The organism is Pseudoxanthomonas sp. JC1303, assembly GCF_058448525.1.
In genome coordinates this window covers 618,657-676,327 of sequence record NZ_CP185958.1, presented here as the reverse complement: position 1 = coordinate 676,327, position 57,671 = coordinate 618,657, and the positions used below count along the sequence as shown (strand labels likewise).

General features: G+C 67.5%; 44 protein-coding genes and 1 tRNA gene (2 of these 45 cut by a window edge). 14 read left to right on the top strand and 31 right to left on the bottom strand.

Going from position 1 to position 57,671, the window contains the following annotated elements; translation table 11 throughout:
- Together ACORQU_RS03090 and ACORQU_RS03085 are read right to left on the bottom strand one after the other, a co-directional pair.
- Nucleotides 1–358, bottom strand: the start of a protein-coding gene (locus ACORQU_RS03090) for a PH domain-containing protein (RefSeq protein WP_491643359.1). The gene continues 1,154 nt to the left of window position 1, outside the view; only the first 358 of its 1,512 coding nucleotides appear in the window; its start codon is at nucleotides 356–358; its stop codon lies beyond the left edge, outside the window.
- Nucleotides 355–876 (bottom strand): PH domain-containing protein, encoded by a 522-nt coding sequence (locus ACORQU_RS03085; protein ID WP_491643358.1) that lies wholly within the window; start codon nucleotides 874–876, stop codon nucleotides 355–357. Before ACORQU_RS03085 ends, ACORQU_RS03090 begins: the two co-directional genes overlap by 4 nt.
- A gap of 213 nt (nucleotides 877–1,089) precedes the next feature.
- Here ACORQU_RS03085 and ACORQU_RS03080 point away from each other — a divergent pair, with 213 nt between their 5' ends.
- Nucleotides 1,090–2,094, top strand: a complete 1,005-nt coding sequence (locus ACORQU_RS03080) for a lysylphosphatidylglycerol synthase transmembrane domain-containing protein (protein WP_491643356.1) — start codon at nucleotides 1,090–1,092, stop codon at nucleotides 2,092–2,094.
- Here the strand turns inward: ACORQU_RS03080 and ACORQU_RS03075 are convergent.
- Nucleotides 2,041–2,865 carry a CDP-alcohol phosphatidyltransferase family protein gene (locus tag ACORQU_RS03075; RefSeq protein ID WP_491643354.1) on the bottom strand — a complete coding sequence of 275 codons (825 nt, stop codon included), beginning with the start codon at nucleotides 2,863–2,865 and terminating at the stop codon, nucleotides 2,041–2,043. The genes ACORQU_RS03080 and ACORQU_RS03075 overlap by 54 nt on opposite strands.
- Before the next feature lie 18 nt (nucleotides 2,866–2,883).
- The gene (ribA, locus tag ACORQU_RS03070) at nucleotides 2,884–4,005 is read right to left on the bottom strand and encodes a GTP cyclohydrolase II RibA (RefSeq protein ID WP_491644937.1); all 1,122 of its coding nucleotides are present in this window, start codon (nucleotides 4,003–4,005) and stop codon (nucleotides 2,884–2,886) included.
- 273 nt (nucleotides 4,006–4,278) lie between these two features.
- On the opposite strand from ribA, the gene ACORQU_RS03065 reads away from it, so the two are divergent.
- Complete coding sequence (locus ACORQU_RS03065; RefSeq protein ID WP_491643352.1) at nucleotides 4,279–5,094, top strand: RibD family protein; 816 nt, start codon at nucleotides 4,279–4,281, stop codon at nucleotides 5,092–5,094.
- A 12-nt stretch (nucleotides 5,095–5,106) separates the two neighbouring features.
- On the opposite strand, the gene ACORQU_RS03060 is transcribed toward ACORQU_RS03065, so the two are convergent.
- From ACORQU_RS03060 to ACORQU_RS03040, 5 genes are all read right to left on the bottom strand, one after another.
- Complete coding sequence (locus ACORQU_RS03060) at nucleotides 5,107–5,892, bottom strand: methyltransferase (protein WP_491643351.1); 786 nt, start codon at nucleotides 5,890–5,892, stop codon at nucleotides 5,107–5,109.
- Complete coding sequence (locus ACORQU_RS03055) at nucleotides 5,889–6,956, bottom strand: glycosyltransferase family 4 protein (RefSeq protein ID WP_491643349.1); 1,068 nt, start codon at nucleotides 6,954–6,956, stop codon at nucleotides 5,889–5,891. The genes ACORQU_RS03060 and ACORQU_RS03055 overlap by 4 nt, the downstream gene beginning before the upstream one ends.
- Entirely contained in the window at nucleotides 6,953–7,351 is a 399-nt protein-coding gene (locus ACORQU_RS03050; protein ID WP_491643347.1) for a 6-pyruvoyl trahydropterin synthase family protein, read from the bottom strand. The genes ACORQU_RS03055 and ACORQU_RS03050 overlap by 4 nt, the downstream gene beginning before the upstream one ends.
- Nucleotides 7,352–7,371: 20 nt before the next feature.
- A complete protein-coding gene (locus tag ACORQU_RS03045; RefSeq protein ID WP_491643345.1) occupies nucleotides 7,372–8,346 on the bottom strand; it encodes a zinc-dependent alcohol dehydrogenase in 975 nt (324 codons plus the stop codon).
- A gap of 146 nt (nucleotides 8,347–8,492) precedes the next feature.
- On the bottom strand, nucleotides 8,493–9,413 hold the full coding sequence (locus ACORQU_RS03040) for a lauroyl acyltransferase (RefSeq protein WP_491643343.1): 921 nt from the start codon (nucleotides 9,411–9,413) through the stop codon (nucleotides 8,493–8,495).
- Nucleotides 9,414–9,508: 95 nt separating this feature from the next.
- On the opposite strand from ACORQU_RS03040, the gene dtd reads away from it, so the two are divergent.
- From dtd to mdoH, 3 genes are all read left to right on the top strand, one after another.
- Complete coding sequence (dtd, locus tag ACORQU_RS03035; protein ID WP_491643341.1) at nucleotides 9,509–9,946, top strand: D-aminoacyl-tRNA deacylase; 438 nt, start codon at nucleotides 9,509–9,511, stop codon at nucleotides 9,944–9,946.
- A 110-nt stretch (nucleotides 9,947–10,056) separates the two neighbouring features.
- Nucleotides 10,057–11,937 carry an RNA polymerase sigma factor RpoD gene (gene rpoD / locus ACORQU_RS03030; protein ID WP_271646900.1) on the top strand — a complete coding sequence of 627 codons (1,881 nt, stop codon included), beginning with the start codon at nucleotides 10,057–10,059 and terminating at the stop codon, nucleotides 11,935–11,937.
- Nucleotides 11,938–12,385: 448 nt separating this feature from the next.
- Nucleotides 12,386–14,329, top strand: a complete 1,944-nt coding sequence (gene mdoH, locus ACORQU_RS03025; protein WP_491644935.1) for a glucans biosynthesis glucosyltransferase MdoH — start codon at nucleotides 12,386–12,388, stop codon at nucleotides 14,327–14,329.
- Between the two features lie 20 nt (nucleotides 14,330–14,349).
- Here the strand turns inward: mdoH and ACORQU_RS03020 are convergent.
- From ACORQU_RS03020 to ACORQU_RS03010, 3 genes are all read right to left on the bottom strand, one after another.
- A tRNA-Ile gene (locus ACORQU_RS03020) sits at nucleotides 14,350–14,422 on the bottom strand.
- Between the two features lie 64 nt (nucleotides 14,423–14,486).
- A complete protein-coding gene (locus ACORQU_RS03015) occupies nucleotides 14,487–16,889 on the bottom strand; it encodes a GH92 family glycosyl hydrolase (RefSeq protein WP_491643339.1) in 2,403 nt (800 codons plus the stop codon).
- 53 nt (nucleotides 16,890–16,942) lie between these two features.
- Nucleotides 16,943–19,417, bottom strand: a complete 2,475-nt coding sequence (locus ACORQU_RS03010; RefSeq protein ID WP_491643337.1) for a GH92 family glycosyl hydrolase — start codon at nucleotides 19,415–19,417, stop codon at nucleotides 16,943–16,945.
- Nucleotides 19,418–19,968: 551 nt separating this feature from the next.
- Between ACORQU_RS03010 and ACORQU_RS03005 the strand changes: the two genes are divergently transcribed.
- From ACORQU_RS03005 to alr, 4 genes are all read left to right on the top strand, one after another.
- Nucleotides 19,969–23,133, top strand: coding sequence for a TonB-dependent receptor (locus tag ACORQU_RS03005; RefSeq protein WP_491643335.1), 3,165 nt, complete (start codon nucleotides 19,969–19,971; stop codon nucleotides 23,131–23,133).
- 107 nt (nucleotides 23,134–23,240) lie between these two features.
- Complete coding sequence (locus tag ACORQU_RS03000; protein ID WP_491643333.1) at nucleotides 23,241–24,770, top strand: tryptophan halogenase family protein; 1,530 nt, start codon at nucleotides 23,241–23,243, stop codon at nucleotides 24,768–24,770.
- A gap of 301 nt (nucleotides 24,771–25,071) precedes the next feature.
- Complete coding sequence (locus ACORQU_RS02995) at nucleotides 25,072–26,376, top strand: D-amino acid dehydrogenase (RefSeq protein ID WP_491643331.1); 1,305 nt, start codon at nucleotides 25,072–25,074, stop codon at nucleotides 26,374–26,376.
- Nucleotides 26,355–27,440 carry an alanine racemase gene (gene alr / locus ACORQU_RS02990; RefSeq protein ID WP_491643329.1) on the top strand — a complete coding sequence of 362 codons (1,086 nt, stop codon included), beginning with the start codon at nucleotides 26,355–26,357 and terminating at the stop codon, nucleotides 27,438–27,440. Before ACORQU_RS02995 ends, alr begins: the two co-directional genes overlap by 22 nt.
- Before the next feature lie 9 nt (nucleotides 27,441–27,449).
- Here the strand turns inward: alr and ACORQU_RS02985 are convergent, their stop codons facing one another.
- The gene (locus ACORQU_RS02985; protein ID WP_491643327.1) at nucleotides 27,450–27,656 is read right to left on the bottom strand and encodes a hypothetical protein; all 207 of its coding nucleotides are present in this window, start codon (nucleotides 27,654–27,656) and stop codon (nucleotides 27,450–27,452) included.
- Between the two features lie 1,013 nt (nucleotides 27,657–28,669).
- On the opposite strand from ACORQU_RS02985, the gene ACORQU_RS02980 reads away from it, so the two are divergent.
- The 4 genes from ACORQU_RS02980 to ACORQU_RS02965 all read left to right on the top strand — a co-directional run bounded on the left by ACORQU_RS02980 (nucleotide 28,670) and on the right by ACORQU_RS02965 (nucleotide 36,859).
- Nucleotides 28,670–29,686 carry a LacI family DNA-binding transcriptional regulator gene (locus ACORQU_RS02980; RefSeq protein ID WP_491643325.1) on the top strand — a complete coding sequence of 339 codons (1,017 nt, stop codon included), beginning with the start codon at nucleotides 28,670–28,672 and terminating at the stop codon, nucleotides 29,684–29,686.
- A 92-nt stretch (nucleotides 29,687–29,778) separates the two neighbouring features.
- Nucleotides 29,779–32,841 (top strand): TonB-dependent receptor, encoded by a 3,063-nt coding sequence (locus ACORQU_RS02975; RefSeq protein WP_491643324.1) that lies wholly within the window; start codon nucleotides 29,779–29,781, stop codon nucleotides 32,839–32,841.
- 115 nt (nucleotides 32,842–32,956) lie between these two features.
- Nucleotides 32,957–34,477, top strand: coding sequence for a tryptophan halogenase family protein (locus ACORQU_RS02970; RefSeq protein ID WP_491643322.1), 1,521 nt, complete (start codon nucleotides 32,957–32,959; stop codon nucleotides 34,475–34,477).
- 87 nt (nucleotides 34,478–34,564) lie between these two features.
- Nucleotides 34,565–36,859 (top strand): FdhF/YdeP family oxidoreductase, encoded by a 2,295-nt coding sequence (locus ACORQU_RS02965; protein ID WP_491643321.1) that lies wholly within the window; start codon nucleotides 34,565–34,567, stop codon nucleotides 36,857–36,859.
- A gap of 9 nt (nucleotides 36,860–36,868) precedes the next feature.
- Here ACORQU_RS02965 and ACORQU_RS02960 read toward each other — a convergent pair whose 3' ends face one another.
- From ACORQU_RS02960 to ACORQU_RS02945, 4 genes are all read right to left on the bottom strand, one after another.
- Nucleotides 36,869–38,122 carry a molybdopterin molybdotransferase MoeA gene (locus ACORQU_RS02960; RefSeq protein ID WP_491643319.1) on the bottom strand — a complete coding sequence of 418 codons (1,254 nt, stop codon included), beginning with the start codon at nucleotides 38,120–38,122 and terminating at the stop codon, nucleotides 36,869–36,871.
- Nucleotides 38,115–38,732: an NTP transferase domain-containing protein gene (locus tag ACORQU_RS02955; protein ID WP_491643318.1), complete on the bottom strand. Its 618-nt coding sequence runs from the start codon at nucleotides 38,730–38,732 to the stop codon at nucleotides 38,115–38,117. Before ACORQU_RS02955 ends, ACORQU_RS02960 begins: the two co-directional genes overlap by 8 nt.
- A gap of 71 nt (nucleotides 38,733–38,803) precedes the next feature.
- Nucleotides 38,804–40,300, bottom strand: a complete 1,497-nt coding sequence (locus ACORQU_RS02950) for a GGDEF domain-containing protein (protein WP_491643317.1) — start codon at nucleotides 40,298–40,300, stop codon at nucleotides 38,804–38,806.
- 77 nt (nucleotides 40,301–40,377) lie between these two features.
- Nucleotides 40,378–40,749 (bottom strand): response regulator, encoded by a 372-nt coding sequence (locus ACORQU_RS02945; RefSeq protein ID WP_271646886.1) that lies wholly within the window; start codon nucleotides 40,747–40,749, stop codon nucleotides 40,378–40,380.
- Nucleotides 40,750–40,852: 103 nt separating this feature from the next.
- Between ACORQU_RS02945 and ACORQU_RS02940 the strand changes: the two genes are divergently transcribed.
- Nucleotides 40,853–42,202: a two-component system sensor histidine kinase NtrB gene (locus ACORQU_RS02940; protein WP_491643315.1), complete on the top strand. Its 1,350-nt coding sequence runs from the start codon at nucleotides 40,853–40,855 to the stop codon at nucleotides 42,200–42,202.
- Between the two features lie 69 nt (nucleotides 42,203–42,271).
- On the opposite strand, the gene ACORQU_RS02935 is transcribed toward ACORQU_RS02940, so the two are convergent.
- The 14 genes from ACORQU_RS02935 to ACORQU_RS02870 form a co-directional block, all read right to left on the bottom strand.
- Nucleotides 42,272–43,687 carry a TolC family outer membrane protein gene (locus tag ACORQU_RS02935; RefSeq protein WP_271646884.1) on the bottom strand — a complete coding sequence of 472 codons (1,416 nt, stop codon included), beginning with the start codon at nucleotides 43,685–43,687 and terminating at the stop codon, nucleotides 42,272–42,274.
- Between the two features lie 33 nt (nucleotides 43,688–43,720).
- On the bottom strand, nucleotides 43,721–44,380 hold the full coding sequence (locus ACORQU_RS02930) for a protein-L-isoaspartate O-methyltransferase family protein (protein WP_271646883.1): 660 nt from the start codon (nucleotides 44,378–44,380) through the stop codon (nucleotides 43,721–43,723).
- A 138-nt stretch (nucleotides 44,381–44,518) separates the two neighbouring features.
- Nucleotides 44,519–45,193 (bottom strand): TetR/AcrR family transcriptional regulator, encoded by a 675-nt coding sequence (locus ACORQU_RS02925; protein WP_271646882.1) that lies wholly within the window; start codon nucleotides 45,191–45,193, stop codon nucleotides 44,519–44,521.
- Nucleotides 45,194–45,333: 140 nt separating this feature from the next.
- Nucleotides 45,334–46,425 carry a 3-isopropylmalate dehydrogenase gene (gene leuB / locus ACORQU_RS02920; protein WP_491643312.1) on the bottom strand — a complete coding sequence of 364 codons (1,092 nt, stop codon included), beginning with the start codon at nucleotides 46,423–46,425 and terminating at the stop codon, nucleotides 45,334–45,336.
- Nucleotides 46,415–46,993, bottom strand: a complete 579-nt coding sequence (gene leuD / locus ACORQU_RS02915) for a 3-isopropylmalate dehydratase small subunit (RefSeq protein WP_491643310.1) — start codon at nucleotides 46,991–46,993, stop codon at nucleotides 46,415–46,417. The genes leuB and leuD overlap by 11 nt, the downstream gene beginning before the upstream one ends.
- On the bottom strand, nucleotides 46,993–47,178 hold the full coding sequence (locus ACORQU_RS02910) for a hypothetical protein (protein ID WP_271646879.1): 186 nt from the start codon (nucleotides 47,176–47,178) through the stop codon (nucleotides 46,993–46,995). The genes leuD and ACORQU_RS02910 overlap by 1 nt, the downstream gene beginning before the upstream one ends.
- On the bottom strand, nucleotides 47,178–48,608 hold the full coding sequence (gene leuC / locus ACORQU_RS02905; protein ID WP_491643307.1) for a 3-isopropylmalate dehydratase large subunit: 1,431 nt from the start codon (nucleotides 48,606–48,608) through the stop codon (nucleotides 47,178–47,180). Before leuC ends, ACORQU_RS02910 begins: the two co-directional genes overlap by 1 nt.
- The gene (locus tag ACORQU_RS02900; protein WP_491643306.1) at nucleotides 48,605–49,411 is read right to left on the bottom strand and encodes a methyltransferase domain-containing protein; all 807 of its coding nucleotides are present in this window, start codon (nucleotides 49,409–49,411) and stop codon (nucleotides 48,605–48,607) included. Before ACORQU_RS02900 ends, leuC begins: the two co-directional genes overlap by 4 nt.
- A gap of 9 nt (nucleotides 49,412–49,420) precedes the next feature.
- Nucleotides 49,421–50,971: a 2-isopropylmalate synthase gene (locus tag ACORQU_RS02895; RefSeq protein WP_491643304.1), complete on the bottom strand. Its 1,551-nt coding sequence runs from the start codon at nucleotides 50,969–50,971 to the stop codon at nucleotides 49,421–49,423.
- A gap of 365 nt (nucleotides 50,972–51,336) precedes the next feature.
- On the bottom strand, nucleotides 51,337–51,600 hold the full coding sequence (locus tag ACORQU_RS02890; RefSeq protein ID WP_491643303.1) for an ACT domain-containing protein: 264 nt from the start codon (nucleotides 51,598–51,600) through the stop codon (nucleotides 51,337–51,339).
- Nucleotides 51,584–53,311, bottom strand: coding sequence for an acetolactate synthase 2 catalytic subunit (gene ilvG, locus ACORQU_RS02885; RefSeq protein ID WP_491643301.1), 1,728 nt, complete (start codon nucleotides 53,309–53,311; stop codon nucleotides 51,584–51,586). Before ilvG ends, ACORQU_RS02890 begins: the two co-directional genes overlap by 17 nt.
- Complete coding sequence (gene ilvC, locus ACORQU_RS02880; RefSeq protein ID WP_491643300.1) at nucleotides 53,308–54,318, bottom strand: ketol-acid reductoisomerase; 1,011 nt, start codon at nucleotides 54,316–54,318, stop codon at nucleotides 53,308–53,310. The genes ilvG and ilvC overlap by 4 nt, the downstream gene beginning before the upstream one ends.
- Nucleotides 54,319–54,873: 555 nt before the next feature.
- Nucleotides 54,874–56,454, bottom strand: a complete 1,581-nt coding sequence (locus tag ACORQU_RS02875) for a BCCT family transporter (protein ID WP_491643298.1) — start codon at nucleotides 56,452–56,454, stop codon at nucleotides 54,874–54,876.
- A 209-nt stretch (nucleotides 56,455–56,663) separates the two neighbouring features.
- Nucleotides 56,664–57,671, bottom strand: the end of a protein-coding gene (locus ACORQU_RS02870) for a TonB-dependent receptor (protein ID WP_491643297.1). 2,013 nt of this gene lie beyond the right edge of the window; 1,008 of the gene's 3,021 nt are visible here — the last part of the coding sequence; the start codon falls outside the window, past its right edge — the gene reads right to left on this strand; its stop codon occupies nucleotides 56,664–56,666.

Genomic DNA, 57,671 nt, shown 5'->3' with positions numbered 1-57,671 from the left:
CGAACAGGCGATGCAGCAGTGACTGATGCACCACCACGTTATGGATGCGCGCGAAGGGGATCTCGCGGCGGTTGCGGTGGAACAGGCCGCTACGGATGCTCAGGCCGTCGCTGCCGATGGCGTAGCGATAGGTCAGATAGCGCAGCAGGGCGCTGCCGACCAAGATCGCCATGACCACCAGCCAGGCGATGTTGTCGTAATGATCGCGTTCGCCATCGCGACCGCCGAACACCAGCAGCACGACTAGCGGCACCAGGAACTGACGCAGCTGTTGCAACAGCACGAACAGCCACGACCAGGGGTGCAGGCGCTGGTCCGGCGCTTTGGTCTCCGGCCGGCTGGGGACGACTCCGCTCACAGCGCGTCGTCGTCCTGGTCCAGCTGATGGGCCAGGCGATCACGCAGGCGTTCGGCATCGTCGTGGTCCAGCCCGGAGAGTGAGACCGCGCTCAGTCGGGTCCCGGCGGTATGCACGACCAGGGTCGCCAGGCGCGCGGCGCGTTCCAGCGGGCCGCGGCGCACGTCCAGATGCTGCACGCGCGAAATTGGCACGTGGGTCTCGCTCTGCCACAGGTGCCCGCGGCTCACCGCGAACCCCTGCGCGTTCAGGCGCCAGCGGATCGTGCGGTGCCGGCGCCAGGCGACCCAGGCCACTCCCAACGCTACCAGCACCGCCGCCAGTCCCAGCCAGCGCCAGGGCAGCGGTACCGGTGCGGACAGGCGCGCCACGCCCAGCGCGACTGCGGCAGCCGTCAGCGTGCCAAGCAATGCGCCGGTCGCGGCCAGCTTGGCCCCGCGCGCAGGCAGTGGCTGCCAGCTGTCAGGCAGGGCTGGGGGAGAAGTCGGGGCCGGGTTCGGATCGGAAACGTCGTACAAGCAGGAGGCGCCTGGAAGGAAAGAAGTCGCCGTCAGGCGGTGTCATCAGCTGGACGGCCAGGGCGGGGAGCCTACCATCGCAGTGGCCGTCCCCATTCGCGCGGTTTTCGGTGAGCAGGAAGGCGAGCGGCTGGAGTCGATTTCGCGGCGCTCTGCTGGCAGCCACCGAGTCGCGCCGGCAGTCGCCGGACCACGGCGCATTGCAGGAGGCGAATGCGAGGTTCTAGTAACGTCTCCAGCATCAAGCCGAGGAGCCGCCGTATTCGCACGCACACCCGCCACACCGGTCCTCATCGCCCGCTGTCGTGGCTGCGGTGGCTGTTGCCGCTCGCGCTGCTGGCCGTGCTCGCTTGGCGCCTGGATCTGTCGGCGACGCTGGAGGTGCTGAAGCAGGCCCAACCGGTTTGGCTGTTGTTGGCGCTGATGGTCGTGCAGTTGCAGGTCGTGCTCTCGGCGATTCGCTGGCGTTTCACCGCGGTGCGCCTCCAGGTTGTCCTGCCATTGCCACGGGCCATCGCCGAGTACTACCTGGCGACGCTGCTCAACCAGACGCTCCCCGGCGGTGTCGGAGGTGACGCCGTGCGTGCCTGGCGCCATGCCGGCGAAGCGGCCAGCACCGCACGCGCGGTGCGTGCGGTGGTTCTGGAGCGGCTGGCCGGGCAGGTGGCGTTCTTCGTGCTGGCCAGCCTCGGTCTTGTCGCCTGGCCACTGCTGGCCCGCGATGCTGCGCGTCCGGCAGGCGTGGCGGTCACGCTGCTGTTGGCGGCCGTGCTGGTGGTGGTGTCCGCACTGGTGGTTTGGGGCCTGGCCCGCCGCGGGCCGGTGCGGGTGCGGCGCGCGCTCCAGGGGCTTGGCCCGGATGTGGCGCGCGCATGGTGGCGTCACGGCGCCTGGCTGACGCAGTCTGTGTTGAGCGTGAGCATCGTGGGCAGCTATGTGGCGGTGTTCGCCCTGTGCGCCAGGACACTGGGCGATGCGTTGCCCGCACTGGCCTGGCTCACCGTGCTGCCGCTGACCCTGGCCACGATGCTCATCCCCATTTCGGTCGGCGGCTGGGGCGTGCGCGAGGCCGCCGCCGCGGCGCTGTGGCCCCTGGTCGGGCTGAGCGCGGAACACGGCGTCGCCAGCTCGGTCCTTTATGGGCTGGTAAACGTGGTGGGGGCCTTACCGGGGCTGTGGACCCTGGTGCGACGACGCACCCAGCTCAGCGTGCACTGACACCGAAACGCCGCGCCGTGCATGGCGCCAGAGCCAACACACATCCGTGGCAAAGGACAGCGCCAGCATCGTCAGTGCAGCGCCGGCCAGCAGCTGGCTCCAGATGCCCAATAGCGGCGGCGCCAGCAGCGCGCAGAGCACGCTGCCCTGGACCACGCAGATCGTCTTGCGTCGCGTGCTGTCCGGCAGTTGCCCGCGCAGCCAGGGAAGAACGGCCGCCGCGGCGATGAAGCCATAGCGCATGCTGCCGATGGCCAGTACCCACGGCCCCGCCTTGCCCAGGCGCCAGGCCAGCAGCGACAGCAGGGCGATGAGCAGCGCGTCGATCTCCATGTCGTAACGCGCGCCGAATTTCGAGGCGAGCCCCAGCCGCCGTGCGAGCCAGCCGTCCACGCCGTCCAACGCCAGCGCCAGCGCGCCGAGCACTGCGAACACCCATAGCCACGCACTGTCTGCCGTCACCGTCTGGGTCATCGTGCCCAGCCCACCGAACAGCGAGGTAAGCGCCGCACGCAGGGTGGTGATCTGGTTGGCGAGGCCGAAGCGGGGACCGGCGTGATGTCCGCTCACCCGTGTCAGCGCGACGCAGGCGATGCCCAAGTAAACGGCGGCCGAGGCCACGCCAAAATGCCAGTCCAGCGGGATGGCACGCGACAGCGCAACGACCAGCGCCGCGCCGACGGCGCCGCAGCCAAGAAAACTCAGCGCCGCGCTGCGACGTCGTGCAGCTGCGTGTGCGTATCCGTGAGTCCGGGAGAGGACGGTGGCCATGGCGTTGCTTCCACGCCGTCAGGACAGCGAGGCAATCAGCGCATCGACATCCAGCGCGTGCCCGGCCCGTGCCGCCTTGGTGCGCAGGTAACCCTCGTTGTCGGCGGTGATGCGTCCGGTCACCGGGGTGCGCCCGATCACCTCCACGCCGGCCGCACGCAGCCGATCGACCTTGGAGGGGTTGTTGGTCAGCAGACGAACGCGTGCCACACCCAAGGCGCGCAGCATCGCGGCCGCGCTTTCGTAACGACGCTCATCCGGCCCAAAGCCCAGCAGCGCATCGGCGTCGATGGTGTCCAGGCCATCGTGCTGGTAGCCATAGGCACGCATCTTGGCGGCGATGCCGGTCCCGCGGCCTTCCTGATCCAGGTACAGCAGCACGCCGCCGCCCAGCTCCTTGAGCTTGAGCAGGCCGTTGCGCAACTGGTCGCCGCAATCGCACTTGAGCGAGCCGAACAGATCGCCGGTCAGACAGGAAGAATGCACGCGCACCGGCACCGGCTTGGACAGGTCGGGCTGGCCGACCACGATGGCGACCTGGTCACGCAGCGCGACCCCACCGCGGAAGACAACGAAATGGGCGTCGCCCACCTCGCGGAGTGGCACGCGGGTACGCGCCACCAGTTCCCAGTCACGGCCTGCATGGGCCGCGCCATCGGCCAACTGGCGCAAGGTGACCCGGGCGCAGGCATCGAAGGGGGGTGCCTGCCGGGGCAGGTCGTGGACCAGCAAGGCTGGCAGCAGCAGGCCCAGCCGGGCCAACGCGGAGGCGCCCGCGTCGCGGTCCGTGCCGCTGGTCCAGGCGCCGGCATACGCCTGCGCCGGCAGGTAGGCCAGTTCGGCCAAGGCATCGAGCGCATGCCCGGCGAGCGGGATGCGCGCGCCATGCGGCGCATCCAGGCCCAGCATCCGGGCGCGCGTCGGAGAGAGGAACAACTGGTGCTGCCCGCCACTGGCTTCGTCAAAGCTGGCAAAGGTCTCCGGTGTCACGCCCTCGATCGACAGCACGGCCGTGCCGGCGCCAGCATCGTCCACTACCACCACCGGCCGTCCGCTGCGCAGTTCCCCGGCGGCACGTTCACAGGCGACCGCGGCAGGGTCGCCGAACAAGGCCAGGGAGGAAGAGACGCGAGTGGGCATGTTGAACACGTGGCTGGGCAATGCGGACATGGAGGACTCCTGCGGGCATAGAGGGAAGGCCGGCGTCATTTGCCGTTCCTGACCCCGCGCATCGCACCTGTAAGACCGGACGCATCCGGACCAACAAGGTCACGCTAGGAGTGCTGTGATGAAAGCGGTGCGAAGTCGTCCTGATCGAATGGGGGTGAGCGGGAGATCCTGTCTATAGGGGTCTTGGGCCATTTCACAACCCCCATACCTTGCCATCCCTAGCTTGAATGTATGGACCAGCAGGTGCATTCCGACGCGCGCAACGATGGCGAAGAATTGACCAGCGCCAGCTGGGCGGCCTTGCGTGCGCAGGCCGAAGCCGGGACCGGTCCGGGCCATTGTCCCTCATCGCGCCAGGCCATTGGGGCGCCATACGCGGAACGGTGCGGGGCCCTGTACGCGCCACTCGCGCGCAGCCCGGCGTTCGTCCTGGCCCAGGTGGGCCAGTCGCTCGACGGGCGGGTCGCCACGGTGGATGGCGACGCGCGCAACATCTCCGGCGCCGCCGGATTGCGCCACCTGCATCGCTGCCGCGCGCTGGTGGATGCCATTGTCGTCGGAGTCGGCACCGTCGTGGCCGACGATCCCTCGCTTACCGTGCGCCTGGTGGAGGGCCGCAATCCGGTGCGGGTGGTCATCGATCCGCGTGGGCGTATCCCGCGTCAGACGCGTCTGCTGCACGACGCGGCCGCGCCGGTTCTGTTGGTGCACGGTCCCGATGCCAGGGTCGATGACCTAACGGTGCCGCACCTGGCATTGCCGATGGACGATGCCGGGCGCATCGAGGCGCCGGCCATTGTCCAGGCGCTGGCCGCGCGCGGCCTGCGGCGCGTGCTGGTCGAAGGTGGTGCCTGCACCATCGCCTCTTTTCTGGAGGCCGGCTGCCTGGATCGCCTGCACGTGGCGATCGCGCCGCTGATCATCGGCGCCGGGCCGACCGGCCTGGCGCTGCCGCCGGTGTCCTCGCTGTCCCAGGCCCGAAGGCCGCGCACGACCAGCTACGACCTGGGTGGGGATGTCGTGTTCGATTGCGAGCTGCGCGAAGCGCCAATGTCCTGAAAGTCGCGGCGTTCAGCCGGGCGGAAAGGCGAGCACGTCCACATGACCGACTCGTGCGGTGCACGACGGCATCGCGCCCAGGCGTTCGGCCAGCCAGTCCTGCGCCTGCTCCGACGCCATCCCTGCTTCGGTCGCGGCCTGCGCGATGCCTTCGAGCAGGGCTTGCTGGAAGGGCCCTGGCTGGGTCACGACCCACGGGCTGGCGGCGGTCTGCACACGGTAGCCACGCGTCTGCAGCAGTTCGACCAAGCGTCCGCCGGCCGCCGGCCCCAGGGCCGGGCCCAGTCCCTTGTCGCCGCGCTGATGGCGGTTGAAGGCCTCGACCACCGCTACGTCGGCCGGCAGCGGCGTGGACCAGTCCATGCGGCCATCGTAGGTAAGCACCGCGTACAGCCCGACGCCGGTCTGCGCGAGGCGATCGGCGAACGCGCTCAGCCAGGCGTCGCCAGCCAGGTCGAACAGGGCCGAGGCAGTCACCAGGTCGGCGCCTTCCAGCGGCAAGGTGTCCAGGGCGCGCAGGTCCAGCGCGTGGGTTTCCACCGTGATGTGAGGGGCCAGCCGGGCCTGCGCGGCCCGCAGCAGGGCCGGGTCGTGGTCGACCAGATGCCAGGTCTGCCGGGCCTGCAGCTGCGGGCCCAACGCCCGGTAGCTGGCGCCGGTTCCGCAGCCCAGATCCACCAGCGTTGCGTGCGGCCGAGCGTCCAGGCGCGCGGCGGCGAGGCCGAGCAGGGTTTGGTCGCGCGCGGCGTGATCGGCCGGTTCGCGCAGGTCCAGCCATTGCTCGGAAAAGCCGCTCATGCCGCCAACACCTGCGCCATCTGCGCCGCGCGTGCGGACCAGTCCGGCAGCATCGCCGCGGCCTGGCGCGCGCCGGCGGCCAGCAGCTGACGGCGCGGCGCATCGGTCAGCAGCGAGCGCAGGGCGTCGGTCAGGGCCTCCACGTCGTCGACCGGCACCAGGATCCCGGCCGAGGGCGGCACCACTTCGGGCACCGCACCGGCTTCGCAGCCGATCACCGGCAGGCCGTAGGCCATGGCCTCGGCGAAGGCCATGCCGTAGCCCTCGTAACGGCTGGGCAGGACGAAGACGTCGGCCTGCGCCAGTTCCGGTGCCGTATCCGGCACTGGGCCGACCAGGGTGATGCGGGCCTGCAGTCCGTGCCGCGCGATGCGGGCCTGCAGATCACGGCCGGTATCGCCGTCGCGCTCCCCGCCGACGATGCGCAGCGTCCAATCCAGGTCGCGCAGCGGCGCCAGCGCCTCGATCAGCAGCGCGTGGCCCTTGCGCGGAATCAGGCTGCCGACGGACAGCAGGCGCAGCGGCGTGGCCGGAGTTTCGAGTTCATCGGTGACCGGGTCGTGCGGGCGCAGGTCCGGCTTGTCCAGCCCGGGTGGCACCACGCGCAGGCGTTCACAAGGGATGTCGAAGTCGGCCTGCAGGGAGCGCGCCGTGGTGTCGCTGGTGGTGACGACCATGCGGACCTGCGCAAGCGCCGCACGCTCGCTGCCCAGCAGCGCCTGCGCGCGCGCCGGATCGAGCCCGTCTTCCAGCCCCAGCGGATGATGGACCAGCGCCACCACGACCAGGCGTGCGGCGGCTTCGGTCACCGTGTCGGCCTCCATCGCCCCCAGCGCCAGTCCGTCGATCATGACCAGCGACCCATCAGGCAGGCCTGCCAGTGCCTGACGCGTCGCGGTCTGGTCGGCCGGGGTGGGGTGTGGGAAACCGTCGGGCAGGCCGAGGACCTGCACGTGCCAGCCGTGCGCGCGCAGGCCGGCGATGATCCGGCGGTCGTAGCCATAGCCGCCGGTGGGGCTATCCAGGTTGCCGGGGATGGCGAACACCAGCGCGCGCTGGCTCATAGCTCGGACTCGTACCAGGCGCGGGCCACGTGCGACTCGTGCAGCAGCACGCGCAGCTTCTTCACCCGCGCACCGCCTGCGCCCAGGCGGCCGGTGGCGATGGCCGCGCGCAACTGGTCGAAGATGTACTTGGCCAGGAACTCGGTGGTCGTGGTCTTGCCGGCGAACTGCGGCAGCGCGTCCAGGTTCTGGTAGTTGAGCGGTTTGAGGATTTCGGCCAGCAGCGGCGTGGCCAGACCGATGTCCACGACCAGGCCGTCATCGTCCAATTCGGCGGCGTAGAACGCGGCGTCGACGACGAAGGTGGCGCCGTGCAGGCCCTGGGCGGGTCCGAAGGTTTCCCCCGGCAGGCTGTGGGCGATCATCACGTGGTCTCGGACTTCGACGGCGAACATGCGGGGCGAGCTCCTTGCGGTCAGTCGGGATAGCGGAAGCGATGGCACAGGGTGCCGGCGTGGGCCAGCACTGTGGGGTAGTCGTTGGGGGCGTCCTGGAAAGGCGTCTCCCCGGAGATCAGGACGTCCAGGCGGGGGTCGTCGAGCAGCGACAGGGCGGTGGCCATGCGCCGTGCGTAGTCCCAGCGGGCGCGCTGCGAGGGCGGCAGGTGGCCCACCTGCGAGGAGACCAGCTGCAGGCGTTGGCTGTGGAAGCTTTCCCCCAAGGGCAGGCGGGCGATCCGCTCGCCATACCAGCTGGCCTCCACCACCCGGGCCTCGAATCCCGCACAAGCCAGCGCGGTGGACAAGCCGGACTCGCTCGCACTGGCGTGGACCACGACATCGCAGTTCCGTGGTGCCTGGTCGGGCACGCTGAACGACACGCCCAATTGCTCGGCCAGCGGCTGGCGCGAGGTGTCGATGTCGACCAGGGTGACCTCGGTCGCCGGCAATCGCCCGGCCAGGTGAGCGACCAGCGCGCCGACCACCCCGGCGCCGACCACCACGACCCGGTCGCCCGCGGCGATGCGGGCGTCCCAGAGCACGTTGAGCGCGGTTTCTGCGTTGGCGGCCAGCACGGCACGCGCGGCAGGCAGCTGCGGCGGCAGCGGACTGACACGATCGGCGGCGACGACGAAGGCGTCCTGGTGCGGATGCAGGCAGAACACTTCGCGACCGCGCAGCGGCGCAGGTCCGGCCTCCACCTTGCCCACGCAGGCATAGCCGTACTTGACCGGGAACGGGAACTCGCCTTCCTGGAAGGGAGCCCGCATGCGTGCGTGTTCGGAAGGCGGGACCTTGCCCGCCGCAACCAGGGCCTCGGTGCCGCGGCTGATCCCGCTGTAGCGGGTGCGTACCAGGACCTGGTCGGGTCCTGGTGCTGGCAACAGTGTTTCGCGCAGCGCGAAACGGCCTTTCCCCTCGATCCACAGCGCGTGCGTGGCCGTGCTCACCGAACGGGGGCCGGGATAAGTGAGGGACGGCGCGACGCGTGGCCGGGTCGGAAGCGTGGGAGCAAGACAGTGGCCTGGGGGAAGGGCGCGCACAGCCTAGTCAGTCCGGTGCGAATGCCCGTTTCACACCGCCGCGGGCTGAAACATCAGTGCGGGTGGCGCGCGGTCCAGTAGGGATTGGCCTCCCCGCTTTCGGGAGGGCGCAGGGTGTAGCGCTTGTAGGTCCACTGATACTGCGCCGGATCGCGCCGGGCGATGCGTTCGACCTGCGCGTTGAGCGTGGCCGCACCGACCTGCGGGTCCGGGTCGCCCATGCCTGCCGGCGCCGGCTCCACGTGCAGGGCGAAGTCCAGATCCGTGCCCACCCGTTCGCACCAGCCGAACAGGACGATGGCGCCGGTCCGCTCGGCCAGACGGTTGACCAGGGTCATGGTGAGGGCCTGCACGCCGAAGAAGGGCGCAAACACGCCATCGCCGGCCTTGGGCTGCTGGTCGGGCAGGATCCCGACCGCGCCGCCCTCCTTGAGGACCTTGAACAACTGACGCACGGCGGGCCCCTCGGCCCGCACCTGGCGGATGTTCTCGGCCCCGCGTACGCGCTGCAGGAAGGCATCGCCCACGTCCGACTCGGGTGGGCGGTAGACGATGGCGATGTCCCCGCGCGAGGCCAGCCATTGGTTGAGCAGCTCCCAGTTGCCGAAATGCGGCGCGGCCACGATCACGCCGCGACCTGACTTCAGCGCCGCGTCGTACAGGTCCTGGCCATGGCGCTGACGCAGGTGCTGCTCCAGGTTGGCCGCGTGCGGGCGGGTCCAGAAGCGCAGGGTCTCCAGTGCCTGGCGCGCGGTCCCGCGCAGGATCCGCCGGTGCAGGTCGGCCCGTTCACTGGGCAGCAGGTCGGGATAGGCCAGTTCCAGGTTGCGTCGGGCGACCCGGCTCTCCCGCGCGTCCAGCCGGGTCCAGATCCAGGCCAGGGCGTCGCCCAGGCGGCGCAGCATCGGCCAGGGCAGGGCGGTGAAGACGGCGGTGGCGCGATACGCGAGCCCGGCCACGGTGTTTGGTTTCATCCGGTCAGTCTATCGGCTGCGTGCGCCGCGGGCATTGCAAAGGGCGGCGATCGCCCGCATCTGGCCGGCCATCCCACTTCCGTACAAGGCGCTCCATGCTCTCGTTGATCCAGCGCGTGACCCGGGCTTCGGTCGTGGTAGAGGGAGACACGATCGGGGCGATCGGGCCGGGCCTGTTGGCCTTGGTGGGGCTTGAACCTGGCGACGGCGAGCCCCAGATCCTGCGCATGGCCGAGCGGTTGCTGGGCTACCGGGTGTTTTCCGATGCACAGGGGCGGATGAATCGCTCCGTGGCCGACACCGGCGGTGGCTTGTTGCTGGTCAGCCAGTTCACCCTTGCGGCCGACACGCGTTCGGGCATGCGGCCCAGCTTCACCACGGCGGCAGCGCCCGATCAGGCTGAACGCGGCTTCAACGGTTTGGTCGAGGTCTGCCGGCAGCGACACGCGGGGGTGGAAACCGGGCGCTTTGGCGCCCACATGGTGGTTGAGCTGGTCAACGATGGACCAGTCACCTTCCTGCTGCGGACCTGAACAGGCCGGGAAAAAACCGGAATATGAACGCAGCGGCACCAGACTGGACACGGTCCGGCTGGTATAATACGTGGTTCTCCTGACCTTTCTCTTAGGCGGCGCAAGCACTCATGGCCAACGAACGTCCTGCCCAGGCATCCGACATCAAGCTGCTGATCAGCAAGGGCCTTGAACAAGGTTACCTGACCTATGCCGAGGTCAACGATCACCTGCCCGACGACATGGTCGATCCGGAGCAGATCGAAGACATCATCGGCATGATCAACGGCATGGGCATTGCGGTGCACGAAGTGGCGCCCGATGCCGAAACCCTGCTGCTGGCCGGTGAGTCCAGCGGCAACCGCGAAGTCGACGAAACCGCAGCCGAGGAAGCCGCCGCGGCGCTGACCTCGCTGGACACCGAGGGTGGCCGCACCACCGACCCGGTGCGCATGTACATGCGCGAGATGGGCACGGTCGAGCTGCTGACCCGCGAGGGCGAGATCGCCATCGCCAAGCGCATCGAGGAAGGTCTGGGCCAGGTCCAGGCCTCCCTGGGCCTGCTGCCGTCCATCGTCGAACTGGTGCTGGAAGACTACGAGCTGCATAAGGCGGGCAAGAAGCGGCTGGCAGAGGTCGTGGTCGGCTTCAACGATCTGCAGGACGAGCCGGAGCAGCCGGCATCGGCCAGCGACAGCAGCGACAGCAGCAGCGATAGCAGCGACAGCAGCGACGACGACTCGGACGACGATTCGGACGACGACGATGACGGTGCCGAGGAAGATGCCGGCCCGACCGGTCCCGATCCGGAGGAGGTCAACCGCCGCATGGAGGTGATGTCCGCTGCCCTGGCCAAGTTCAAGAAGGGCTACGCCAAGAGCGGTGCCGACAACAAGGCCGGCGCCAAGCTGCGCCAGGAAATGGCCGAGGTGTTCGTCACCCTGAAGCTGCCGCTGGCCCTGACCGACACGCTGGTGCGCAACGTGCGCGATGTGCTGCAGCGGATCAAGGACCAGGAGCGCCGCGTGCTGCACCTGTCCACAGTCACCGCCCGCATGCCGCGCAAGGACTTCATCCGCTCCTGGGAAGGCAACCAGACCAACCTGGAATGGGTCGACGAAGCCCTCAAGCGCAAGCAGAAGTGGTCCTCGGGCCTGCGTGAGGTCAAGGATCAGATCATCGCCGAGCAGCAGGCCACCATCGAGGTGGAGAAGTCGCTGATGCTGACCCTGGCCGACATGAAAGACATCAGCCGGCAAATGGCCTACGGCGAGGCCAAGGCGCGCAAGGCCAAGAAGGAAATGGTCGAGGCCAACCTGCGCCTGGTGATCTCCATCGCCAAGAAGTACACCAACCGTGGTCTGCAGTTCCTGGACCTGATCCAGGAGGGCAACATCGGCCTGATGAAGGCGGTCGACAAGTTCGAATACCGTCGCGGCTACAAGTTCTCGACCTATGCCACCTGGTGGATCCGCCAGGCGATCACCCGCTCGATCGCCGACCAGGCGCGCACCATCCGCATCCCGGTGCATATGATCGAGACGATCAACAAGCTCAACCGCATTTCCCGCCAGATGCTCCAGCAGTACGGCCGCGAGGCCACGCCGGAAGAACTGGCCAAGGAAATGGACATGCCCGAGGACAAGATCCGCAAGGTCATGAAGATCGCCAAGGAGCCGATCTCCATGGAGACCCCGATCGGCGACGACGAGGACTCGCACCTGGGCGATTTCATCGAGGACACCAATGTGGAGTCCCCGGTGGACAACACCACCAACATCAACCTGATGGAAACGGTGCGGGACGTCCTGGCCGGCCTGACCCCGCGGGAAGCCAAGGTGCTGCGCATGCGCTTCGGCATCGACATGAATACCGACCACACGCTGGAAGAGGTCGGCAAGCAGTTCGATGTCACGCGTGAGCGCATCCGCCAGATAGAGGCCAAGGCATTGCGCAAGCTGCGTCATCCCTCCCGTTCGGAGACGCTGCGCAGCTTCCTGGACATCGACTGATCCCAGGAACGCGAGGGCCGACTGCCTGGCCCGTTGAATGCAACAGGTCCGCCGAAAGGCGGACCTGTTTGCGTTCTGGTCCTGCGATTCGCGTCGTGTCCTGCCGCTCACACGCGCTGCCGTACGCTCGATCAGCACTCCTGCCTCCCCCATCTGGAGAATGCGTGTCGTCCCATGAACTTCCGCAGGGCGCCGAAGCGGTCAGCCCGGGCGCGCGAGGGTTCGCCCAGCCTGCCGCGACCGCCGTGCAGGGCGCGGCTGGTCCCGTTCGCGCCGCCATGCAGTCCGGCCTTGCTCGCCTGTATTCTGTGCCGCGTGCCCCTGCATCCGGTCGTACTGCCTTGAACTTTCTCCCGGCTTTCCTCTCGCCGCCCTTGCAAGCACTTTCCGTCCATGCGGACTTGCCGGCATTGCGCCGGAGCGCACGCGCGTGAGGGTCGTCCAACCCATCAGCATCGGCCCCAAGGTCGAGATCACCGTCAGCGACGAAGCCCGCGCCTACGAGCAGATGCCGCCGGAACATCGGCTGGACATGCCGGTCCAGTCCTTGCGCCAAGGCAAGCTGAAAACGCCCCCGATGCCGTCCTCGCCGCCGAACATGGTCGCCCGGCGCATCTACATCTTCGGCGGCACCGCGGCGATCACGCTGGCGGGCCTGTTCCAGATGATGCGGGTCATGGCCACCGATGGGCTCGGCGTCCTGGAGGTGGTGTTCCTCGCGTTCTTCACCCTGCTGTTTGCCTGGGTGGCGTTGTCCTTCGTCAGTGCGTTCGCCGGGTTCATGCTGATCGTCACCCGCCGCCGGCGCCGCCTGGGCCTGCGTCCGGAGGATCCGCTGCCTGCGCCCTCCGTGCGTACCGCGCTGCTGATGCCCACCTACAACGAAGAGCCGCAGCGCCTGATGGCCGGCCTGCAGGCGATCTACGAGTCGGTGCGCGAGACCGGGCATCTGGAGCAGTTCGACTTCTTCATCCTCTCGGACACCACGCGTGGCGCTATCCGCATGGAGGAGGTGGCCGAGTTCCACCGCCTGCGCGAGCGCCTGGGCGGCGCGCCGAACCTGTACTACCGCCATCGCGCGGACAACCGCGAGCGCAAGGCCGGCAACATCGCCGAATGGGTGCGCCGTTTCGGCGGCGCCTATCCGCAGATGCTGATCCTGGACGCAGACAGCCTGATGACCGGCGACACCATCGTACGTCTGGCCTGGGGCCTGGAAACCCACCCCGACGTGGGGCTGATCCAGTCGTTGCCGCTGATCGTCAACGGCAGCACCTTGTTCGCGCGGATGCAGCAGTTCGCCGGTCGCGTGTACGGGCCGGTGATCGCCCATGGCGTGGCTTGGTGGCACGGCACCGAGAGCAACTACTGGGGGCACAACGCCGTCATTCGCACCAAGGCGTTTGCCGATCACTGCGGCCTGCCCGAGCTGGAGGGTGTGCGACCGTTCAACGGTCATGTGTTGAGTCATGACTTCGTCGAGGCCGCGTTGATCCGCCGCGGCGGCTGGGCCTGTCACATGACGCCGGCGCTGGGCGGCAGCTTCGAGGAAGGCCCGCCGTCGCTGACCGACCTGCTGGTGCGTGACCGCCGCTGGTGCCAGGGCAACCTGCAGCATGTGGGCGTGCTGCCGACCCGCGGCATGCACTGGATCAGCCGCACCCATTTCCTGATCGGCATCGGCCATTACCTCACCGCGCCGATGTGGGCCTTGATGATGCTGATCGGCATCGCGATCCCGCTGGACCAGTCGGGCGTGCTGGTGAGCCTGCAGGACCTGGCGCATTTTTCGCCGGTCGATTATTGGCGTTCACTCGATCCCGAGCGCATTGTCTGGGTGTTCGGCGCGACGATGTTCGCCCTGTTTGCGCCGAAAGTGATGGGTTATCTGGCGGTGCTGGCCGATGGCAAGGTCCGGCGTGGCTGCGGCGGCGCGGCGCGGATGATCGTCAGCATCGTGATCGAAAGCGTGCTGGCCGCGTTGATGGCGCCGATCGTCATGTACGTGCAGTCGCGCGGCGTGGCCGAGGTACTGGCCGGCAAGGATTCGGGCTGGGACGCTCAGCGTCGCGATGACGGCTCCATGCCGTGGTCCACGCTGACCCTGCGCTACGGCGGTCTGTCCCTGTTCGGCGTGATGATGGGCGCGGCGGCGTATTTCGTCTCACCGGCGCTGCTGGCCTGGATGTCGCCGGTGATCATTGGGCTGGTGTTCTCCATCCCGATCGTGGCCCTGACCTCCGCACGCGGCCCGGGGCAGTTCCTGCGCCGGCTGCGCCTGCTCAGCATTCCCGAAGAAACGCGCCCGCCCGCGATCCTGGTGCGCGCCGGTCGCCTGCGCCAAAAGATCGAGGAAGAGGCGGAAGCGGCGTCGGAAGGTGCCACGCAATAACGCGGGAAGACGCCGCAATCTGGGCCCACCAGGATTCGAACCTGGAACCAAGGGATTATGAGTCCCCTGCTCTAACCGTTGAGCTATAGGCCCGCACAAGCCCGGCATTGTAGCCTCCGGGCCGGCACGGGTGACTCGCCGGGCTGCGGCTGCGTACTCAGTGCGTGGCTTGCGACATGGAGGGCGGCGCGTCCTCCGGTGCGGCGCCCCAGTGTGTATTCGGCGCCGGGCCCATGACGAACTCGAAGCGACCGCCGTTGGCGATGTCGCTGTGGCGGAACCAGGGCTTGGTCCAGGGTTTGCCGTTCAACGTGGCCGACTGGATGTAGGGATGAGCTGGCGAGGCATTGCGGGCGACCAGTTCCAGCGTCTTGCCGTTGCCCATGCGCAGCCGGACGTCGTCGAACACCGGGCTGCCGATGATGTAGACCCCGCTGGCCGGATCGACCGGATAAAAGCCCATCGCGCTGAGCACGTACCACGACGACGTGGCGCCCTGGTCGTCCATGCCCGCATAGCCGTTGCCACTGGCGTCGCTGCCGTACATGTCGGTCAGGGTGCGGGGCACCAGGGCCTGCGTCTTCCACGGCTGTCCGCTCCAGGCGTACAGATACGGCGCCTGCTGGTCGGGCTGGTTGCCGTGCACGTATTGTCCGATCAGGCCGGTGCAGTCGCGGCAGATGCCCTTGGGCGTGTAGGGCGTGGAGAAGAACGCATCAAGCTTGGCGTTGAAGGCCTCGCGCCCGCCGAGCAGGTCGATGAGGCCCTGCACGTCGTGAGGGACCAGCCACAGCGTCGACCAGCCCGAGGCCTCCTTCATCATGAAGTTGTAGTACGGCTCGCCCGGATCGAAGGGCGAGATCCAGGTGCCGTCGGCGGTCCTGCCGCGCATGAATCCGGTCGAGGCGTCGAAGACGTTGCGATAGTTCGCCGCGCGCGCGCTGAAACGCCGCGCGTCCTCCTGCCGGTCCAGGCGCCTGGCGATGTTGGCCAGCGCATGGTCGTCCCAGGCGTATTCCAGGGTGGTCGCCACGCCTGCCTTGCCGCCGGCGTAGGGCGGGCTGGGATTTCCTTCCGGGACGACGTCGGCGATCCAGCCCTGCGTGTCGTATTCGTGGAGGAAGTGGCGCGGGCCCTTGGGATCGGTCGCGTTCTTGCGCAGGTAGGGATAGGCGGCTGCATAGTCGAACGCGATGCCGCGCTGCCATGCGCCGTCGTAGAGCAGCACAGCGTGGTCGCCGTGGAACGAGGTGTTCATGTAGCCCTGTTCCTGGGCCATCTCCAGCTCCGAGCGCATGACGTCCTGCACCACGTCCGGTTCAAGCAACATCATCAGGACGATCTGATTGCGGCCGGTATCCCAGAACGGCACCGGCCCGTAGCGGTTGTGGGTGGCGATCCGCTCCTTGCCTGCCGCATCGGTGAAACGCTCGCCGGTGCGGGCAATCAGGCGCGGGCTGGCGAACGACTGGAACAGCGTGGAATAGAACATCCTGCGCTGCGCGGGCGTGCCGCCACTGACCTGCACCTTGTCGAACAATTTGGCCCAGGCGGCGCGGGCCTGGCCGCGCACGCGCTCGAAGTCCCAGCCTGGGTCTTCCTCGCGCAGACGCTGCTCGGCTTCGGCATAGCTGTGGCCATGCGCGAGCTTCACCAGCACTTGGTCGCCGGCCTGTGTCTGGAAGGTGACATAGCCACCGGCGTAGTTTCCCTCGGCGTTGTGCCCGGCGGGGATCACCGTCTTGCCGCCGATTCCCCAGCCCGGGTCGTCCGGGTTGGCGTGGAAGCTGCCGAACGCCGAGAACGGACGCGAGAACTCCGCCACGAAGTAACGGCCCTCGGTCGGCTCGCGGTCGCCGTGTGGCGATGCGACGCCGCGCAGGGTGTGGTCACCGACAATCTCTACCTGCCCACCGTCGCGGCGCAGGTTGACGATCACGTTCGAGCGCTGGCTTTCGGGGAAGGTGAAGCGCATCAGCGTGGTGCGCGCCGTGGCAGTCAGTTCCACCCGGGTCTTGAAGGTGTCCAGTGTCACCGCGTAGTAGCCGGGCGAGGCGGTCTCGAGTTGCTTGTCGTAATAAGCCGGGGTGTACGCCGGCGGCACGCTCCAGTCGCCGACCACCGGCATGATCATCGGCTGCGCACGCCCCCCGTAGGTGGGACCGCCGCCGCCAGTGAACGCGAACATGGTCGGGTTGGGATAGTGGTAGGGCTCGGGGACGCCCGCCGGATAGCTCAAGTCGAGGTTGGCATTGACCGGTGCGGCCTCGGTCGCGCTGTGCGGCAGGCGGGCCCCGGGCGAGGTCATGCCCGAATACAGCGCCTCGCCGGGCGGTGGCGCATTGCCGATTAGTGCGGGGCGATCCAGCGGCGCGGTGCCCACCAGCGGATCGGCCAGATCGACTGCATCCTTCGGGATCGTCTGCGCCAGCGCCGATCCCGATGGCGTCAGCGGCAGGCATCCCAGCAGGGCACGGGCCAGCACCGCGAATGCGGGACGATGACCTAAAGCGGTGAATCTGCGTGCAGCCGCGCGTGTCGCGCGCGTGGCATCGATCATGGTGCGCTCCATGGATGAAGGGAGCGGCCGGCGCATGACGCCGGCCTTTCGGATCAACCGACCGGGCAGGCCGCCGCGGGGGCGGCTGCTTCGGACGTGCCCCACCCATGCGGGTAGGGCGTGCTGCTGAGCTGGTAGTCCAGCGTGCCGCCCTGCTTGAGCACGTCCACGTCCATCCACACCGCCGACTGCGGCTTGCCGTTGAAGCGCACGCCCTGCACGTAGCGCGGGCTGGCGTCGCCGGCGGTGCCGTCGCCGCGCACGGTGAGGGTGCGGCCGTTGCCCAGGTCGATCCGGGCGCTGGCGAAGCGCGGCGGGTGCAGGAGCATGTCGCCGGTCCCCGGCATCAGCGGGGCGATGCCCAGGGTGCTGAACAGGTAGAACGCCGACATGGTGCCCAAGTCGTCGTTGCCGGTGACGCCATTGGACGCGTTGGTGAAGAGCGTCTGCACGGCGGACAGCACCGTGGCGGTCTTCCACGGCTGGCCGATCAGGCTGTACAGCGCCGGCACGTGCATGGTGGGCTCGTTGTTGGGGTTGTAGCGGTACTGGCCGTAGTAGCTGTACGGGCCGCCCACCCAGGCCTTGCGTGCCGCATGCAGCGGATCGGCCACCAGCTGGTCGTAGGCGAAGAAGTCATCCAGGCGCTTGCCCATCGCGGCGCGTCCGCCCATGGCCTGGGCCAGGCCGTCGATGTCCTGCGGCACCAGCCACTGGTACTGCCAGGCCGTGCCCTCGTGGAAGCCGTAATGCGAGCGCGGGCTGTAGGTGCCGGTCGGCGGCGCGAACCAGCTCCCGTCGCGCAGCCGTGGGCGCGGGAAGCCCTGATAGCCCGATTCGGCCTCGTGCAGGTCCGGATCCCACACGCTGCGCCAGTTGCCGCCGCGCTTGCGCAGCGTCGCGGCATCGGCGTCGTGGCCAAGAGAGCCGGCCATCAGCGACAGCGCGCAATCGCCCAGCGCGTATTCCATCGTCGCCGAGCCGCCGTTCTGCGGATCCACATCCATGCCCTTGGCGGGGAAGGTGCGGTCGAAGAACACGAAGCCGTGCTCCAGGTAGTTGACGTTGCCCGCGCGGCCTTCCGAGCGCGCCTGGAAGGGCGGCACGCCCCAGGCGTTCTTGCGCAGCGCGTTCCACGCCTGCGGCTCCAGGCCCTTCAGCGCGCCATAGCGCCACAGGTCCACCAGGAACGGCGTCACCGGGTCGCCGGTCATGGTGTTGGTGTCGAAATTGGCGTAGCCCCAGCGTGGCAGCCAGCCGTTCTGGGCATCGATGGCCAGCAGGCTGCGGCCGATGTCATGCGCGCGCTCGGGCTCGATCAGGGCCAGCAGTTGGTTCTGCGAGCGGTAGGTATCCCACAGCGAGAAGAACTCGTAATAGGTCCAGTCCTTGGCCTCGTGGATCGCATCGTCGTAACCGCGATAGCGACCGTCGGCATCGTTGCCGGTGGTCGGTTGCAGCAGTGCGTGGTACAGCGCGGTGTAGAACACGGTGCGCTCATCCTTGCTGCCGCCGTCGATCTGGATCTTCGAGAGCGCCTGCTGCCACTGCGCGCGTGCGGCCTCGCGCATCGGATCGAACCGGCGCAGTTTGCCGTCCTGCATGCCGTCGGCGCGCAGGTTGGCGCGCGCGCCGGCCTGGTCGACGTGCGAGATCGCGGTGATCGCGGTGACGGCCTTGTCTTTGGACGTATCGAAGCTCACCCAGGCGCCGTTGAGCGGCTCGTACTCGCTCTCCATGCTGTCGCGCGCGCCCGGGGTGCCGCCGGCCTGGCCCCAGACACCGAAGGATTTGAAGGGGCGGCTGTATTCGATCCGAAACCACGTCGCGTACTGGTGCCCGCCGCAGAAACTCAGCGTGGTGATCTTGCCTTCCACTGCGCGATCACCGACCACGTGGACCTCGCTGCCGATCACGCGGTGCTTCTGGTTGGCCTGGCCAACGTTGATCAGCACGTGGCCTTCGCCGGCGGAGGCCGGATAGGTATAGCGTTCGCCCGAGGCACGGGTCAGCGCCGTGGTTTCCACCTGGATGCCGCCGTAGTCGGTCAGCTTGACGCGGTAGTCACCGGCCTGGCCGGTGGAGCCAGTCTGCGCGTAGCGCGCGCCGTACTTGGTCTGATCGAACACATCGGTCTTGGCGGTATCGAAGTCGCCGCCTGGGCCGATCGTGCCGGTGACCGGCAGCACGGAGACCTGGCCGCCCTGTTCCCAGCAACCGGCGCCGGACAGGAAGGAATGGCCGAAGCCGCGGATGCGCTCGTCGCCGTCGCGCCAGCCCGCGTAGTGCGAGCCGATCGGGCTGACCTGAATCATGCCGAAGGGCGCCGATGCGCCGGGAAAGGTATTGCCCTCGTCGCGCGTGCCGATGAAGGTGTTGACCTGCGCGGGCAGGTCTGCCGCAGATGACGAAGATCGGGCCATGCCTTGCGGCGCGGCCAGCGCCAGCATGCAGCCCAGCAGGGCGCCGTGGCGCCAGGATGCGGCGCGGTGTTCGCGGCGCGGGCCGCTATGAGTGGTGTAGTCCATCGTGTTCGCTCCAATGCGATGGGGCCGGTGCGCACTGCGGCCGGCGTGGCTCCCCGTTGGGACTTGGATTTATAACGATTTAGATTTTGAATACAAGTTACGGCGCGATCTGTTTTCCCAGTTGGGCACGCTGGCCGGGAACTTGGTGCGGTCGGTCAGGACGGTTGCGCCCCGCATGCGCGCGGCTGGACCGACGCCTGCTTTCGTGTGCTAGCGGCCGTTTTCACAGACAGATTTTTGCGCATTCGATCAAACGATTGCGCTGCAGAAGGGACCTTTCGTCGGCACAAGTCCTTGGAGCAGAAATCGCTTTCTGCCCCATTGGAGCTCGCTCCGAGACCGGTTCAAAGTGAGTCCGGAAACGATGATTACGCGGATTGCTGCGTAGCAACATGATTTTTTCGCTAACGCCGTGTTACTAGTACGTCACGCAATTTGTAACGATTTAAAAGACGCGCTCGGCCTCCGTGCCTGGGGCGCCATGCCAAGGCGGCGTGGGGCCAAAGCCGGTTGCCGGCGCAACGTCAGTCAACCTGGAGAGGGGAGTTGCAATGAGTTACGCATCGTCACCGCGGCGCCGTCTGCTGGCTGTCGCCATTGGCGCCTTGTGCGCAAGCCCATGCGCGGCGTGGGCGCAGCAGTCCGACACGTCGACGTCGCCGGTCGACAGCACGCAGCAGGCCGAGGCACCGCAGACCGCACAGAGCGCCACCGATCTGGATGCGATCACCGTCACCGGCTATCGCTATTCGATCGAGAAGAGCCTGGACCAGAAGCGCGACGCCAACGCGATCGTGGAAGTGGTCACGGCCGAGGACGTCGGCAAGTTCCCCGACAAGAATGTGGCCGACGCGCTGCAGCGCGTGCCCGGCGTGATCATCACCCGCGACGGTGGCGAGGGGAAGAACGTCAGTGTGCGCGGCCTGTCCTCGGAGTTGACCCTGACCGAGTTGAACGGCAACTACGTGGCGACCGCCGAGTCCAACGGCGACCCCACCCGCTCGTTCAACTACACCTTGCTTCCGTCCAACATGCTGTCCGGCGCCGAACTGTTCAAGACGCCCGAGGCGCGCCTGGACGAAGGCGGCATCGGCGGCACAGTGATCCTGCACACGCGCCGGCCGCTGGAGCTGGAGTCCAACAGCGGCTTCGTGTCCGCAGAAGGGACCTGGGCCGACACCAGCGACAAGGTCGATGGACAGTTCTCCGGCTCGTACTCCTGGCACGACAAGGAAGACCGCTTCGGCGTCTTCGTCGGCTATACCAGCCAGAAGCGCACCACGCGCACCCTGGGCGTCGACACCAGCGCCTGGAACTGGTACAGCGAGGACAGCGAGACCCATCCGGCGACCGACGTCAACGGCAATCCGTCCAACTTCGACAGCTACTGGTGGGGCCAGTCCGGTTTCAACGACCAGAACGGTGGCTCCTACACCGATTTCATGATGCCCAACGTCGTCAACTTCAAGTCCGAGAAGGAGGAGCGCGAGCGCAAGGGCGGCCAGATCACGCTGCAGTTCAAGCCAACCGACAACCTGACCATCACCGGCAATTACTTCCGCTTCGACCTGGACCAGGACTCGCAGACCAACACCCTGTCGGTGCCGGAATGGAACCTGGCGCGGTACTCGGGCGACGGCAACTGGCCGGGCGGGCGCTTGCTGGACGGCCTGACCTTCGATCCGAGCGGGACGGTGGTGACCGGGGCGCAGTACAGCGCGCACCAGGGCAAGACCTACTACTGCAGTGAGGACGCGGCCGCCGCCGGCGGCATGCCGCCTGGCGGCTGGGGCCCGGACGACTGCACCATCCCCACGCCGTGGCTGACCGGCTCGTACAACAAACAGAAGGCCCGCTCACAGACCGCGGACATTGAGCTGGCCTGGACCAGCGAGCGCCTGGACATCACCCTCAAGGGCGGCCGCACCTGGGCCAAGGGCGGTCCGGAACTGCAGATGACCATGCCGGTCAAGCCGCGCAAGCCCACCCCCGAGACAGGCGCGGGCACCACGCTCAACGGCACCGGCGCCTATACGCTGGGCAACTACTACACCGCGTGGGACCTGACCGGGACGCCGTCGCTGAGCGTGTCACCCGAACTGATGGACAACCTGCGCAACGGCATCGGCGAGATCGACCTGGGTTCGACCGGCTCGTCGTGGACGCGCAACAGCACCTTTCAGAAGTTCGCGCAGGCGGATTTCACCTGGCGCGGCGATGTGAATAGCTGGCTGGACTCGGTGCAGTTCGGCATGAAGTATCGCGATGGCGGCACCCATCGCAATACCGGCAACAACTACTGGGTCTGCAACGGTGCCGATCCGAGCGACTATGACAGCCGCTTCCAGGCCGGCTGCGATCCGGATGCCTCGGTCTTCCAGTCGCAATTCCTGGCTGCCGATGAGATCGGCAACATCGCCGGTGCCTTCAACACCAACGCGTTCCCGGCGATCAACTATCCGGGCTACATCGACTACCTCAACCAGACCTACGGGCCGATGCAGACCCGGCAGGAGCCGAACTTTGTCTACAACGTAGGCGAGAAGATTTACGCGGCGTACTTCCAGGCCAACTTCCGCACCGAGCGCCTGCGCGGCAACATCGGACTGCGTCTGGTCCATACCGATCAGCACGTGGATTCGACCGACCGCGTCGACTACTACAACGACTACTTCTTCGACGACGCGGCCGGCAATCCGCTCCCCTGCGCCCCGGGCAACCAGCCGGCCGCCGGTGCGCCGGAAGGATCGGGTTGCATCAGTGGCTTCACCACGCTGCCTGACAGCCAGACCAACCCGGCCAGTGGCCATATCTCGTCCTTCGCGGTGAGCTCGCTGGATCGCAGTTACGTCAATCGTCTGCCGAGCTTCAACATCGCCTATGACCTGGCCCAGGACTGGGTCCTGCGTGGTGCGGTTTCCCGCGTCATGTCGAGGCCTGGCTACGGCGACATCGCCGCACCGGGCGGCCTGCAGTACTACAGCCAGGAATACGTCAACGACCGGCGTCTGATCGGTGGTGGCGATGTGGCCGGCTGGTATGGCTCGGGCAGCAACAAGGCGCTTGATCCTTACCTGGCCACGCAGTTCGATGTTGGTCTGGAGTGGTACTTCCACCCTGGTTCGGTTGCGGGCGTGGGCCTGTTCCGCAAGAACGTCAGCAACTTCACCCTGCCGGTGGTGCAGAACGTCTCGCAGACGGTGGGTGGCGAAACCGTGACGGTGCAGAACTATTCCACCACAGCCAGCGGCCGCGACGCGGTCTCCGAGGGCGTGGAACTGTATGGCCAGCACACGCTCGACATGGGCCTGGGCTTCCAGTTCAACTACACCTACAACAAGACCAACGAAGCGGCGGTCTCGCTGGAGGACGGCACCGAGATCGGCAAGTCGCCGCTGGTGGGCAGCGCCCGGAATCAGACCAATTTCACCGTGTTCTACGAGAACAATGCCCTGCTGCTGCGGGCCTCGTACAACCGTCGCGGCGAGGTGGTCGATGGCCTGGTCAGTGGCTTGAACGTCTACGAGGAGCCGTACACCCAGATCGACCTCAACGCGGCCTACAACTTCACGCCGTCGCTGAGTCTGGCGGCTTCCATCCTCAATGTGACCAAGGAAGAGACGCGGACCTACCTGGGCAATGACACCAAGGCGCGCTTCAACTCCAACGGCTACGCCGGGCGGATCGCGTACATGAGTGTGACCTACAAGTTCTAAGCGGGTGCTTCGCGTGTGATGTCGGACGGCCGCCAGTCGATGGCGGCCGTCTTTTTTACAATGCCCATTGTTGTGACCGATGGCCCCGATGATGGCGGGATAGATCAGTGGACTCGAACCCCAACGACAGTCGTATCCGCAACATCGTGGTCGTCGGAGGCGGCAGTGCCGGCTGGATGGCCGCCGCCGCTCTGGCGACCTACCTGGGCAAGGGTGCGCAGGTGCGCCTGATCGAGTCCGAGGAGATCGGCATCGTCGGCGTGGGCGAGGCCAGCGTCCCGCACCTGCGGACCTTCAACACGCAGATGCTGGGGATCAACGAGCTCGACTTCGTCCGCCACACCCAGGCGACGGCCAAGCTGGGCATCGAGTTCCGGGATTGGGGGCGTCTTGGCGAGCGTTACGTGCATGGCTTTGGCCTGATCGGACGCGCCATGGGGCCGCTGCCGTTCCACCAGTTCTGGTTGAAACAGTTCCTTGCCGGGCGCGCCGCGCCGATTGGCGAATACTCCCTGCAGACGGTGATGGCGCCACAGGGGCGGTTTTCGCCGGGTGACCGTGATGCGCCGGCGGGTTCGCCCCTGGCCGACATCGCCTACGCCTATCACTTCGACGCGGGGCTCTATGCGCGCTTCCTGCGCGAGCTTGCCCAGGCGCGTGGTGTCCAGCGCATCGAGGGCGAGATCGTCGACGTGGGCCTGCGTGACAGCGATGGCCACGTCACCTCGGTCACGCTCAAGCGGGGTGAGCGCATCGAGGGCGAGCTGTTCGTCGATTGCTCGGGGTTCCGCGGGATGCTCATCGAGCAGACCTTGCAAGTCGGCTACGAGGACTGGTCGCACTGGCTGCCTTGCGATCGTGCCATCGCCGTGCCGTCCGAACGTCGCGACCCGATCACGCCCTATACGCGCGCGACGGCGCGCCAGGCCGGCTGGCAATGGCGGATCCCGCTGCAGCATCGCACCGGCAATGGCCACGTCTACGCAAGTACCTACCTGAGCGACGATGAGGCCACCGCGACCCTGCTGGGCAACCTGGATGGACCCGCCCTGGGCGAACCTCGGCTGCTGCGCTTCACCACGGGCATGCGACGCAAGCAATGGCATCGCAACGTCGTGGCCCTGGGCCTGGCCAGCGGGTTCATGGAGCCGCTGGAATCGACCAGCCTTTACCTGGTGCAGTCGGGCATCAGCCGGCTGTTGAGCCTGTTTCCCACGCGCGATTTCAGCGCGCTGCTGGTCGATCGGTACAACCGCGACACGGCTTTCGAATATGAGCGGGTGCGGGATTTCCTGATCCTGCACTACCACGCCACGGCGCGGGATGACACGCCGTTCTGGGAGGCCTGCCGCACGATGTCCATCCCCGAACCGCTACGGGAAACGATGGCGCTGTTCCGGCGCGACGGGCGCTACCTGCGCAATGGCGAGGACTTCTTCGCGTTGCCCAGCTGGGTCCAGGTGATGCTTGGGCAGGGCATCATCCCCGCGGGCTACCACCCCATCGTGGACGACATGCCGCCCGAGCGCCTGGAGCGCTATGTCGAGGATGTCAGGCAGGGGGTGGCACGGGCGGTGGCGACGATGCCCTCGCACCAGCACTACCTGGACCAGCACTGGCACGCCCCAGACGCCTGATCGCGCGCCGCGACGTATCCGGCCCCGCGCCAGCCCGGCTCGCCGAAGCGGGGCAACGCGCTTATGGGATCAGGGGCCTGGCTGCCCGATGGCGGCTCGGCAGGCCGCCGATCGGCCCACGGGGCGCGAGCGTCGGGTCCGCGGCAGGCGCGATCCGGGCAGGCGGCACACTCTGCTGCGGGTAGGCTGCAGAACTGAAGCTTTCGCCTCCAGCCGGCTGGGGATGGGTCCAATCTGCCGGGGGCGATGCAGTAATGTTTTGCCAGGGCCGGTCGAGCCGGTCGCCATCATGGGTGCAGCAGTGCGCGTTCTCGTCATGGGCAGTGGGGTGATCGGCACCACCACCGCCTGGTATCTGGCCAAGGCCGGCTTCGAGGTCACGGTCGTGGATCGTCAGCCAGGGCCTGCGCTGGAGACCAGTTTTGCCAATGCCGGGCAGGTCTCGCCAGGTTACGCCTCGCCCTGGGCGGCGCCGGGCATCCCACTGAAGGCGTTCAAATGGCTGTTCCAGCGCCATGCGCCGCTGGCGATCCGGCCGGGCATGGACGCGCGCCAGTACACCTGGATGCTGCAGATGCTGGCCAACTGCACCAGCGAGCGCTATGCGCTGAACAAGGCGCGCATGGTGCGCCTGTCCGAGTACAGCCGTGACTGCCTGGACGAGTTGGTCGCCCAGACCGGCATCGACTACGAAGGCCGCCGCCTGGGCACCATCCAGCTGTTCCGCACCCAGGCCCAGCTCGACGGCGCGGCCAAGGACGTGGCGGTACTGGACGAATACGGGGTGCCCTACGAGCTGCTCGACGCCGCCGGTATCGCCCGCTACGAGCCGGCACTGGCGCAGGCGCCGGTGCGCCTGGTCGGTGCGCTGCGCCTTCCCAACGACCAGACCGGCGACTGCAACCTGTTCACCCACCGGCTGGCCGAAATGGCGGCCGCGGCGGGCGTCGAATTTCGCTACGGCACCCGCGTCGATGCGCTGGAGTCCGATGGACGCCGCATCACCGGCGTGCGCCTGAATGGCAGGATCGAGCGCGCCGACCGCTACGTGCTGGCGCTGGGCAGCTATTCGCCGCAACTGGTGGCACCGCTCGGCCTGGACCTGCCGGTGTATCCGCTGAAGGGCTATTCGCTGACCCTGCCCATCACCTCGGCCGCGGACGCGCCGGTGTCCACGATCCTGGACGAAAGCTACAAGGTCGCCATCACCCGTTTCGACCAGCGCATCCGCGTGGGCGGCATGGCCGAGCTCAGCGGCTTCGACCTGTCGCTCAACCCGCGTCGCCGGCAGACCCTGGAGCGCGTGGTCGATGACCTGTACCCGCGTGGCGGTGACCTGGCTGCGGCGCAGTTCTGGACGGGATTGCGACCGGCCACGCCGGACGGCACGCCGATCGTGGGCGCGACCGCGCTGGACAACCTCTACACCAACACCGGCCATGGCACCCTGGGCTGGACCATGGCCTGCGGTTCGGGCCGCTACCTGGCCGACGTGATGGCCGGGCAGGTGCCGCAGATCAGCAGTGAAGGCCTGGACATGGCCCGTTATCGAACGCCCCACGTGGGCACCAGCAAGGTGGCACGATGCGCCCAGCCCGCGCACTGATCGATCTGGGCGCGCTGCAGCGGAACTACCTGCTGGCGCGGCAACTGGGAGGCGGCAAGGCCGTGGCGGTGGTCAAGGCCGATGCCTATGGCCATGGCGCGGTGCGCTGCGCGCAGGCGCTGGCGCCGATGGCCGACGCCTTCGGCGTGGCCTGCATCGAGGAAGCACTGGAGTTGCGTGAAGCCGGCATCGATAACCCGATCCTGCTGCTGGAGGGGTTTCTCGAAGCGGACGAGCTGCCGTTGATCGACGCGCATCGCCTGTGGACCGTGGTGGCCTCCCCGTGGCAACTCACGGCCCTGGCGGATTACACGCCGCGCACACCGTTGACGGTCTGGCTGAAACTGGACAGTGGCATGCATCGGCTGGGCCTGTCGCCGGCGCAGTTCGGAGAGGCGTTGCAGGCGCTGTCGCGCGACCCGAAGATCGCCTCGGTCACCGCGATGAGCCACTTGGCGCGTGCCGACGAACTGGACAGCGATTTCAGCGCAACCCAGCACGAGGTGTTCGAGGCGGCCACGCGCGACTTCGACGGTCCGACCAGCTTCAACAACTCGCCGGCACTGCTGGGCTGGCCCGGCATCCGCAGCGATTGGGTGCGCCCGGGGCTGATGTTGTATGGCGCCAGTCCGTTCCCGCTCGATGCGCCGATCCCGCATGTGCTCTCGCCGGTGATGCAACTGGAGTCCAGGCTGATTGCCGTGCGCGACCTCCCGGCGGGCGAGGCGGTGGGCTATGGGGCGCGCTTTACCGCGTCGGCGCCGATGCGCATCGGCGTGGTCGCCATGGGCTATGCCGATGGCTATCCGCAACTGGCGCCCAACGGCACCCCGGTGCTGGTGGATGGGCAGCCCACCCGGACCGTTGGACGGGTGTCGATGGACATGCTGACCGTCGACATCACCGCGCTTGCGCAAGCCGATGTCGGCAGTCGCGTGGTGTTGTGGGGCAGCCGGCCCAGCGCCACCGAGGTGGCGCACATCTGCCAGACCAGTCCTTACGCCCTGTTGTGCGGGCTCAAACGCGTGGCGCGTCTCTATCGGGACCCGGAATCCGCCGGCTAGGTTCGCCGCTTACTTCAGGCCGAACATCCGCATCAGTCCGCCCACGCCCTGGCGCACGGCCGAGCGTTCGGCCGGCTCAAGATCATGGGTGGCCGACAGCAGTAGCCGCACCGCCCAGGTCATTCGGTCGGCGGCGTTGTCCGCTGCGTGACAGGCCAGGCCGACGGCCACGGCGGACACACGTTCGCGAACGAGTTCACTTTGGATCTGCGGCATGCATCCCCCTGGGGTGTCGGCCGCCCTCCCTGCGGCACCTGGACCATCGTAGCGTCCGGAAATGGGCGGCGTCAGGCCCTGCGAAAGTCGAACGGATGACGTCGCGATGGCGGCGGGGCGGCCCTCTGGCGGACGGGGACCAGTGCGGGCTGCCATTGCGGCGTGAGCGCCCAGGCTCGCACGGCGAGGGCGGTGATCGGACAAGTATCCGGCCCCACGCTTGGATGGCTGCGCACGGACGCTGTCGAGAGGATCTCGCGACATCGTCGATGCAAGGTTGTGCTGGCAGGCGCGATCCCGCCCTGCGCGGACGTCCTGCCGTGACCACGCTGATCTGACGGTTCCTGTCGTCGATGACCTGGGACCACGTGTTGGACGTGGAGCTGCTCTTGCCGGGGTGTCTTTTGAGTGGGAGCGCCGGAATCGTGAGGTTGGTCAGGGTGACCTCCGCTCGGCCGGTGCGCTCGTCGCTGGCCTCCGCGGCAAACGCGGCTCGCAACCCGAAGAAATCCACGCTTGCCGCGGCCACCTGCAGGTGAGCGGGCCGTCGATCCACGCCCGCCTGGAGGCGCCTGTCCGGCGTGGTCTCGCTTCCAGCGGCGTTAGGGTTTCGCTAAGTCCACGTTGGGATGTCGTTCGATGTCCCGGCCTGCGCAATTGCCTGGCGCATTGCAACGCGGATCACGAAAATTGGACGCCCCATGGCCTCGTCAGGGTAGCGCTAACACTGAAAACCCGGCGCAAAGCCTTCTGTGGCAAGGATGTCTCGGCACGCCATGGCATGGCGGTGATCGGCCTTCAAAGTGTGATGCGTTGCAGCATGTAAGCGGTTGCAACTCCTGTTACGGTGCCGCCCGCCGACGAGACGGTCGCCGTGGGAAGGGGGAGCTTCCTGTGTCCAAAGCAGTATTCCGCCACCGCAAGTCACCTGTCGGGACACGCCATCAAGGCGGTCCCTCGGGGACGTTTGTAAGCGTCCTCGTCTGCATCTCACAGCGCATGGAGTCAGCCGTATGAATGTCACCATCAAGGACGTGGCACGCTTGGCCGAGGTCTCCGTCGCAACCGTCTCCCGCGCCCTCAATGGGCGGCAATACGTGGCCGAGGAGGTGCGCGAGCGGATCCTCAAGGTCGCCAGTGACCTGCGTTACAGCCCCCACCATGCCGCACGCGCGCTGAGCAGTCGGCGCACCCATACGGTGGGCGTGGTCCTGCCCGACCTCTACGGCGAATTCTTCTCCGAGCTGATGCGGGGCATCGATCACGCCGCACGCGAGCGCGGCCTGCACCTGCTGGTCTCCAGCTGTCACGGCAGCCTGGACGAACAGCGCGATGCGCTCCGGGCCACACCCGGCCGGGTCGATGGCGTCCTGGTGATGTCGCCGTTTCTGGACGGCGACGATGCCCTGGACCAGGCACTGACCCCGGACATGCCGGTGGTCCTGATGAACTGCGCCCAGAGCCAGCGCGCCACCGTGCTCAATGTCGACAACTACGGCGGGGCACTGACCCTGACCCGGCATCTGCTTGAGGTCGGCCACCGGCGCATCGCCTTTGTTGCCGGCCCGGAGAACAACTTCGATGCGCGCGAACGCCTGCGCGGCTATCGCGACGCACTGGCCGCGGCCGACGCCGGTCCGGCGTGGGTGGTGCAGGGGGCCTTCGATGAGGCGTCCGGCTACGCGGCGGGCGAAAGCTTCGCCGACGGTGAGCGCCCCGATGCGGTGTTCGCGGCCAACGACATGATGGCCCTGGGCTGTCTGTTCGCGCTGCGCAAGGCAGGCCTGCGGGTGCCCGAGGACATCGCGCTGGCCGGCTTCGACGACGTGCCGATGGCGCGCTATGTCAATCCCGCGCTGACCACCATGCGCGTGGACATCGCCCACCTGGGCGCCCGCGCGCTGCAACTGCTGCTGCAACACCCGGCCATGGGCGGCGATGCGGACATGACCCAAGTCACCGCCGACCTGGTTCCCCAGCTGATCGTGCGCGACTCCAGCGCCGTGCCGGAGCGACGAAGCATGGGCTGACGCATTCCTCCCGCTGTGTTTTCCGCTGTCCCAGGTTTCCCGAAAGACGTTCCAAACATTCGCGTTCCGACTGCCCCAAGGAGGGCAATGTCATGAAGAGCAAGCGCCTCACCCGCCGTACCCCATCCCGCAGCATGCTGGCCATCGCCCTGGCAGGCTGCATGGCCGCCTCCGTTCCCAGCTTCGCCCAGACCTCCACCGCGATTCTGCGTGGGACCGTGACCTCGGCCGATGCGGGCCAGGAAGTCACCGTGACCAACAAGGCTACCGGCTCGGTGCGCCGCGCGATAATTGGCCAAAACGGCAACTACACCATCGTTGGCCTACAGCCGGGCACCTATACCGTCGAAGCCGGCGGGGTGGTACGTGATGTCACCCTGCAGGTGGCCTCTTCCTCGACCGTGGATCTGGAAGCGCCGACCTCGGCGCCGGCCGGCGACGCTACCAACCTAGGCACGGTGTCGGTGACCGCGCCGCTGACCCGTGATGTCAAGACGTCCGAGGTCGGCAACACCATCTCGCTGCGCCAGATCCAGCAGTTGCCGCAGGCCACGCGCAACTTCCTGGAGTTCGCCGACACCGTGCCGGGCATGGTGTTCAACGTCGATGCCCAGGGCCATACCACGCTGCGCGGCGGCGCCTCCAATTCCAGCGCCGGCAACCTGTACATCGATGGCGTCAGCCAGAAGAGCTACGTGGCCAAGGGCGGCATCGCCGGCCAGAACGACAGCCAGGGCAATCCGTTCCCGCAGCTGGCGATCGGCGAGTACAAGGTCATCACCTCCAACTACAAGGCCGAGTTCGGCCAGGTCAGCGGCGCGGCGATCACCGCGGCGACCAAGTCGGGCACCAACGAGTTCCACGGCGAGGCCTTCTACCGCTATACCGACCAGGACCTGCGCGACAAGCGTCCCGACGAGGGGGATGGCAAAGTCGATTCGCGGGTCAAGGAATATGGCTTCGCCGTGGGCGGCCCGATCATCCAGGACCGCATGCACTTCTTCTTCGCCTACGAAGGCAAGGACAACGTGGTACCGCGTTCGATCCAGCCCAGCCCCAATGCTGCCGCGCTGGTGGGCTATCTGCCGACCAACCTGTCCTCGCAGTTCGGCGCGGCCAACCTGCCGTTTACCGAAGACCTGTACTTCGGCAAGCTGGACTGGGAGATCACCGACAACGACCGCATCGAGCTGTCGGCGCAGTATCGCGATGAGACCCAGGTCGACAACGTCGGTGGGCAGAACGCCACCGACCACGGCACCGACAAGATCAACAAGGACAAGCGCGTGGCGCTGCGCTGGCAGCACAGCGCCGATGCCTGGTACAACGAACTGATCGTCTCTAAGGAGAAGTCGGAGAACAATCCGCAGCCGATGAGCATCGGCCCCGGACAGAATTACGTTTATCTGAACTACCGCGCAGCGCCTTCGACCGACATCGACGAGTACACCTTCATCTCGACGGGCCCCGCCGGTGGCTCCAGCCTGCAGCGCCGCAGCCAGGATGGTTGGAGTCTGCAGGACGACCTGACCTTCACCAGCTTCGACTGGCACGGCGGGCACACCATCAAGATGGGCGTGAGCTATAAGGACATCACCCTGACCGCGCAGGACGCGGCCTCTTTGAATCCGCAGTTCAGCTACCAGGTCGACGCCAATGGCGTCGCCGACACGCCGTATCGCGTGGACTTCTATTCGCCCTACGCCACCCCGGGCCAGAAGGCGCTGGTGGAGAGCGATGCCAAGCAGTACGGCATCTACATCCAGGACGATTGGGCGGTGACCGACAAGCTGCTGCTGAACATCGGCGTGCGCTGGGACTACGAGGACAACCCGGCCTATACGGACTTCGTCACCTCGCAGGGCTTCATCGACGCGCTCAATTCGGATGATCCGGACAACCCGGGCCAGCCGTGGGGCAACCGCCTGCTGGCCAGTGGCCTGGATTACCACGACTACATCTCCACCGGCCATAACCGCAAGAACTTCAAGGATGCCTGGCAGCCGCGCTTCGGATTCTCGTACGACATGTTCGGCGACGAGAGCAGCGTGATCCATGGTGGTGCCGGCCGGTCCTACGACCGCAACCTGTTCGAGCAGATGGCGTACGAGACCAGCAAGGCCGCGCTGTCGCCGGTGGCGGTGTTCTTCCAAGGCGACTACCCGAACAGCACAAATGGCTGCTACCGCCCGGACCGTACTTGCGTTGCATACGATCCCAAGTACCAGGACATCAACGAGCTGAACGCCATCGCCGGGGTCAGCGGCAGCGGTGAGCTGTTCGTCTTCAACAACCACCTGAAGACGCCGTACAGCGACCAGTTCAGCCTGGGCGTCAGCAACCAGGTCGGTGACTGGCTGACCGACGTCACGCTGCAGCGCAACCTGAGCTACGACGGTTTTGCGATGACGCTAATCAACCGTTATCCGGATGGTTCGTACTTCCAGAACGGCAGCGCCCCGTGGGGTGAGCCGGTGCCGGGCTACAACAACACCATCATGGGCAACAACGGCCTGGAGTCGCGCAGCACGCAGGTCCTGCTGTCGGCCGAGAAGCCCTACACCAAGGAATCGGGCTGGGGCCTGAGCCTGGCGTACACGCACACCAATGCCCGCCAGAACCGCAACATCGACGAGCCGTTCGCGTTCGACCAGGGCACCATCGGCGACTATCCGTTCGTGAAGTCCGACGCCGTGGCGGCGCATCGCTTCGTGGCCTCGGGTTCGATCGATGGCTTCTGGGGCATGACCTTCGGTGCCAAGCTGGTGCTGGCCACGCCGGAGCCGGTCAACACGATCGCCTGCTACGGCTATACCGACAGCCACGGCGCCAACTGCCAGCAGGTCGGTTTCACGCCACCAGGTGCCGGAAAATTCCTGGTCGGCGGCAAGATCTGGGGCTACCGCACCGTGGACTTCCAGGCCAGCAAGGACTTCACCGTCTACAAGGACTTCAAGCTGAGCGCGCGCATCAATCTTATCAACGCGTTCAACTTCGACAACTACTCCAGCTACGTCTACGGTGGCCCGAACGGCAGCAGCAACTACTTCGGCACCGGTGGACAGTTCGACAGCAGCTACGTCGGTATCAACAAGACCGGCGATATCAACTACTTCCCAAGGACGGTGACCTTCGAGATCGGCGCCAAGTTCTGATCCATCGCAACAGCGCGCTTGCCGCACGGCAAGCGCAGACCGGACGGGGCCTTCTGGCCCCGTCCTTCTTTCAATGGCAAGGTGCGTGCAATCGCACGGGTGGAGTCGATCACCGATGAGCGCTACGTCCATTCGCAACCTGGTCATCGTCGGCGGCGGCACCGCCGGCTGGATGGCCGCCGCTGCGTTCGCGCGCGTGCTTGGGCCGGCTTACAAGGTCACCTTGGTGGAGTCCGAGCAGATCGGTACCGTCGGGGTCGGCGAGGCCACCGTGCCGCACATCAAGGCCTTCAACAACCTGCTCGGCATCAACGAGGCCGAGTTCGTCCGCCAGACCCAGGGTACGTTCAAGCTGGGCATCGAGTTCGCTGACTGGCGGCGGGTGGGCGACTCCTACATTCACGGGTTCGGCACCGAGATCGGGCACCCGCTCGGCCTGCTGCCCTTTCACCAGTACTGGATCAAGGGGCGTCGGGCAGGCTGGGCCAAGCCGCTGGGTGCCTACACGCTGAACACCATGGCCGCGCCGCTCGGACGCTTCATGACCTCGGCCAGCGACGTGCCGCCGCAGTCGCCGCTGGCCAACATCGCCTATGCCTATCACTTCGATGCCGCGCTTTACGCACGCTTCCTGCGCGCCTATTCCGAGCAGCGCGGCGTGCGGCGTATCGAGGGCATCGTGGAGCAGGTGCAGCGCGACGGAGGCTCCGGCGACGTGCGGTCGCTGCGTTTTCAGGACGGGCAAGTCCTGGAGGGTGACCTGTTCATCGACTGCTCCGGCTTTCGCGGGCTACTGATCGAACAGGCCTTGCAGACCGGCTGGCACGACTTCAGCCACTGGTTGCCGTGCGACCGTGCACTGGCGGTGGCCTGCGAGAAGGTGGGGCCGCCGATCCCCTACACGCGTTCGACCGCGCGCGGGGCGGGCTGGCAGTGGCGTATCCCGTTGCAGCATCGCACCGGCAATGGCTATGTGTATTCGAGCGCGCACATCAGCGATGACGAGGCTGCGGCTACGCTACTGGCCAACCTGGACGGCAAGCCGCTGGGCGAGCCGCGGCCGTTGCGCTTCACGACCGGCCGGCGCAAGGCGAGCTGGAACGGCAACGTGGTGGCATTAGGGTTGGCTAGTGGCTTCATGGAGCCGCTGGAGTCGACCAGCATCCATCTGATCCAGTCCGGCATCAGCAAGCTGCTGGAGCTGTTCCCGCGCGACGGCATCAGTCCGGTGCTGGTGCAGCGCTACAACGACCGGCTGGCGTTCGAGTTCGACCGCATCCGCGACTTCCTGGTGCTGCATTACCATGCCACCGAACGTGACGACACCAGCTTCTGGCGCCAGTGCCGCGACATGGCCATCCCCGATGCGTTGCAGACCACGCTGGACCTGTTCCGCGACAGCGGACGCTTCTATCGCAACGGTGAGGAAATGTTTGCCGAGATCAGCTGGGTGCAGGTGATGGTGGGGCAGGGCATCATGCCCGTTAGCTACCATCCGCTGGTGGACCAGGTGCCCGAGGGCGAACTGCAGCGCTTCATGGGCAGTGTCGAGCAGACGATCGCGGCCTGCGCCAATGCCATGCCGCCCCACCAGGCGTTCATCGAACGCTACTGCGCCGCGGCGGTGCCTGGGTAGGACGATTGCCGGCCGAGGCGGCCGGGTGCACGACGCGTTGCGGCCCGCTGTGGCAGCATCGCGATCCCACACCCCACATGTCCGGCCATGAAGAACGAAGAAGTGCACGTCCCCGGCGTCGAGGACTACGACGGCCCGGCCGGGGGCTGGGGCGCGTTGCGTGCAGTGGCCAAGGCGCTCAAGGACCAGATGGGGGTCGGGCGCGAAGCCGGGGCGCTGCGTCGGGTCAATCAGCCAGCGGGCTTCGACTGCCCGGGCTGCGCCTGGCCGGACCCGGCGGATACCTCCTCGTTCGAGTTCTGCGAGAACGGAGCCAAAGCGGTCAGCTGGGAGGCCACGACCAAGCGCGCCACGCCGGCGTTCTTCGCCGAACACACCTTGTCCGAGCTGTGGGAATGGAGCGACCACCAGCTGGAAGACGTCGGCCGTCTGACCCACCCGATGGCGTACGACCAGGCCAGCGACCGCTATCTGCCGATCACCTGGGACGAAGCCTTCGCGCGGATCGGCAAGGCCTTGCGCGCCCTCCCGCATCCGGACATGGCCGAGTTCTACACTTCCGGGCGCGCGTCCAATGAAGCCGCGTTCCTGTACCAGTTGATGGTGCGCGAATACGGCACCAACAACTTTCCCGATTGCTCCAACATGTGCCACGAGGCCACCAGCGTAGGCCTGCCGCAGTCCATCGGCGTGGGCAAGGGCACGGTGACGCTGGAGGACTTCGACCACTGCGATGCGCTCTTCAGTTTCGGTCACAACCCGGGCACCAACCACCCGCGCATGTTGTCCACGCTGCGCGCGATCTCCAAGCGCGGCGTGCCGATCGTCGCGATCAATCCGCTCAAGGAGCGCGGACTGGAACGCTTCGTCTCGCCGCAGCATCCGTCCGAGATGCTGACCAACCACGCCACGCAGATCGCCCAGACCTACTACCAGGTCAAGGTGGGCGGCGATGCCGCGCTGCTCAAGGGCATGATGAAGTGGCTGTTCGACGCCGACGCGGCCGACCTGGCGTCTGGCGGGGGCGGCCTGCTGGATCGCGCGTTCATCGAGGCGCACACCGATGGCCTGGAGGCGCTGCGTGCTGACATCCAGGCCACCCGGTGGGAGGACATCGTGCGCGTCTCGGGCCTGTCGCGCGCCGACATCGAGGCAGCCGCGCAGGTCTATGCGAAGGCCGAGCGGGTGATCATCTGCTACGGCATGGGCATGACCCAACACCGCGGCGGCACCCACAACGTGCAGCTGATGGCCAACCTGCTGCTGCTGCGCGGGAACATCGGCAAGCCTGGCGCCGGGATCGCGCCGATCCGTGGGCATTCCAACGTGCAGGGCGACCGCACCGTGGGCATCACCGAAAAGCCCACGCAGGAACTGCTCGACCGCATCCGCGACATCTATGGCTTCGAATTTCCATTGACCCACGGCCACGATGCGGTCGAGGCGCTGCGCGCGATCCGCGACGGACGCAGCAAGGCGTTGGTCTCGCTGGGCGGCAACCTGGCCGTGGCCATGCCCGATCCGCAGGCCTGCTTCGCGGCGATGCGCTCGCTCGACCTGGCCGTGCACATCGCCACCAAGCCCAACCGGTCGCACCTGATCCCGGCGAAAGAGGCCTTGTTGCTGCCGTGCCTGGGCCGCACCGAGCGCGACATGCAGGCCAGCGGCCTGCAGTCGGTCACGGTGGAGGACTCCATGTCGATGGTTCACGCCTCGCAGGGTGGCCTCACCCCCGCTTCGCCGCAGCTGATGTCCGAGCCGGCGATCGTCGCCGGCATGGCCATGGCGTTGTTGCCGGACACCAAGGTCGATTGGCAGTCGCTGATCGACGACTACGATCGCATCCGTGACGGCATCGAGGCGGTGTTCCCGATCTTCAAGGACTACAACCAGCGCATCCGCGCCCCGGGCGGCTTCCGGCTGCCGGTGGGCGCCTCGGTGCGCGACTGGGGCGGCGAAGGCGCCAAGGCGCATTTTCTGGTGGCCCCGGGCCTGGCCGAGGATGTTCCCAGCCCGCCGGGCCTGCTGACCATGACTACGCTGCGCGCCCATGACCAGTACAACACCACCATCTATGGACTGGATGATCGCTATCGCGGCATCCGCGGACGCCGCGACGTGGTGTTCCTCAACCCGCAGGATCTGGCCGAGATGGGGCTGGAGCACGGCGATGCCATCGATGTCGCCTCGCGCATGCCGGGTATCGCCAGCGACGGTCACGCCGTGCGTGGCTTTACCGCCGTGGCCTACGACATCCCGCGCGGCTGCGCCGCTATGTACTACCCGGAAGGCAATTGCCTGGTGCCTTTGGACAGCCATGATCCGCAGTCGGGCACGCCGACCTATAAATCCGTGCCGGTGCAGGTCAGCGCGGCCGCCTGATCGGGCTGGTCAGGCGAGCGTCCAGCGCCCGCCGGCATCGCGTGGATACACCGCCAGCAACGTGCCGGCCGGCAGGCTGGTCGCGTCCTCGTCGATCACCGCCCAGGCGTTGGCGTCGAGCAGGGCGCCGATGCGATACGACTCCTGGCCATGGAGCAGCTCGACCTGCAGTTGCCCTGCAGGATCGCTGGTGACCCGGGCCTTGAGGAATTGGCGCAGGCCCGTGCGTGGTTGGGCGGCGGCACTCAATCGCGCGCGCAGCGGCCGCTCGACCGCCTGACCCTGGCGTGCGCGCAACCACGGCACGGCGAAAAAGCGCATGCCCACCACCGAAGCGACGGGGTTACCCGGCAGGGACAGGACCAGCGGCCCGCCCTCCAACTGCGAGGCCAGCAGCGGCTTACCGGGACGAATGGCGGCCTTGCGAAACACCGTCCGCGCGCTGGCGGCAGCCAGCGCCTCGGGGATGAAGTCATGCACGCCGGCCGAGACCGCCCCAGTGGTCAGCACCAGATCGGACTGGGACGCCACCGCGTCCAGGTGTCGGGCGAACGCCGCCGGGTCGTCGTCCACGGTGTGCCAGGCCACGAGGTGGCCACCCGCGTCCTGCACGGCCCGGGCCAGATAGGCCCCGTTGGAAGCGCGGATCTGTCCGGGGCGCAGGGCTTGTGTGGGGTCGGTGACCAGTTCCTTGCCGGTGCACAGCAGGGCCACGCGGGGGGCGGGCCGCACGGACACCTGTGTGATGCCGAGTGCCGCCAGCAGCATGTCGAGGGTGGCATCGACCTGGGTTCCGGCAGCTGCGAGGCAGGTGCCCGCCGCCACGTCGCTGCCCATGCGGCGAAGATGCCGGCCGCGCGCGATGTCCTGCGTCAGGCGCATGCGCCCTGCGCTCAGCTGCTCGGTGTGTTCGATCGGCACCACCGTGTCGGTCCCGGGAGGCAGCGGGGCACCGGTCATGATTTCCCAGGCGACGCCGCGCGTTGCGGGAGGCGCATCGCCCGCGACGATGGTGCCGCTGATGGAAAATTCGCTGCCGGCCGACAGGACGTGCTGGTCTGTGTGCAGGGCAAAGCCATCCATGGCCGCGTTGTCAAAGCCCGGCAGCGCGATCGGGGCGAGCACGTCTTCGGCCAGGATGCGGCCGAACGCCTCCTCGCGGGTGCAGGTCCGGGCCGGCAGCGGGCCGGCATCCTGGAGCAGGCGCGACAGCGCCTGCTCATAGCGCAGGACGGAAGGAGCCGGGGCGCAGGGATCACTCATGGCCGGTCGCAAGGCGGGTCTTCAGGTGCGCGTGTTCCGCCGGCGTGTTCGCATTGTCCAGCGCGTGGTCGCACGGTGGTTCGAGCAGATGCACTGCGACAACGGACAGCGCGCGCCGCAGACCAGATTGCCCTTGGCGCACCTGTGCCGCCAACTGCTGGAGCGCTTCGGGTTCCCAGATCGCGCAGAGTGGGTCAGCGCGTCCGTCCACGGGGCTGCGGAAGGCCACGGCCTGGTGGCTCGCGTCGCGCGCGGCGATCAGCGTGGCCAGCGCTCGGTCGGTCAGCCTGGGAAGGTCGCAGGCCAGCACCAGCCAGGCCGCATCCGGGAAAGCGGCATGGGCGGCCAGGAGCCCGGCGGCTGGCCCGATCCCGGGCTGGACGTCCACAAGCTGCGGGAACATCGCGCGCAGGGGTTCTTCCTGCTGGTCCGGACGCACCGCGATCCAGCAGTCCTGCACATGGCGTTTGAGCAGGTCGAAGGCGGCCTTGAGCTGTGGCTCGGGGCCATAGGCCAGACGCGCCTTGTCCTGGCCCATGCGTGAGCTGGTGCCGCCCGCCAGGACCAAGCCGAGCAGCCTTGTATTGACGGCGTTGCTGGCCAGGGCCAAGCCTCCGATCGATCAGATCGGCGATGGTAGCGCGCATGCACTGCTGCGCCATCGGGCCAAAGTCGAACGCATTACTGATTGCGCAGGACCACCCGGTTGCGGCCCCCGGCCTTGGCGTCGTACAGCGCCATGTCGGCGATGTTCACCAGATCGGCTGGGCCGTTTTCTGGTGCCATGCGCATTGGCCAGATCGAGGCGGCGCCGACGCTGATGGTCACCACCGGTGCGGTATAGCTTTCGGCGTGGGGAATCCCAAGGGCCTGCACGCTGCGGCACACCGCTTGGCCAACCGCCTGCAGCGCGGCGGCGTCGCAGCCGGGCAGGACCAGCGCCAGTTCCTCACCGCCATAGCGCGCGACCAGGTCGCCGTGGCGCCGTGCGCACGTCCGGACCGCCTCGGCCACGCGCTTGAGACAGGCATCACCGGCTTGGTGCCCGTAGGTGTCGTTGAAATCCTTGAAGTGATCGATGTCCAGCAGGAGCAGGCCCAGCGGCGCGCTCTCCCGGATCGCGCGCGGCCAGGCTTCGGCCAGGTATTCGTCCAGCGCGCGTCGGTTGGCCAGCCCGGTCAGTCCGTCGGTCCGGGCCAGGGCTTCGAACTGCTCCTGCACCGCTTGGCGGGCCAGCAACTGGCCCCGTAGCCACTCGCCCAGGCCGGCGAGCAGCCCGATGGTGACCAGGGTCAGCAGAGCGTGGCTGCGGACCGATCGACGCCAGGCCGTCAGTGCCTCGCGCTCGGACAGGGCCGCAACGGCCAGGAGCGGGAACTGATCGGCATGATGGAAGCCGCTGATGCGGCGCACCTGGTCGACCGGCGAGTCATAGGTGATCGCACCGCTTCTGCGTGCGGCCATCTCCCGAAACAGGGCGGTGTTGGAGAGGTTGCGGCCCACGCTGGATGCGTTGTCCGGCGTTCGCGCGCAGACCAGGCCCGCGTCGTTCAGCAGTCCGATGGCGCCCGCGTGGCCCACGTCGAAGCCCTTGTAGAAATCGGCGAAATACTGCGCGCCGATGCTGGCCAGGACCACGCCGGCGAATCGTCCATTGGCGTCCTCGTAACGGCGCGTTACGGTGATGATCCAGCTGTGGTCCGAGCGACTGCGCACGGGAGGGCCGACCCAGGGCCGCTGGTCATCGACCTGCTGGTGATGGCGGAAGTAGGCACGATCGCTGTTGTTGAAATGCGCCGGCATCGCCTCCAGCGACGAGGCGAGCCAATTCCCTTGGGCGTCGTAGACGAACAGGCCATGCAGGCGCGTGGAGCGCTCGGCCTCGTTTCGCAAGTAGCGGGTGAGGGCGCGCAGGTTGGCTCGACCTGTCCCGTGCACCTGCAGATCTTCCACGATGCCCGACAGGGTGCTGTCGGCGAGCAGGATGGAGTCTTCGGCGTGCTGGCTGACCGAGCGGGCCAGGTTGGCGGCATCCAGCTCGATCTGGGCGCGGGCTTCCTGGCGTGTCTCCAGGCCGTGCCGGTATTCGGCACCGGCAAAGAGCAGGCACACCGTCAGGACGAAGCCCCGCAGCAGGTTGGGCAGCAGGCGCCTGCGCGCCGGGTCCGGCGTCATCATCTACAGCATCCCCTCCACTGGGGGACAGGGTAGACCTTCTGCAACGGGCCGTCAGGCGCCCGCGCAGTGGCGCGGCTTCAGGGCGCCAAGTGGTTGCGCATGGCGCCCAGCAGCGCCTGCCGGTTATACGGCTTGGGCAGGAACGCGGCGTTGTGGGGGAAGTTGCGGAAACTGCCTTGCGCGTGTCCGGAAGTGAGGATGACCGGGATGGACTCGTTGAGATCGGCCACACGCAGTGCCAGCTGAATCCCATCCATGCCACCGGGCATGTTGATGTCGCTGAAGACCAGGTCGATTCCTTGGGTGCCATCCAGCAGGTCCAGCGCCTGGACACCGCCATTGGCCGACACGACTTGGTAACCCTCCGCTTCCAGGATCATGGCGGCGATCTCCCGGGCGCCCTGATCGTCCTCGACGACGAGGATGGTGGGCTTTCTGTCAGTGGACATCGCGTTCCCGGGGGGCAAAATAAGTTCCGGAGTATCCGGGGCGCGCTGTGAAATCGGGGTGACCCCACGCGCAAGCGCGCGTCGCAGTGCCTAGAATGGGCGCATGCCCACCGGCAACCGCTATCGCCAGATCGTCGATCTCTCCGAGGACTGCATCCTGGAACTGGATGCCGCCGGGTTGATCACGTCGGTCAACCGGCATGGTCTGGACATGCTGGAGGGCTTCGAGCGCGGGGACGTGGTCGGCCACCCCTGGACCGAGTTCTGGCCGCCCGCCCTGCAGCCCGTCGTGCGTGAGAGCCTGCGTCGCGGCATGGCGGGGCAGCCGACCGAATATAGCGGCACGCTGACCACCTTGCGTGGCGTGCAACGGCAATGGTCGGTATCCATTGGTCCACTGCAGGATGTGGCCGGGCGCGTGCACGCGCTGGTGGCCGTCGGTCGCGACGTCACCGAGGCGCGGCGAGTCGAGCAGGCGCTGCGCCTGCTCAACCAGAGCCTGTCCTCGCAGTTGCAGGGCGCCGAAAGCCGGGCGCTGGCCGCCAGCGAGCACAACGAATTCCTGGAAGCGACCCTGACCCGCGCCCAGGCCATCAGCGAGCAACGTCGCCACCACGAACTCCAGGCACTGGAGCAGCGCGATATCGCCGAGGCGGCGCGTGCGCTGGCCGAGCACGCCGCGATGCAGGCGCAGAAGGGCGAGGCGGTGGGTCAGCTGGTGGCCGGCATCGCCCACGACTTCAACAACATGCTGCAGACCGCGGTGGCCGCCATCAGCATGGTCACCGATGATCCGGACTCACTCACGCCCATGCAGCGCAAGCTGCTCGGACGCGGCAGCGACGCCCTCGGCCATGCCTCGATGGTGGCCAAGCGGCTGCTGGGCTTCGCGCGTCAGCATCCGGTCCGGGCCGAACCGATGGACCTGCAGGACGTGGCGTTGGACATGGCCGACCTGATCCGGCAGAGCCTGGGTCCGGACCTGACCCTGGTGACCGAACGCCAGCCGCGCGCATTTCCCGTCGTGGCCGACCCGCACGGGGTCGGGCAAGCGGTCATGAACCTGTGCATCAACGCGCGCGATGCCTGCGAGGGTGTCGGCACGATCACCCTGGTGTGCGGGGAGGACCAGGTGCCGGAAGATTTCGCGACCCACACGCGTGCCGCCGGTGACTACGTGACCCTGGCGGTCTCCGATACCGGTTGCGGCATGGATCAGGCGGCCATGTCGCGCCTGTTCGAGCCATATTTCACGACCAAGCCAGAAGGACGTGGGACCGGGCTGGGCCTGGCACAGGTCTATGCGCTGATGCGCCAGGCCGGCGGCTTCATCGAGGTGGATAGCGCGGTAGGCGCCGGAACGGTGATGACCCTGTGGTTTCCCCGCATGCGGCTGGCGCGTGGGACGGCCGAGTACGCCGTCGACGTCCAGACCAGCGGCGTGGCCGGCTGAAGCCTGGCTCCAAACGCAGACAGCCGCGGCGGGCCGCGGCTGTCTCGAATCACAGCTTGCGCAAGCGCGTTACTGCGGCTGCGGGGTTCCCATCAGCTGGGCATCTTCGCTGTTCAGACGCGCATTGGCATCGGCGCTGAGCAGGGCGTTGATGTCCTGCAGGTCGGCGGCGTCCAGGGTGCCGGCCGCGGCTTCCAGGAGCAGGCGGTTCTGCAGGAAGTTGTACTTGGCCAGCGAGTAGTTCTCTTCGGCGGCGACCAGGTTGTTCTGGTTGGTCAGCACGTCCAGCACGGTCCGGGTGCCGACTTCCAGGCCGACCTGGGAGGCGTCGAACGCGCTGCGGGCCGACACCACCGCCGAGCGGCGGGCCTCGATCTCGCTGATGCCGGCTTCCAGCACCTGATAGGCATTGCGCGTGTTGCGCACCACGGCGCGGCGCTGCTGCTCATAGGCATCCTGGGCCGAATCGCGCTGGGCGATGGCCTGGCGCACGGCGGACTGGGTCGCACCGCCAGAGAAGATCGGCACGTTCAGGGTCAGGCCAATGGACCTCGAATCGCGATCGCTATTGTTGCCCACGATCGTGTCTGGGACGCCGTCACCATCGGTATCGACGGCGGCGGAGTCTCCACCCCACGCCGTGCTGCGCCCGTAGCTGCCACTCAGGCTCAGCGTCGGCAGATGCCCGGCGCGGGCGCCGCTCACACCGGCCTGCGCGGACTGTACCTGCAGCTGCAGCGACTTCAACGCCGGATTCTGCGCAAGCGCGGTATCGACCCAGCCCTGCGCGCTGTACTCGGAGGGCAGCTGTGGCTTGAAGTCGTCCGGCAGGCCGCGCAGATTGGTGATCGGCTGGCCGGTGATCTCGCTCAGGGCCTCGTAGGCGTCCTTGAGGGTGTTGCGCTGGCTGATCACCGTGGCCCGGGCGCTGTCATAGGAAGCGCGCGCTTCGTGCACGTCGGTGATCGGGGCCAGGCCGACATCGAGGCGCTTTTGCGCGTAGTCGAACTGCTTCTGGTAGGCCGCTTCGGCGGCCTCGGCCGAGGCCAGCGTCTCGATCGCGATCAGCACATTGAAGTACGCGGCCGAGGTGCGGGTGATCAGCGAGTCGTTGGCCGAATCCAGATCGAAGTCCGCGGACTGACTGAGCGCCTTCTGCGCCTTCACCGTCGAAAATGCGCTGAAGTCCACCAGCCGCTGACTGACCGTGCCGGAATAGTTGCGGCTGGTGGCGGTGTCGCTCCAGTCCCCGTTATCGACCGTCTTGGAGTTGCTTTTGGAGATGCTCGCGCTGCCATTGACCTGCGGCAGCAGCGCGGCGCGGGCCTGAACCACGCCTTCCTTCTGCGACAGGCGCGCGGCTTCGGCCTGGGCCAGTGTCGGGTCGCCGTTGCGGGCCATTTCATAGGTCTGCATCAGGTCGGTGGCCGAGGCGGCGGAAGGCAGCGCCAACGCCAGGGCGAGAACGAGGGGGCGACGGATCATCGGGGGGTTCCTTGAAGGTTTTTTGTGTAGCGCTCAGAACACGAACTGGGGGACCGGCGCGGCGCCAGTCAGGTACGTCGCGTCGTCGGTTTCGAACAGGGACTCGATGCGCGCGCCGCCGGCTTCGTTGTGGACCAGGATCGCCTCCATGGCCGGCGAGCGCCCACGGATCACGAACAGGCGTCCGCCCGGACGCACCCAGGCAAGGAACGCCTCGGGCAGCACATCCACCGCGGCGGTGACGCAGACCACGTCGAACTGGCGGTCGGTGGTCCAGGACATGGCATCGGCGGTTTCGATGCGGACGTTGCTGCCCAGGCCGGCCGCGTCCAGGTTGCCACGGGCCAGCGCGGCCAGTTCCGGATGGAGCTCCAGGCTGACCACTTCGCGTCCCAGGTCGGCTAGGCAGGCGGTCAGAAAGCCGCTTCCCGTCCCGATCTCCAGGACATCCTCGCCTGCCTGAAGATCCAGTGCCTGCAGGGTGCGGCCTTCGATGACCGGCTTCATCATCTTCTGCCCGTGTCCCAGCGGCAGCTCCAGGTCGGCATAGGCCAGGGCGCTGTGGGCCGGTGGCACGAAGGCTTCGCGCGGCAGGGTGGCCAGGGTGTCGAGCACGCGAGCGTCCAGCACGTCCCAGGGACGGATCTGCTGTTCCACCATGTTCTCGCGGGCTTGGGCGTAGTTGATCGTCATGGGCGTCTTCCAGGGCGCGGGGCTGCGCATTCTAGCGGTGCAGGGCATGTCCGACATGGTCAGGATGGCCGCGGCACGTGCGTGAACGCAGTGCCGGAAGTCATCGGGCCGGACGGCATGGCAGTTGTAAACCGTGTTTCAGCGGGTGGCATAGGCGCGCAGGAACATCTCCACGGTGGCATCCAGGTGAGCCTGCATCTCCTCACTGGAAGGCTTCTCGCACACCCCGCACATCATCCTGCCGTACAGCTCGCCCTTGAGCAGGGTAAAAAACTGCTTGGCCGCGCAGTCGCAGTCGTCGATCTGCAGCTGGCCTTTCTCGACACCGGCACGCAAAAAGGCGGCAAACGCGTCGTGGGTCCGCTGGGGGCCGGCTTTCCAGAAGATCTGGCGCAAGGCCTGATCGGCTTGCCCGGGGGTGATCATGATGCGATGGGTACTGATCGCGGCGTCGCTGACCACCAGCTTGAAGAACCCCTCGGCGATGTGGCGCAGCTGACCGCGCAAGGTGCCGTCAGCCTGGACCTGGAAGAACTCGTCCGGGAGCATTTCCTCGCAAAGAATCCGCACCGTCTCGGAGAACAGCGATTCCTTGTCGCCAAAATGGCTGTAGACGGTCAGCTTGGAAACCCCGGCCTCGGCCGCGATACGGTCCATGCTGACGCCGACGAAACCTTCCCGCCCGAACAGCGCCTTGGCCGCTTCCAGGATCGCGGCCCGTTTGGCCAGATCCTTCGGGCGTCCAGGGCCGGTCGCACCACGCGAGGCGCGGTCGACGGGGTCTGGCGTATCGGTAGGCGCAGGCTGGACCATCCGCGTAATACTAGACTAGACGGTTCGATATTTACAGCCCGCAGGGCGTCAAACTGTCCTGCCCGTCATCTGCGCGTCAGCCCATGGCCCGGATTCCCGCCGCCCCACCCGCTGGCTGCGGGGCAGGAGGTCGCTGGCAATCATTCGCCGAGCGCCGAGACCGTGCCCTGGACCTCCAGCTGCTCCAGGACCGCATCGCGGGCCTGGGCCGTGCTCAATGCTTGCGCCGGGCCGGCCAGGTCAGCGGTGAAGGCCTTGGCGTCCAGGGCGGCGTCGACGGCGCGTTCGATGCACTGTGCCTCTTCCTCCAGTCCCAGCGAATGGCGTAGCAGCATGGCCGCCGACAGAATGGTCGCGTACGGGTTGGCGATGCCCTTGCCGGCGATGTCGGGGGCCGATCCATGGATGGGCTCGTAGATCCCGACTTTACCCTCCTGCCCCAGCGAGGCGGACGGCAGCAGGCCCAGCGAGCCGGCCAGCATCGAGGCCTCGTCGGTGAGGATGTCGCCGAACATGTTCTCGGTCACGATCACGTCGTACTCGCGCGGCTTGGCGAGCAGGTGCATGGCCATCGAGTCGACCAGCTGGTGCTCCAGGGCGACCTCCGGGAATTCCTCGCGGCCGATGCGGGTGGCCACGTCGCGCCACAGGCGCGAGGTTTCCAGCACGTTGGCCTTGTCCACCGAGGTGACCTTGCCACGACGGCCCTGGGCCAGCCGGAAGGCACTGCGCATCACGCGCTCGATCTCGGCCACCGAATAGCTGCACAGGTCGCTGGCGGCATCCTCGGTGCGGGTCTTGTCGCCAAAGTAGATGCCGCCGGTCAGCTCGCGCACGACCAGGATGTCCACCCCGGCCAGCAGGTGGGCCTTGATCGGCGAGGCGTCCAGGGCAGCAGGGTGCGGACGCACCGGGCGCAGGTTGGCGAACAGCCCGAGCGCCCGGCGGATGGCCAGCAGGCCTTGCTCGGGGCGGACCTTGGCATTGGGGTCGGACCACTTCGGGCCGCCCACCGCACCCAGCAGGACGGCGTCGGCCTGCTGGCAGGCCAGCCGGGTGGCCTCGGGCAGCGGCTCGCCATGGCGGTCGATGGCGATGCCGCCGATGTCATGCTCGGTGAAGGTGAAGCTGTGCCCATGTCGGCTGGCGACGGCTTTCAGGACGGTGACCGCTGCGGCCGCCACTTCGGGGCCGATGCCGTCACCTGGCAGGACGACGATGTCAGCGCGCATGGGTGCTCTCGTAGTGTTCGATGTCGGGAATGCGGGCCAGCAGGTAGCCCAACTGGTCGACGCCTTCCAGCAGGCAGGTCTGCGAGAAGCCATCGAGCGGGAAGGTGTAGACGCGGCCATCGGGCGTGCGCAGTTCGCGCGCGGCCACGTCGATGGTCAGCGCGTCGTCCGGGCGCTCCATCAGCGCCTGCACGTCGGCCTCGTCCAGCACCACCGGGAGCAGGCCGTTCTTGAGGCTGTTGCCACGGAAGATATCGGCGATCTCGCTGGAGACCACGGCCTTCAGGCCCAGGTCGGTCAGCGCCCATGGCGCGTGCTCGCGCGAGGAACCGCAACCGAAGTTGCGCCCGGCCAGCAGGATCGAACGACCGGCGTTCTGTGGCTGGTTGAAGGCAAACTCCGGATTCGGCGTGCCGTCGGCCTTCCAGCGCCAGTCGTTGAACGCGTGCTGGCCCAGGCCGGCGCGTTCGGTCGTGGACAAAAAGCGCGCGGGGATGATCTGGTCGGTATCGATGTTGCTCGAACGCAGCACCACGGCCTGCGAGGTGATCGTGCGGATGCCGGCCATCAGGCTGCCTCCTCGCCTTCGTGCAGAGAAAAGTCGGCGGGCACGTCGGTCAGGTCCAGCACCGGCAGGGCCTCGTCGCTGCCACGCGGACGCAGCGGGGTGTCGCGGATGCTGCGGGCCAGGGCGCTGGCCACGGTGGCGGAGAAGGCGATGTTCGCCGCCTGGGTGTTCTGGGGGCTGGACATCAGGCCACTTCCTTGGAGTTGGTTGCTGCAAACAGGTCGCGCACGTCGCTGACGCGGCCGTTGACCGCCGCCCATGCCGCAGTGAGCGGCGAGGCCAGCAGGGTGCGCGAGCCGGGGCCCTGGCGGCCCTCGAAATTGCGGTTGGACGTGGACACGGCCAGTTCGCCGGGGGCGACCAGGTCGCCGTTCATCGCGATGCACATCGAGCAGCCGGACTCGCGCCACTGCGCGCCGGCCTGTCGCACGATCACATCGATGCCTTCGGCCTCGGCCTGGCGCTTGACGATCTCCGAGCCCGGCACGACCAGCATGCGCACGCCTTCGGCGACCTTGCGCCCGGACAGGACGCGGGCGACCTCGCGCATGTCGCGCAGGCGGCCGTTGGTGCACGAACCGACGAACACGACGTCGACCTTGGCGCCGGCGACCGTCTGGCCGGCCTGAAAGCCCATGTAATCCAGGCCCTTCTGCGCGGCGGCGTCGTTCGCCGCTGGGATGGCCGCATCGACGGCGATCGCGGTGCCCGGATGCGTGCCCCAGGTCAGGGTCGGGCGGATCTCGGCGGCGTCGATCAGCACCTCCGCATCGAAGTGCGCCCCCGGCTCGGTGGCCAGGGTCTTCCAGTACTCCACGGCGGCGTCGAAGTCCGCGCCCTTCGGTCCGCGCGGGGTGGCGGCGACGTAATCGAAGGTGGTCTGGTCCGGCGCCACCATGCCGGCGCGCGCGCCGGCTTCGATGGACATGTTGCACAGGGTCATGCGCTGTTCCATGTCCATCGCGGCGATGGTGGAGCCGCGGAACTCCAGCACGTGGCCGGTGCCGCCGTTGACGCCGATCTTGCCGATGATGTGCAGGACCACGTCCTTGGCCTCCACGCCCGGCGCCAGCGGGCCGTCGACGGTGATCGACATGGTCTTGGGCTTGCGCTGCAGCAGGCACTGGGTGGCCAGCACGTGGCCGACTTCGCTGGTGCCGATGCCGAAGGCCAGGGCGCCGAACGCGCCATGGGTGGAGGTGTGGCTGTCGCCGCAGACGATGGTCATGCCGGGCTGGGTGAAGCCCTGCTCGGGCGCGATGACGTGAACGATGCCGCGGTTGTCCGACCCCATGTCGAACAGCTCGATGCCGTACTCGGCGCAGTTGCGCTCCAGGGTCTCGACCTGCTTCTCGGCGGCGGCGGTGTAGTACGGCAGCTTGCCGTCCGCGCCAGCGGGCAAGGTCGGGGTGGAGTGGTCCATCGTCGCCTTGGTGCGATCGGCGCGGTGCGGCGCCAGGCCGCGTACGCGCAGCTCGGTGAAGGCCTGCGGCGAGGTGACTTCGTGGATCAGGTGCAGGTCGATGTACAGCATCGCCGGGGCGGTGTCGCTTTCCGGGACGACGACATGGGCGTCCCACAGCTTGTCGAACAACGTACGGGGAGCGGAACTCATTGCGGTTGGCCTTGCGTTGAATGCTGGGAAGAAGAAGTGCGCGCGCTGAAGCGCAGGCGCACGTAATCGGCGTGCCACTGGCCGGAGGCATCGCACAGCGCCGGGCGCAGCAGGGTCTCGGTGTCGGCCAGCACGCGCCTGCGGGTGCCGGCGTCGACCTGGGCCAGGAAGGGATCGGCGAAGGTGCGCAGCCAGCCGCCGATGCCGGTGGGCAGGGGCGTCGGGCGCGGGATCAGGGCGATCTGGTCCACCTGGAAGCCATGTTCGGCCAGACGCGCGGCGTATTCGTCGGCGGTGGGGAAGAACCACGCGAAGGCGGGCTCGCCCGCATCGTTGGCGCACAGCGCGGCACGCAACGCGGTGACGATGGCCGCCACGTTGCCATGCCCGCCGAACTCACCGACGAAGCGCCCGCCCGGTTTGAGCGCACGGCGCACGCCGGCCAGCACCGCATCGGGTTCGCGCATCCAGTGCAGCGCGGCGTTGCTGAAGACCGCGTCGAACTGCGCTTCGAAGGTCAGGGCGTGGGCGTCCATCACCTGGGCCTCGACGCCGCGTTCCACCGCCGCGGCCACCAGGTCGGGCGAGGCGTCCACGCCGATCACCGTGGCGCCACGGGCGGCCAGCTGCGCGGTGAGCACGCCGTCGCCGCAGCCCAGGTCGAGGATGCGTTCGCCCGGGCGGGCGTTCAGCAGCTCGGCCACCGGCGTGCCCAGCGCGGTCACGAAGCCGGCGTTGGTGGCGTAGCCGGCGGCATTCCAGTGTTGTCCTGCGGCGGGAAGGGACGTGGTCTGTGCGGACATGACGGCGGGTCAGGCAGCGGCGGCTTCCGAGGGCGACGGCGCGGCCTGGCGCTGGCGCAGCACGCGGTTGGCCACGTCCAGCCAGGCCAGGGCGCTGGCCTCGATGATGTCCTTGCTGGTGCCGGTGCCTTCGTACTCCACGCCATCGTGACGGACCGACAGGCTGGCTTCGCCGCGCGCGTCGGCGCCGATGCCCACGCTGTGCACCGAATAGCTGTCCAGCACCAGCTGCACGCCGGTGGAGGCCGCCAGCGCGCCGAACAGCGCATCGACCGGGCCGTTGCCCTGGGCGGTCTCGGCCACCCGGTTGCCGTCCGGATCGGACAGCTCGACCAGCGCATTGGCGCGGTTGCCCACGTCGGAGATGGTCATCGAGGACAGGCGGTAGCCTTCGCTCACGCTGGCGTCCTGCATCAGGGTCTGCAGGTCGGCGTCGTTGACCACGCGCTGGCGCTCGCACAGGGCCTTGAACTGCTCGAAGACCAGCTTCAGCTCGGCCTCCTCCAGTACATACCCCAGGGCGCGCAGGCGAGCTTCGACCGCGGCGCGGCCGCTGTGGCGGCCCAGCACCATCTGCGTGTCCGGCCAGCCGACGTCCTGCGGGCGCATGATTTCGTAGGTGCCGCGGTGACGTAGCATGCCGTGCTGGTGGATGCCCGATTCATGGGCGAAGGCGTTGGCGCCGACCACGGCCTTGTTGCGCTGGACCGGCATGCCGACCAAACGCGAGAGCAGCTGCGAGGTGGGCACGATGCGCTGGGTGTTCAGGCGCGTGTCCAGGTTGTAGAACGCGTTGCGCACCTTCAGTGCCATGGCGATCTCCTCGATCGCGCAGTTGCCGGCGCGCTCGCCGATGCCGTTGATCGAACCCTCGACCTGGCGCGCGCCGCCTTCGATGGCGGCCAGCGAGTTGGCGACGGCCAGTCCTAGGTCGTTGTGGCAGTGCGCGCTGAAGACCACGTCTTTCGCCCCCGGCACCGTGGCGATCAGGCGCGAGAACATCCCGCGGATCTCCTCGGGCGTGGTGAAGCCCACGGTGTCGGGCAGGTTGATCGTGGTCGCGCCGGCGGCGATGGCCACGCGGACCACCTCGGCCAGGAAGTCTTCCTCGGTCCGGGTCGCGTCCTCGGCGGAGAACTCGACATCGTCCACCCCGGCACGTGCCATGCGCACGTGGCGGTCGACCGATTCCAGCACCTGCTCGCGGCTCATGCGCAGCTTGTGCTCGCGGTGCAGCGGGCTGGTGGACAGGAACACATGCAGGCGCGGATTGGCCGCCCCATCCAGGGCGCGCAGCGAGGTCTCGATGTCGGCGGCCAGGCAGCGCGACAGCACCGCCAGGGTCGGGGTACGGACCTCGCGCGCGATCATCGCCATGGCTTCGCGGTCGGACTGGGAACTGGCCGGAAAGCCGGTTTCGATGATGTCCACGCCCAGGTCGGCCAGGCCGCGGGCCATGACCAGCTTCTGCTGCGGGGACATGCTGCAGCCGGGGGACTGCTCGCCATCGCGCAGGGTGGTGTCGAAGATGCGTACGTTGTCGATGGTGTTGGTGTTCATGCGATGGATTCCTCTACGGCTTCGGCCGTCCTGATGGCGAGGGGGCGGCAGGTCTTCTGTCGTGTCGCGTCGGAAGGAAGCGTGTGGGGGGATTGGAAAGGGAAGGGCGTGCGGCGGTGTCCGGGATGTCGCGCATCGGGGGGATGGCCGGCGCGCAGCCAGGGGTGTCCAGTTTCGCGCAGCCTGCCCCCACGCACGATGACCACTTGGTCCAATAGGCGCGCCGAAACGCCCGCCCGCGGCACCGGGCGCGGGCAGGGGCGCAGGTCGGTTACGGCCGCGATGTCAGGCATCGCCGCACACCGATGGGCGGCGAGCGAGAAGACACCTCCGTACGGCAGGCTCCGGGGCGACAGGCGTGGCGCTCATGCCGCCGCCTCGCTGGCCAGCGCTGGCGCGCCGGCTTCGACGATGCGGACCGACTCGCAGTCGTACACCTTTTCCAACTGGTGGCGCAGGGTCTCCAGCGGGCGGCCGGCGTCTACCTCGATCTGCAGGTCCCAGCGGCCGTCCGCGCGCGGCACCGCATGCACGCTGCGCGGCGGGAAGCCGCGGCGCTCGACCATGCCGATCACGCGCACCAGGGCGCCTTCGGCGGGTTTCACGATCAGGTCAAGCCGGTATGGCATGGGACTTGGGCTCCATCGTGGCGGCCTTGGCCGGGTTGGATTCCAGCATCGAGCTGTTGGCGTGGTTGGGCGGCACCAGCGGCCACACGTTGGCCTTGATGTCGATGCTCACGTGCAGCAGTGCCGGGCCGGGCGTGGCCAGCAGCTCGGCCAGGGCCTCGTCGACCTGCTCGCGCTGGGCGATGTGGCGTGCCGGAATGCCGAACACCTTGGCCAGCGCGGCGAAGTCCGGGTTGTCGGACAGGTCGATCTCGCTGTAGCGCTCGGCGAAGAACAGCTCCTGCCACTGGCGGACCATGCCCAACGCGGAGTTGTCCAGCAGCACGATCTTCACCGGCAGCTTGCAGCGGGCGATGGTGACCAGTTCCTGCACGTTCATCATGAAGCCGCCATCGCCGTTGACCAGCACCACGGTGCGGTCGGGGCAGGCGAACTGCGCCCCCATCGCCGCCGGCAGGCCGAAACCCATCGTGCCCAGCGCGCCGCTGGTCAGGTGGTTGCGCGGATGGTTGAACTTGCAGTGCTGGGCCACCCACATCTGGTGCTGGCCCACGTCGCTGGTGATGATCGCATCGGCCGGGGCAACCTCGCTCAGGCGCTTCAGCAAGGCCGGGGCATAGATGTCACTTCCCGGGGCGTCGTAGCGGAAGCCGAAGCGCTCGCGGTTGGACGCACATTTGGCCTTCCATGCGAAGCACCCGCTGCGCGCACCGCTCAACGCACGCAGGCCGGTGGCGACATCGCCGGGGATGGCGATGTCGGCCGTGCGCAGCTTGGAGATCTCGTAGGCATCGGCATCCAGGTGGATGACGCGGGCGAACGGGGCGAACTCGGCCAGCTTGCCGGTGGCGCGGTCATCGAAGCGCGCCCCGACCACGATCAGCAGATCGCTGTCCTGCACCGCCATGTTGGCCGCGCGGGTGCCATGCATGCCCAGCATGCCCAGGTAGTTGGGGTGGTTGGCCGGCAGGGCACCCAGCCCGCGCAGGGTCAGCACGGTTGGGATGCCGCTGGCCTCGACGAACTGGCGGAACGCCTCCACCGCATCGCCCAGGGCGATCCCGCCGCCGCCGTAGACCACAGGCTTCTCCGCCCCAGCGATGGCGGCCAGGGCTTCGGCGATGGCGGCCTCGGCCGGTGCCGGACGCGGCTGCACCGCCGCCGGCACATGGTCGGGCAGGTGCGAGGCATCGGTGACCTGGACGTCCTTGGGCAGGTCGACCAGGACCGGGCCGGGCCGGCCTTCGCGCGCGATGCGGAAGGCCTCGGCCATGACCTGCGGCAGGTCTTCGACCCGGCGCACCAGGAAGCTGTGCTTGACGATCGGCATGGTCATGCCGAACACGTCCAGCTCCTGGAAGGCATCGGTGCCGATCAACGGCGTGGCGACCTGGCCGGTCAGGCACACCATGGGCACAGAATCGAGCATCGCGTCGGCAATGCCGGTGACCAGGTTGGACGCGCCCGGGCCGGAGGTGGCCACGCACACGCCGACCTTGCCCGACGCGCGGGCGTAGCCATTGGCGGCCAGCGCCGCGCCCTGCTCGTGACGCACCAGGATGTGCTTCAGCGAGGAATCCACCAGGGCGTCATAGAACGGCATGATGGTGCCGCCGGGATATCCGAAGATGATGTCCACGCCCTCGGTCTCCAGGGCGTGGGCAATCCAGCGGGCGCCATTGCGGGGGGCAGTGGCGGTGGTGGCGTTCATGCGGCGGCGGCCTGTTCGTCGTCCGATGGGGAGGCGTTTTCGGCCAGCCACACCATCTTCGCGCGCAGCTGCTTGCCGACCACCTCGATCGGGTGCTCCAGATCAGCCTGCTTGAACTTCTTGTAGTTCGGCAGGCCGGCTTCGTATTCGGCCACCCAGTTCTTGGTGAAGGTGCCGTCCTGGATGTCGGTCAGCACGTCCTTCATGCGCGCCTTGGTCGAGGCGTCGATCACGCGCGGGCCACTGACGTAGTCGCCGTACTGGGCGGTCTCGGAGATGAACTCCAGCATGCGGGTAATGCCGCCTTCGTAGAACAGGTCGACGATCAGCTTCAGTTCGTGCAGCACTTCGTAGTAGGCGATTTCGGGCTGATAACCGGCTTCCACCAGCGTCTCGAAGCCGGCTTGCACCAGCGAGGAGGCGCCGCCACACAGCACGGCCTGCTCACCGAACAGGTCGGTCTCGGTCTCTTCCTTGAAGGTGGTCTTGATGACGTTGGCGCGGGCGCCGCCCAAGCCGGCCGCGTAGGCCAGCGCGAACTGCTCGGCCTTGCCGGACTTGTCCTGGTAGACGGCGTAGATGCACGGGACGCCGCGACCGATTTCGTATTCGCGCCGTACCAGGGCGCCCGGGCCCTTGGGCGCGACCAGGACCACGTCCAGATCTTCGCGCGGGTCGATCATGCCGAAGTGCACGTTCAGGCCGTGGGCGAACAGCAGCACCGCGCCGGGCTTCATGTTCGGGGCCAGCACGTCGTTATAGAGCTGCTTCTGCACCATGTCCGGGGTCAGGACCGCGACCAGGTCGGCCTCCTTCACCGCCTCGGCCGGGGTCTTGACCAGGAAGCCGTCGGCCTTGGCCTTCGCTTCGGTCGGACCGCCCGGACGCAGGCCGACCGTGACGTCGAAACCGGACTCGCGCAGGTTCATCGCATGGGCGCGCCCCTGGCTGCCGTAACCGACGATGGCGATGGAGGGCTGGAGGGCGGTGGAAGTCGAAGCGGTCATGGGGTTGGTCCTGTCTGGCTGAAGGTTGACGGTGAAACTTTTCGAGGGGCTGAAAGCACGAAACCCCGCACTTCTCAGCGCGGGGTTTCGTAAGGGTTGCGTGCGTTCCTGCCTACACGTCCGTACGTCCCGCGCCGGTGGGCGAGAGAATAAGTACGAGCACGAGGAGCGACGACGCGCAGGGCGCGGTCGAGGCGGAGATCATCGTGGGACGCAGTGCATTCATGAGGCGGGCAGAAAAACACGGGCTTGACAGGCCTGTCAAGCGCTTATTTTGTTGCAATCGCAACCGTGCGACGCGGCGCAGGGCGCCATGCGATCCGAGGCGGACCGGCCCCGTCACGGAGCCGACTTGGTGCCAGGTGCTGGATCACCGCTCAGCCTGCGCGAGCGATGGTGTTGACGGAATTCGCGTGGACGGCCACCCAAGGCGGTCGACCTGCGGATTCGGCTGCGTCGTCAGCTCGGCGTGGTTTCTCTGCGAGGTTCTTTCGCGTTTCCCGCGCGCGTGCGTCTTGAGGGGCGCCTGGGTCCGGAAAGCGTGACCGGCGGCCGCTATTCCTGCGATGCTTGCGCTGCTGAGGAACTCTTGGTGGGCTCGCCGCGTTCGCGCGCCAGCCACTGTTCGATGGCGTGCCGGTCGCGATGCGCGCGGCGCTGCTCGCGCAGGTATTCCTCGTTGAGCGCGCGGTACAACGACACGATCACCAGCGCCATCAGCAACGCGAAGGGCAGGGCGGTGACGGTGATCATCGCCTGCAGTGCATCCAGCCCGCCGGCCAGCAACAGCACGCCGGCGATCAGTGCGATCGCCGCGCCCCACACCACCTTGCGTCCCAGCGGCGGATCTTCGGCCTTGTGATAGGACATGCTGGCCAGGACCAGCACCGCCGAGTCGGCCGAGGTCACGAAGAAGATCGACAGCAACAGCACGGCGAGCACCGCGAGCCCGGTCGAAAATGGCAGGCTGTCGAACAGCGAGAACAGCACGGTCTGGTAGTTGTTGGCGCCATCGGCGAAGGCCTGGGTCAGGTCCACATGCCCGAACAGCTGTGCCCACAACGCACTGCCGCCGAACACCGAAAACCACACGAAGCCCAGCAAGCTGGGCGCCAGCACTACGCCGAAGACGAATTCGCGGATGCGCCGGCCGTAGGACACCTTGGCGATGAAAGCGCCGACGAAGGGTGCCCAGGCGATCCACCAAGCCCAGTAGAAGATGGTCCACGTGGCCACCCAGGTCCCGCGCGAGAACGGTGACATGCGCAGGCTCATCGTCACCAGGTTGTTGAGGTAGCCGCCCAGCGTGGTGGTGAAGGTGTCGAAGATGAAGCCGGTCGGGCCCAGCACCAGGACGAAGGCCATCAACAGCGCCGCCAGACCCAGGTTGAAGTTGGACAGCCATTTGATGCCGCGTTCCACGCCGGTCGCCGTCGAGCACATGTACAGCACGAAGGCCACCGCGATGATCGTCAGCCTGACCGGCGTCGAGGCCTGGATGCCGAATACGCGTTCCAGCCCTGCGGCGATCTGCACGGTGCCGAAGCCCAGTGTGGTCGCCACACCGATCGCGGTGGCCACCACCGCGGCGATGTTGACCAGATGCCCGATCCAACCCTCATGGCGGCGGCCCAGGACGGGTTCGAGCAGGTCGCTGATCAGCCCGCGCCCGCCCCGGTTGAACTGGAACCACGCCATGGCCAGGCCGATCAACGCGTACACCGCCCAGGGGTGCAGACCCCAATGGAAGAAGGCATAGCGCATGGCCGCGCGTGCGGCCGGCATGCTCTGCGGCGCCAATCCTTCGGGCGGCTCGAGGAAGTGGGAAATCGGCTCGGCGGCGCCCCAGAACACCAGTCCGATGCCCATGCCGGCCGCGAACAGCATCGAGAGCCAGCTGGCATTGGAGAACTGCGGCTCGGCGTCTTCGCCCCCGATGCGCAGGTCCGCGAAGCGACTCACGCACAGGTACAGCAAAAACACCAAGGCGGCGAAGACGATCAGCAGATACAGCGAACCGGCGCCGCCGATGATCTGCTGCAGGGCCGCCTGCATGAGGTCGTTGAACGGCTCGGGGGCCAGGCCCGCGACAAGCACGAGGGCGGCGACGATGACCAGTGAGATTCTGAAGACCATGTGGTGCTCCTGTGCGTTGGCCGCACGCGGGGCCACTGTGGAAAGCGCGGCAGGATAGCGAGTCTGGCGTGCACACGAGGTGCGTGCTGCCCCGCAATGCAGCACATGACGCTGTGGCCATAAAAGCGAAACGCCCCGCCGGGAGAGAATCGGCGGGGCGTTTCGGTCACGCAATGGGCTCAGAGAGAAGCCCTAGACAAGCATGAGGCTTAGAAGTCGTACTGCACCTGGAAGCGCACATAGCGCGGGGTGGTGTAGTACTGACCGACCTTGTAGTTGCTGCTGGTCTCGTCGTAATCCTCGTCACGCAGCTGCTCGTAGACCTGCAGCGGCTTGATCGTGTTGAAGGCATTCAGCACCGACAACTGGACGCTCAGGCCTTGCAGCCACGACGGCTTGTAGACCACGTTCGGGTTGACCGTGTACGTCCAGGGGGTGCGGCCACTGGTGCCCAGCTGCGAGATCTCGCCGTTGCAGTAGTGGAACGAGCCGCCATAGCCGTACTCGGTGCCGAAGGTGCCGGTGCCGCCGCCATAGCAGCTGATCGGCGCGCCAGACTGGACCTGGATGTCCACGCCGGCCTGCCATTCGTCGGTGAAATTGTACGCACCGTAGGCCTTCAGCGTATGGCGATGATCATTGAACAGGTAGCCATCACTGCCGTACATGATTTCGGCGAAGTCGAAATCCGAGGTCGTGCCGGTGTCGTCCTGGCCGTTGGTGCTCTTGACCAGACCTTCGTAGTTGCCGTTGAGCTTTGCCCAGGTGTAGTTGACGCTGGCATACCACTTGTCGGTGGCCTTCTCCGCGCTCAGCGTCACCGCCTTGTAGTAGCGCTTAGCCTTCGGGCCCAGGGCGCTGCCGTCGACGTGAATGTTGTCGGCGGTACCGTCGCCATCGACGTCCAGCGCGATGTCCAGCGATTCGCCCGGGTTGTACAGATAGCAGCCCGGCAGGCCCGAGGGCAGGCCCCATTCGCCGCCGGCGTCGTCCCAGTGCGTCATGTCGTAGCCGGCATTCTGCGCGGCCAGATAGACCTGGCGGGTATCGCAGGTGTCGTCGATGACGTTGTTGATGCGGCGGTAGGTCGCCTTGGCGCCAAGTGTCCAGCCATCAATGAAGCTGTTGTCGGACACCAGTGTCTGCTGGTAGCCAAGGATGGCCTCATCCTGGGTGTAGGGCTTCAGTCCCTTGCTGGCCACGGCACGCGGATCCGG

What these genes read in the sequence shown, in the direction of transcription:
- ACORQU_RS02965 (WP_491643321.1), top strand. Translation starts at nt 34,565, where the DNA reads ATGAAGAACGAAGAAGTGCACGTCCCCGGCGTCGAGGACTACGACGGC.
- ACORQU_RS02935 (WP_271646884.1), bottom strand. Translation starts at nt 43,687, where the DNA reads ATGATCCGTCGCCCCCTCGTTCTCGCCCTGGCGTTGGCGCTGCCTTCC.
- alr (WP_491643329.1), top strand. Translation starts at nt 26,355, where the DNA reads ATGCGCCCAGCCCGCGCACTGATCGATCTGGGCGCGCTGCAGCGGAAC.
- dtd (WP_491643341.1), top strand. Translation starts at nt 9,509, where the DNA reads ATGCTCTCGTTGATCCAGCGCGTGACCCGGGCTTCGGTCGTGGTAGAG.
- ACORQU_RS02960 (WP_491643319.1), bottom strand. Translation starts at nt 38,122, where the DNA reads ATGAGTGATCCCTGCGCCCCGGCTCCTTCCGTCCTGCGCTATGAGCAG.
- ACORQU_RS02895 (WP_491643304.1), bottom strand. Translation starts at nt 50,971, where the DNA reads ATGAACACCAACACCATCGACAACGTACGCATCTTCGACACCACCCTG.
- ACORQU_RS02890 (WP_491643303.1), bottom strand. Translation starts at nt 51,600, where the DNA reads ATGCCATACCGGCTTGACCTGATCGTGAAACCCGCCGAAGGCGCCCTG.
- ACORQU_RS02875 (WP_491643298.1), bottom strand. Translation starts at nt 56,454, where the DNA reads ATGGTCTTCAGAATCTCACTGGTCATCGTCGCCGCCCTCGTGCTTGTC.
- ACORQU_RS03055 (WP_491643349.1), bottom strand. Translation starts at nt 6,956, where the DNA reads ATGAGCCAGCGCGCGCTGGTGTTCGCCATCCCCGGCAACCTGGATAGC.
- ACORQU_RS02980 (WP_491643325.1), top strand. Translation starts at nt 28,670, where the DNA reads ATGAATGTCACCATCAAGGACGTGGCACGCTTGGCCGAGGTCTCCGTC.
- ACORQU_RS02910 (WP_271646879.1), bottom strand. Translation starts at nt 47,178, where the DNA reads ATGTCCAGCCCCCAGAACACCCAGGCGGCGAACATCGCCTTCTCCGCC.
- ACORQU_RS03015 (WP_491643339.1), bottom strand. Translation starts at nt 16,889, where the DNA reads ATGATCGATGCCACGCGCGCGACACGCGCGGCTGCACGCAGATTCACC.
- ACORQU_RS02930 (WP_271646883.1), bottom strand. Translation starts at nt 44,380, where the DNA reads ATGACGATCAACTACGCCCAAGCCCGCGAGAACATGGTGGAACAGCAG.
- ACORQU_RS02925 (WP_271646882.1), bottom strand. Translation starts at nt 45,193, where the DNA reads ATGGTCCAGCCTGCGCCTACCGATACGCCAGACCCCGTCGACCGCGCC.
- ACORQU_RS02975 (WP_491643324.1), top strand. Translation starts at nt 29,779, where the DNA reads ATGAAGAGCAAGCGCCTCACCCGCCGTACCCCATCCCGCAGCATGCTG.
- ribA (WP_491644937.1), bottom strand. Translation starts at nt 4,005, where the DNA reads ATGCCCACTCGCGTCTCTTCCTCCCTGGCCTTGTTCGGCGACCCTGCC.
- ACORQU_RS03060 (WP_491643351.1), bottom strand. Translation starts at nt 5,892, where the DNA reads ATGAGCGGCTTTTCCGAGCAATGGCTGGACCTGCGCGAACCGGCCGAT.
- ilvG (WP_491643301.1), bottom strand. Translation starts at nt 53,311, where the DNA reads ATGAACGCCACCACCGCCACTGCCCCCCGCAATGGCGCCCGCTGGATT.
- ACORQU_RS03005 (WP_491643335.1), top strand. Translation starts at nt 19,969, where the DNA reads ATGAGTTACGCATCGTCACCGCGGCGCCGTCTGCTGGCTGTCGCCATT.
- ACORQU_RS02985 (WP_491643327.1), bottom strand. Translation starts at nt 27,656, where the DNA reads ATGCCGCAGATCCAAAGTGAACTCGTTCGCGAACGTGTGTCCGCCGTG.
- rpoD (WP_271646900.1), top strand. Translation starts at nt 10,057, where the DNA reads ATGGCCAACGAACGTCCTGCCCAGGCATCCGACATCAAGCTGCTGATC.
- ACORQU_RS02970 (WP_491643322.1), top strand. Translation starts at nt 32,957, where the DNA reads ATGAGCGCTACGTCCATTCGCAACCTGGTCATCGTCGGCGGCGGCACC.
- leuB (WP_491643312.1), bottom strand. Translation starts at nt 46,425, where the DNA reads ATGCGCGCTGACATCGTCGTCCTGCCAGGTGACGGCATCGGCCCCGAA.
- ACORQU_RS03040 (WP_491643343.1), bottom strand. Translation starts at nt 9,413, where the DNA reads ATGAAACCAAACACCGTGGCCGGGCTCGCGTATCGCGCCACCGCCGTC.
- ACORQU_RS03010 (WP_491643337.1), bottom strand. Translation starts at nt 19,417, where the DNA reads ATGGACTACACCACTCATAGCGGCCCGCGCCGCGAACACCGCGCCGCA.
- ACORQU_RS02940 (WP_491643315.1), top strand. Translation starts at nt 40,853, where the DNA reads ATGCCCACCGGCAACCGCTATCGCCAGATCGTCGATCTCTCCGAGGAC.
- ACORQU_RS03050 (WP_491643347.1), bottom strand. Translation starts at nt 7,351, where the DNA reads ATGTTCGCCGTCGAAGTCCGAGACCACGTGATGATCGCCCACAGCCTG.
- ilvC (WP_491643300.1), bottom strand. Translation starts at nt 54,318, where the DNA reads ATGACCGCTTCGACTTCCACCGCCCTCCAGCCCTCCATCGCCATCGTC.
- ACORQU_RS02900 (WP_491643306.1), bottom strand. Translation starts at nt 49,411, where the DNA reads ATGTCCGCACAGACCACGTCCCTTCCCGCCGCAGGACAACACTGGAAT.
- ACORQU_RS02950 (WP_491643317.1), bottom strand. Translation starts at nt 40,300, where the DNA reads ATGATGACGCCGGACCCGGCGCGCAGGCGCCTGCTGCCCAACCTGCTG.
- leuD (WP_491643310.1), bottom strand. Translation starts at nt 46,993, where the DNA reads ATGGCCGGCATCCGCACGATCACCTCGCAGGCCGTGGTGCTGCGTTCG.
- ACORQU_RS03080 (WP_491643356.1), top strand. Translation starts at nt 1,090, where the DNA reads ATGCGAGGTTCTAGTAACGTCTCCAGCATCAAGCCGAGGAGCCGCCGT.
- ACORQU_RS03075 (WP_491643354.1), bottom strand. Translation starts at nt 2,865, where the DNA reads ATGGCCACCGTCCTCTCCCGGACTCACGGATACGCACACGCAGCTGCA.
- ACORQU_RS02945 (WP_271646886.1), bottom strand. Translation starts at nt 40,749, where the DNA reads ATGTCCACTGACAGAAAGCCCACCATCCTCGTCGTCGAGGACGATCAG.
- leuC (WP_491643307.1), bottom strand. Translation starts at nt 48,608, where the DNA reads ATGAGTTCCGCTCCCCGTACGTTGTTCGACAAGCTGTGGGACGCCCAT.